The following is a 57,671-nucleotide window of genomic DNA, read 5'->3' on the forward strand; positions in this document are numbered from 1 at the left end:
GCACTAAATTCCCAATTCCTTACTATATCCTTCAATCTTATCCAACACCCTCTGCTTCTCCGAACCTTCCAATACAACCGGGCAATAATCATTATACCCACTGGCAGAAGAAAGAGAGCAAGGAATCATATTAATATCGTCATTTTTTTCAACCCCATCTTTGCTGACCGTAAAAGTCTGTTGGAAGATCATGGTATCTTTGTCTCCGGGGTTAGAATTGCCGCCAAAACAGAAATTCCCCAAACTATAAGCAATGTACTTATCTTTATATTTTTCCACACCTTGCAGTACATGTGGATGATGACCGATGACCAGGTCGGCGCCCTCGTCAATTGCTAGATGAGCTAATTGCTTCTGGGTATCGTTTGGTATATATTCCCGTTCGATTCCCCAATGGAAGTTTACGATGATCAATTGTGCTCCGGATTCTTTCAAGGCGGCAATATTCTCCTTCACCTGCTGCTTCTTTTCCAGATGTTCAGCCAGTTCATAGATTCCTGTAACGCCGACTTTCACCCCTTTGATATCGAGAATTTTGACATGTTCATAGCCGAAAGTGACGATACCTTCATCTTCCAGGGCTTTGAGGGTATCAGTATAACTTTGTTCGCCATAATCATGGCTGTGATTATTTGCCATATTAGCGGCTTCAATAGAACCTCCGGACAGGATCTTAGCATATTCGGCAGGACCTTTGAATGCGAATGTCTTATCCTGGCGGTCTTCAGAAGACGTAAGAGTTCCTTCCATATTGACGATAGATAGATCGTCTTCTTCCAGAATCGAACGGACATTTTTGAAGAAATAATCTGGTCCCTGATTATCATAATAAGCATTCAGGCTGGTAGACTGGTTAAAATTCACATCCGTACCCAGAGTACAGTCGCCGATGGAACTGACAGTAATTTTGACAGGTTTATCGCTATTTTTGGGTGTAGTGTTATCAATGACCAGTTCCTCTACATCAACACCGGAAATATCAATCTTACTCTTGGATTGCGTGTTGTCTGTGGATTGAGATGATTGTTCCTGCTGGTCGGATGATTTGGTAACTAAAGATACGATTGCCCGTACGCCAAGTACCAGAGCAAGGCATATAAGGATAAGAAAAAGAGCACAGAATAACAAGCGCAGTCTTTTTAACTTCCTGCGTCTTGCACGTTTGTTTTTCGCGGCTTTGATTCCTTTCGAATTCCTGGTACCGGAGGCATCCTTAATCCCTCTGGAATTCCTTGTGTTGGAAGTATTTTTCATACCTCTGGCATCTCTTGTTCTTTTATCATTTTTTTTCTCATTCATCGTCTTATCATAAAAAGGGGCAGCCTCTTATCAGGCTGCCCGCTGTCTTTTGTCGTGTTATGTTAATTCAGGTAACTGCAGCCTTCTTCGCTGATTCCAGATAAATCTGATTTATCTGCGCTGATGCTTACGAAGAATTCAATGCCGCATTCTGCTGAAATCTTTTTCAGTCTCTCTACAAAATCAGGCATACTGTCCAGAGAAATATCAGCATGTTTCAGGATTCCATCGATGAATATACATTCAATATCGTGGTTGGAACTATACATTCCATATAAGAATCCGATGTATTCGTCTGTGTTCGTAATTGCCGGGAAATCATCCATACAGATAGTACGGATATCAAATGCAACACTTGCTGTATCACGATGAGTCTTTTTGATAAATACTACATTTCCATTACAGGTTTTTGCTTTCTGATTCGCCTGCTCGATCATTTGTTGTGTCTTTCCGCTGCCTTTTGGGCCTGTTAATAAATTTACCATGGCAAACTCTCCTTTATGTATCATATTATACTGAGCGTTTCAGTACGATTTGCTTATGTCTATTATACACTAAAGGAGTATAGGGAACAACCTAAAAAATATAATTTATGCCTACAAATTTATATATGAAGTTTACGTGAAAAATTTACGAAAAATTTCATGAAAATTAAGTTGCAGCGATAATTGCAGATTGGACTTGACTTATTTTAACATTCTTCATATAATAAGAAAGCATACAATAAGTAAAAAATATTGCAGCAACGTTGATGAGGAGTAGTAAGAGCCTATCGTTATCAGAGAACTGCCGGATGGTGCGAGGCAGTTAGCGTAATCTCCCAACTCGCCTCGGAGTTCTTCTGGTGAAAGGCATGATGATTCGAAAATCGTGACGCTTTAAAAAGATATCATCAAGCAGCATAGGCAGAAGCGGGCATTCCCGTTATAGAAGTAATGAGTGCATCGGCATAGAATCTATGGATGTAACCAGAGTGTTATGCGGATAGATCATGCGGATGAAAAAGAGTGGTACCACGGAAGTTTAAGCCTTTTCGTCTCTTTAGAGATGAGAAGGCTTTTACTAGGTTCGAAAGGACCTCACCAAGTAAAGTAAGTAGGAAACATCTGCGCCACTAGGCTCGAAAGGACCTCGCCAAGTCGGCAAGATGTATATTGCTTACTAGGTTCGAAAGAACCTCACCAAGTAATCAATATAGGAGGAATAATAAGATGTCAAAGATACCTTATAATCATAAGGCGATTGAGAAAAAATGGCGTGAGAACTGGGAGAAGAATCCGGTAAACGTCAAAGTAAATGAAGACGGAAGCAAGCGTGAGAAATACTACTGCTTGGATATGTTCCCATATCCATCAGGCAATGGCCTGCATGTAGGTCACTGGAGAGGATATGTAATCTCCGATGTATGGAGCAGATACAAGTTACAGCAGGGATACTACATCATTCACCCGATGGGATGGGATGCATTCGGTCTTCCGGCTGAGAATTATGCGATTAAGATGGGGGTACATCCTGCGATCTCTACTGCTGAGAATGTAAAGAAAATCAAGCGTCAGATAGGTGAGATTGCAGCATTATATGACTGGGACAGAGAGGTTAACACAACGGATCCTGAATTCTATAAATGGACACAGTGGATCTTCGTAAAGATGTTCAAGGAAGGCCTTGCTTATGAGAAAGAGTTTCCGATCAACTGGTGCCCGTCCTGTAAGACAGGTCTTGCTAATGAAGAAGTTGTCAATGGTAAATGTGAGCGTTGTGGTTCAGAGGTTACCAAGAAGAATCTTCGTCAGTGGATGCTGAAGATTACTGCTTATGCAGAGCGTCTGTTAAATGACCTGGATAAACTTGACTGGCCGGAGAAGGTTAAGAAGATGCAGGCAGACTGGATCGGCAAATCTTACGGTGCAGAAGTAGATTTCCCAGTGGATGGAAGAGATGAGAAGATTACGGTCTATACAACCAGACCGGATACCTTATATGGAGCAACCTTCATGGTACTGGCTCCAGAACATGAACTGGCAAAAAGCCTTGCAACGGACGAGACCAGAGAAGCAGTTGAGAAATACATTTTCGAGGCTTCTATGAAATCCAATGTAGACCGTATGCAGGATAAAGAGAAGACAGGTGTATTTACAGGAAGTTATGCAATTAATCCGTTAAATGGCGAGAAGACACCAATCTGGCTGTCTGATTACGTGCTGTCTGATTATGGTACAGGTGCTATCATGTGTGTACCTGCTCATGATGATCGTGACTTTGAATTTGCGACTAAGTTCGGTATCCCGATTATTCAGGTTATTGCCAAGGATGGGGAAGAGATTGAAAATATGACGGAGGCTTATACAGAAGCTAGTGGAACTATGATCAATTCTGGTGAATGGAATGGAATGGAATCTGCTGTTCTTAAGAAAGAAGCACCTCACATTATTGAGGAGCGTGGAATCGGACGTGCAACTGTGAATTATAAATTGCGTGACTGGGTATTCTCCCGTCAGCGTTACTGGGGCGAGCCAATCCCGATCGTACACTGCCCGGATTGCGGCAATGTGCCGGTACCAGAGGAAGAGTTACCGCTTCGCCTGCCGGATGTAGAATCCTACGAGCCGACAGGAACCGGAGAATCACCGCTTGCTGGAATCGAAGAATGGGTGAATTGTACTTGTCCGGTATGTGGCAAACCTGCAAAACGTGAGACCAACACCATGCCTCAGTGGGCAGGTTCTTCCTGGTATTTCCTGCGTTATGTAGATAACCATAATGATAAAGAACTGGTATCCAGAGAGAAAGCAGATGAGATGCTTCCGGTAGATATGTATATTGGTGGTGTAGAGCACGCAGTGCTTCATCTTCTGTATTCTCGTTTCTATACCAAGTTCTTATACGATATTGGAGCAGTAGACTTTGATGAGCCATTCCAGAAACTGTTCAATCAGGGAATGATCACTGGTAAGAATGGTATTAAGATGAGTAAATCTAAAGGAAATGTAGTATCTCCGGATGATCTGGTAAGAGATTATGGATGTGATTCCTTAAGAATGTACGAATTATTCGTAGGTCCACCGGAACTGGATGCTGAATGGGATGACCGTGGAATCGACGGTGTAAACCGTTTCTTAAAGCGTGTATGGAATCTTGTGATGGACAGCAAGGAAGCAGACGTAAAAGCAACCAAGGAAATGATCAAAGAGCGTCACAGACTGGTATGTGATATTACAAAGCGTCTGGAGAGTTTCAGCCTGAATACAGCAATCTCCGGTTTCATGGAGCATAACAATAAACTCATTGAGATTGCGAAGAAAGAGGGCGGCATTGATAAAGAGACGTTATCCACAATGGCAGTTCTTCTGTCCCCATTTGCTCCGCATATCGCAGAGGAGATCTGGGAGCAGTTAGGTCATGAGGGAAGCGTATTTAATGCTGGATGGCCTACCTATGATGAAGAGGCTATGAAGGATGATGAGATCCAGGTGCCGGTACAGATCAATGGCAAGACAAGAGCCGTAATCTCTGTGTCAGCGGATATTTCTAAGGAGGATGCAATTGCGGCTGGTAAAGAAGCGGTTGCAGACAAACTGACAGGAACGATTGTGAAAGAGATCTATGTTCCGAAGAAGATTATTAATATTGTACAGAAGTAAGCCATGCGAATAACGGAAGAGATAGGATTATCCTGCTTGCAGAGATGAGACTATCTCTTTTGTTATTATAGGGTGACGCTTGACAAACTTTATGTCATTTTTCTTTTCGAGAAATGCTGCTTGACAATCCTATCAAAATATGGTAGCTTGAATATAGCAATTGGTACTATAATTAAATACCATTTTAAACGTAAAATGAATCTATAAAAGGAGGAAAGATCATGGAACTGACGTTGAAGGGAGTAAAGAGTCGCGAGGAATGGGAAAAGGCCGGTATTGTACTTCCGGGGTATGATATTGAAGCTGTTGCGGAAGCGACCAGAAAGGAACCAGTATGGGTTCACTTTGGAGTTGGAAACATTTTCCGTGTGTTTCTGGGAGGAATTGCGGACACTCTGTTAGAAAATGGAGCGGCAGACAGGGGCATTACCTGCGTGGAAGCATTTGATTATGATGTGGTGGATAAGATATATGATCCATTTGATAATCTGGCACTGAGCGTTATCCTTCATGGAGACGGAACACAGGATAAGAAGGTTCTGGGATCGCTGACAGAAGCGATCAAAGCACAGAATGAAGATGAAGCGGCATGGAACCGGTTGAAAGAGATCTTCGCGGCACCAAGCCTTCAGATGGTATCATTTACCATTACAGAGAAGGGATACGCTTTGAAGAAGGCAGACGGAGAGTTTTTTGGATTCGTGGAAAAGGATATTGAAAATGGACCTGAGAAGGCAACGGGCGCTATGGGCATTGTAACCGCAATGCTGCTGGAGCGTTATCAGAAAGGCGGAATACCGATTGCGCTGGTATCTATGGATAACTGCTCCCAGAATGGCGAGAAGTTAAGAGAGTCTGTTCTTGCTATGACGGAGGAGTGGAAGAAGCGAGGATTTGTAGATGAGGGATTTGCTGCGTATGTGAACGATAAAGCAAAGGTGTCTTTCCCGTGGACAATGATTGATAAGATTACTCCAAGACCAAGCGAGAAGATTGCTGATGAATTGGAAGCGGCGGGAGTAAAAGACATGCAGCCGGTAATTACGTCCAAGAGAACGTATATTGCTCCGTTTGTCAATGCAGAAGGACCGCAGTATCTGGTAATAGAAGATGATTTCCCAAATGGACGTCCGGCATTAGAAAAGGCGGAAAAAGCAGGCGTTTATATGACAGACCGGGATACGGTCAACAAGTCTGAGAGAATGAAGGTAACGGTGTGTTTGAATCCTATACATACCGCGCTGGGACCTTATGGGTGCCTGTTGGGATATGATCTGTTCTCGGATGAGATGCGGGATGAAGATATGTTGAAACTTGGAAGGCTGGTTGGCTATGGTGAAGGAATGGATGTGGTTCCGGATCCGGGTATTCTTTCACCAAAGGCCTTTCTGGATGAGTGTATGAATGAGAGATTTCCGAACCCATATCTTGGCGATACCTGTCTGCGGCTTTGTACCGACTCTTCCCAGGGACTTGGAGTTCGGTTCGGTGTTACGGTAGGAGCGTATGTGGAGAAATATGGAGATGCCAAAAAACTGATCGGAATTCCACTTGCAATTGCCGGATGGCTTCGTTATTTGCTGGGTGTGGACGATAAGGGGAATACTTATGAACTTGCACCAGATCCTATGGCAGCAGAGATGCAGGAAAGGCTTGCAGACATTGTGATCGGAGATCCTTCCACGCTCAAAGATCAGTTAAAATGGATTCTTTCGAATGAGAATGTATTCTTTATTAATCTTTATGAAGCAGGGATTGGTGAGTTGATCGAAGAGATTTTCAGAGAAGAGATTGCGGGACCAGGAGCGGTTAGGGCAACAGTTCAAAAGTATCTTGCATAGATCGGTTTAAATACTATAAAGTTTAAAAACAGGAGAAACTGTCGGTATGGGCAGATTCTCCTGTTTCAATATGCTGCCAAAGAATCTAAAAAGAGTCGTTTCCCAATAAATAACAAAAGATTTTTGCTTTTCTATTGACCTTCAAGTCACTTTATCCTTTATAATTGCACTATCAGAAAGGAAAAGGAGGCATCCATATGAAGATAAAAGATGTAGAAAAGCGGGTTGGAATAACAAAAGCTAATATACGGTATTATGAGAAAGAAGGACTCCTTTCACCAGTAAGAGATCAAGAAAATAATTATCGGGAATATTCTGAGGGTGATGTGAAGCGTCTGGAACAGATTAAGGTTTTAAGGGCACTGGGAATATCTATTGCAGATATTAAAGAGTTGAATACAGGCAGGATTACCTTGAATGAAGTCATGGGAAGACGTTTGGAGCAGATCTATGAGGAAGAGAAGAATTTGAAAGAGATTGAGGATGTGTGCCGGTCTATCAAGTGGCAGAATCTGTCGATGGAAGAAGTGAATGAACAGATCCTGGGAGGATCTGAGGAAACTTGGAAAGAGCAGTTTGAGAGGATCTGGAAAGAAGATATTACGAAGGAAATCCTGCAGCCCAAACAACTCAACCGTAATCTGGCACTGATGCTTTCTTGGGGGTATCTGATCAACGTGATGATTGCACTTTTGTTCGGTAATTATTTCCTGAAGTATCAGGGGAATGGTATGAAAGGAGGAATATGGAGTAAGGGTTTGCTTATGTCAACGGGACCTGATACAGAAGCGATTGGCTGGCAGTCAGGAGTTTTCGATCAATGGAACTGGCTGATATTGTTGTTTGTCATCAGTATATTTTGCTATATTGGCATATATTGGACTTCCAGCGTCAGGATACAGGCGGTTATTTTCCATATTGAAGCACTGATATTAACACCGTTGGTGTCTGGAATATTCCTGTTGATAGATAACATGATCAAAGCAGGAAGGATGCAAGAGGAGGTCAATAGAACGGTTAGTGGCATATATCTGGCAGTCTTCTGGATGGCGATGGTTGTTTATGTACTTCTTCTGCTCCTGTTGTCTAAGACGTGGGATCAGTTATTTATGAAAGCAAGATATGTATTCGGGATCGCAGTGGCTTATACGATTATTATGACGGTTGTGGCAGGTGTGATCAGCGGCGTATGGATAACATCGGCGATTGTATTTCTTATATTTACATTGTATCTGGGCTTGAGTTGGTATCATGTGAACGGCGACGTTCCTGAGGATGGAGGCAGCCGTTATTATGCAATTACGAATGCGAGCCGAATCATGAACATTGGCGGTGTACTTCAGAATATGAAAGGCAAGACAAGAGGAACATTCGTATATAGATAAATTTCACCCAATGAAGAAAAAGCCCGTAATGTGGGCTTTTTCTTCGCTGCTAAGAAAGAATATCTGTTGGTTTTACAGTTTTTTCTAATCTGGTATAAAACTGACTGTAAAAATCTACTTCTGGCAGAAATGGATTCCGATAAAACTGGTTCAGGATATACAGACTTAATTGCCGTACGATACTGTCAATATTTTCGGGATTGCTTTGCCGTACATAATCCTGCAGTTCTTTCAGATAATAGTGCCAGTCAGAGACGTATTTCTCATATCTTTTTGTATCTTCTGTGTCAATCCATTTTCGAATCTTTACTTTGCTCTTATTAGGCTTCGGGCATTCATGTACTTGAAGGAAATACCGGAAGGAGTGATTCTCATAGTATCGTCCCAGCGGGAAGATCCGGCAGATTCCAGGACGTATGGGATGAATACTGCACCGCCCGTTGTTGTCCAGGAATGCACAGGCTTCCTTTTCTCCAGCCATCTTAAGATTCGGAAGGATAAGGCCGTCTACAATATTTAATTCAATGTATTCATTCAGCAATTCATCGAAGGATTTCTTTAATCCTGTAGAAATGCGGTGTATGTCCAGTGGATCCAGGATAATGGATGATCCCATGCCGTGGCAGCAGGAAGAACAGCCCTGGCAGCCGCCGCAGTCTGCTTTGACCATGTCGTTAAGTTCATAGAACTTACCATCGGATATTTCATGAATGTCTATTTCTCGTAACATATATATACTCCTTAGATTGATTTTTATAATGATTGCAGGAATCATCCTATGTGGATATAGGGATGTTCCTGGTGTGGGAATGAGACGTAGCAAATTAGTCTTGCTAGATAAGAAGATTATAGTGTAAGATAGTTTCAGATGTAAATAGGAAGGATTTGTTTTTATGAAGTTTTTTCATCTGTCTGACTTGCATATTGGCAAGCAGCTTCATCATTACAATTTAAGAGAGGATCAGGAGGTGATTCTGGGAGAGGTGATTCGTTATGCAGAAGAACTTCATCCGGATGCGATTGTGATTGCGGGAGACATCTATGACAAATCTGTGCCATCGGCAGAGGCGGTGACCATATTTGATGAGTTCCTGACAGGGCTGTCTGTGATCGAACCGGGTATTCCTATATTAATCATCAGTGGGAATCATGATTCGGCGGAGCGCCTTCAGTATGCCTCGGCAATTCTAAAGAGGCACCAGATTCACCTGGCAGGAAATGCTCCGGCGACAAGTGCGGAGCATATGGAGAAAGTGACGCTGACGGATGAATATGGAGAAGTAGACTTCTATTTGTTGCCGTTTTTAAAACCTTCTTATGTAAGAAATGTATTTGAAGAAGAGATGTCGGAAACCTATACAGAGGCAGTAAAGAAATTATTGGATAGGGAAAAGATTGATTATAATAGCAAAAGAAATGTATTAATTTCTCATCAGTTTTATACCGGAGGAAGTAAGCCTGAGACCTGTGATTCGGAGACCTTTTCCGTAGGGGGAATTGATAATGTGGATGTGGAAAGTGTGAAGAATTTCGATTATGTAGCATTGGGACATCTACACGGTCCACAGACTGTAGGAGCGCATCATATCCGTTATTGCGGAACTTTGCTGAAATACTCAGTCAGTGAATGGAAACATAAGAAGACGCTCACTGTTGTAACACTAGAGGAGAACGGTAAAGAGCCGAAGATTGAATTGCTGCCTCTCCATCCGATTCGGAATGTGCAAAAGAAGAGGGGAAGTCTGAGGGAGATACTGGATCAGGCATTAGAATCAGAGAAGGATGACTATATCAGCGTGACTTTAACGGATGAGATCGATCCGTATAAGCCGAAAGAACAGTTGGAGAAGGTCTTCACTCATATTCTGGAGGTACGTGTAGACAATACCAGAACCAGGAATAAGTTGCAGGAAATGGATGAAGAACTGGTGGTGAAGGATCCTTTGGAGAGTTTTGCTGATTTCTACCAGGAGATACAGGGCAAGCCGATGAATGAAGAAGAGATTAAGATTATGCTGGAGATTCTGGAGGATGCAAAGGAGGGGTAAGAGGTGAAGCCGATCAAGTTAGTGATGTCAGCATTTGGATCATATGCGGGAAAAGAAGTTATAGATTTTGAGAAAGTACAGCATGGCTTATTTCTGATTACCGGTGATACAGGAGCGGGGAAGACAACCATATTCGATGCGATTACCTATGCTTTGTATGACCAGACGAGCGGTGGAAAGCGGGATGGGAATATGATGCGGAGCCAGTATGCATCCGAAGATACGGATACGTATGTGGAGTATACATTTTCCTATCGGGAAGAGATCTATACGATTCGCAGGAATCCGGAATATACCAGGATTGGAAAACGTCGGTATGCGGACGGATCGCCGCGTTACGTAAAGGAGACTCCGAAAGTGGAACTGATCCTTCCGGATGGCAGCACCTATCACGGTAAGAAGCGTGATACGGATCAGAAGATTGTAGAGATTATGGGATTGGATGCAGATCAGTTTACGCAGATTGCCATGATTGCCCAGGGAGATTTCCTAAAACTTCTCCATGCAGAATCCAAAGAGCGCAAAAGAATATTTTCCAGGATATTCCACACCGGGTTATATTATCGGGTACAGGAGGAGTTGAAGAGAAAGTCGGGGCAACTCTATTATCAGTTGGAGGATAATCTGCGGGATGTAAAGCAGGAGATGAGCCGGGTGGAATATGACGGGGATTCAGAGGCCGGAAAAAAGTGGGGGCAGTTTAAAGAATTGTCTGTCGTGCCATATGAAGAAGTAATGGAAGTTCTGAAGAATATTATGAAAGAAGGACTTAGTCTGGAGAAATCCAAAAAGAAAGCGGCAGAAGTGCTTCAGGGGCAGTTGGATGAATTAAATGGAAGGAAGAAAGAGGGGGAGACTCTGAATCAGTTATTTGTTTCGCTGGAGAGTGTCAAAAAATTAAGTGAGAAACTTTTGGAGGAGCGAGGCGAATACCAAAAGATCCAAGAGAAGTTTAAAACTGCGAAGCGGGCAGAAAAGGTGGCATTGCAGGAGACACGGCTTGATCATCTTCAGGAAATGATAGAGAAGAACCATAAAGTATTGGAAGATATTGGCCGTGAATTAGACGCAGCCAGAATCCGGGCAGCAGAATTGAAAAAGACGAAAGCGCAAAAGGAACAGGAATATAAAGAAATTGAAAAAAAGAATGTGGCAGAGATTATTCGGATACAGGATGCATTGCCCCAATATGACCAGATTGAGCAGTTGAGGAAGCAGTATTCAGAGGGGGAAAAGGAGAAGGCAGATAAGCAGAAACAGCAAGGGAAGATCAAGCACAGTTTGGATGTATTAAATCAACGAAAGTTACAGGCAGAACAGATTCAGGAGGAATATGCAGGAAGTAGTGGAAAGATGGAAGGGCTTCAGTTGCGGGTAACCCAGCAGAAGAACCGGCTTGAAGAATTAAAGCGGTTGAGAACTCGGTGGAGAGAAATTGAAGGCATGGAAGAAACGTGCCGGAAAAGAAAGGCGGAGTCTGAGAGGGAGCAGGGAAAATACCTGAAAGAACTGTTGGCTTATGAAGAGAAATATCAGGCATTTATGGAAGAACAGGCAGGAATTCTTGCCGGGCAGTTAGAAGCAGGGAAGCCCTGTCCGGTGTGCGGATCTTGTGAGCATCCGGCAATTCGAAGATTATCGGAAGGTGCGCCTACTCAAAAAGAAGTAGAACTGGCAAAAGAGAGTAGAGACAGGGCAGAAGTTAATCGGGATACTACGGCAGCTGCATTACGGGAACTTATGGTTCGATATCAGGTGGAATGGGAGACATTTGACAGGGAATACCGGAGAATCGCCAGGGAAGTTCCGATAGACCAGGAGAACGTGAAACGGGAAGGACAAGACGAAGTAAAGGCGGAAATTGTAAAGCAAGAAATAGCAGTCCGTATACAGAAGAGTATTACAGATTGTGAGTATAAAGCAGACCAGTTTAGCGATGAACTTAAACGGATGAGAATGCAGGCTGAGCAATTCGAGCATGCGAAGAAGGAACTGCAAGAACTCCAAAAGGAACTGAATGATTTGGAAGTAATCTATGCTGAAGGAGAGGCTAGACTGGCAGAGGTGCTGCTGACCTTAAAGCAGTTGGAATCTGAGATCCGAACCAAGAGTGAGAGATTGCCGTTGCCTTCGCGAAAACAAGCTGGGGAGCGTCTGGAGAAACTGCAGACTGATATGGAGAATGCAAGAAAGGAATATGTACGTGCCAGTCAAGAAGAACAGCGATCCGTAGAGACAATGAAGCAGTTAGAGGGGCAGAAGAAAAGCAGCCAGGAAGCACTTGTGGATCAGATGGCAGAAGAAGAGAAGCAAAAGGATGTGTTCTATACGGTGCTTCGGGAACAGGATTTTAAAGATGAAACTGAATATCATATGGGCAAGATGAATCCAAAGGATATGGCTTTGCTAGAAGAAAGCCTCCGTTCTTATGAAACACGAGTTGGTGAAGTGTCCGGACGCAGAAAGTCGCTGGAGGAACAATTGGAAGGTAAAGCAGTGGTGGATCTTACAAAGATTCAGGAAGAAATGAATCAGACCAGCCAGATGCAGAAAAAGGAGCAGGATGAATACATGCGTCTGTACAGTATGAATAAGAAGAACAGAGAGGTAAGAGAGCAGTTAAAACGCCATTTCGAAAAGAAAGGTGACCTGCAGAAGCAGTATGAACTGATGGGGAATCTGAGCAGAACTGCAAACGGGAGTTTGAGTGGAACAGTAAAACTGGATTTTGAGACCTATGTCCAGCGGCAGTATTTTAAGCAGATTATCTATGCAGCCAATAAGAGGCTGGTGCAGATGACATCCAATGAATTCATCTTGCAGTGCAGAGAAGTGAAGAATCTCGGAAGCCAGGGACAGGCAGGACTTGATCTGGATGTCTATCATATGGCCAGTGACTCCGTAAGAGATGTGAAGACCCTGTCTGGCGGAGAGTCTTTTATGGCATCCTTGTCAATGGCGCTTGGGCTCGCAGATATTGTCCAGAATACCGCAGGCGCAATCCGTCTGGACACCATGTTTGTAGACGAGGGCTTTGGTTCACTGGATGATGCGGCAAGAGAGCAGGCTATCAAGGTTCTGAATAATCTGGCGGACGAGGAACGTCTGGTTGGAATCATCTCTCATGTGAATGAGTTGAAAGAGCAGATTGACTGCAAACTGCTGGTGAAACGAACCGATCGTGGCAGCCATGCCTGGTGGGGTGATGAGACCAGTTGTTGAAAATGGCTTGTATATAGATAGCATTTGTGGAATAATAAAGAATATTGCAAGTGAAATCTGATACCGTATGGTAGTACAAGTAAGAGACACATAAGACAAGAAAGGATAATAAGATGAAATATGACTATCTAATCGTAGGTGCCGGATTATTCGGCTCCATTTTCGCATACGAAGCAAAAAAGGCAGGAAAGAAGGTGCTGGTCATTGACCGGCGCAGCCATGTCGGTGGTAACATCTATACAAAAGAAGTGGAAGGAATCCAGGTACATGAATATGGTGCTCACATATTCCACACTTCAGACAAAGAGGTATGGGATTATATTCAGCAGTTTGCAGAATTCAATCGTTATACCAACAGCCCGGTTGCCAGATACAAGGATGAATTATATAATCTTCCATTCAATATGAATACATTCAGCAAGATGTGGGGAATCTCCATGCCATCCGAGGCAAGAGAGATTATTGAACGCCAGATTAAAGAGGCGGGAATCACGGATCCTCAGAACTTAGAAGAACAGGCGATCTCTTTGGTAGGACGAGATATCTACGAGAAACTGGTCAAAGGCTACACGGAGAAGCAATGGGGCAAGAGAGCAACTGAACTCCCAAGTTTCATCATTCGACGCCTCCCGGTACGATTCGTTTATGATAATAACTATTTTAATGACAAATACCAGGGCATCCCGGTAGGCGGCTACACCCAGATCATAGAAAAGATGCTGGAAGGAATCGAAGTGCGTCTCGAGACAGACTTCTTCCAGAACCGCCAGGCATTAGAAGCCGAAGCCACAGACATCGTATTCACCGGAATGATTGATGCCTATTACGATTATTGCTACGGCGAATTAGAATACCGAAGCCTGAGATTCGAGACCGAGACACTTGATGTAGAAAACTATCAGGGTAACGCCGTAGTCAACTATACAGAATACGAGATCCCATACACCAGGATCATAGAGCACAAGCATTTTGAATACAGATGCCAGGGCGGCTATGGAAACACAGCCACACCAGCCAATCCCAAGACCGTAATCACCCGCGAATACCCCGCTTCCTGGTCAAGAGGAGAAGAACCCTATTATCCAATGAACGACGAGAAGAATAATGCGCTATATGAACAGTATAAAGCCCTCGCAGCCAGAGAATCTCACGTTATTTTCGGCGGACGCCTCGGTATGTATCGCTATTACGACATGCACCAGGTAGTATCCGAAGCCCTGAAATGCGTCAGAGAAAAAGCATATCCCTAAGCAAACAATTCAGGGGCGTTTTTAATGGAGGTGAAATCCACTGCTTACAGAGACTTAGGCATGAGGGCTCTCCCGAATGTCTTAGTCGCAGTTAGCAGTTAGTTCACCGTAATGTTGCCCCGTTTGCGTGGGATATGCTTTTTCGATGAAATGCGTACACTCTATTAAATTACTTCTCGCTCTTATACTCAAGCGCCGCCTCGATAAATCCACGGAACAATGGATGAGGTCTGTTCGGTCTGGATTTCAATTCCGGATGTGCCTGGGTTGCAATAAACCAAGGGTGTTCCGGAATCTCAATCATCTCTACAATTCTGCCATCCGGAGACAAACCGGAGAGCATCATACCGTGGGATGACAGATCGTCACGGAAATCATTATTTACTTCATAACGGTGCCGATGACGTTCTTTAATCTCTTCTGTGCCATAAAGTTTATACGCTTTGGAAGATTTGTTAAGCACACAAGGATAAGCTCCAAGTCTCAAAGTGCCGCCGATATCTTCAATTCCAATCTGCTCCGGCATGATATGGATAACCGGATGTGTTGTATGGGAATCAAGTTCTGCACTATGTGCATCGTTATATCCAAGAACATTTCTTGCGAATTCTACAATTGCCAGCTGCATTCCAAGACAAAGTCCTAAGAATGGGACATTGTGCGTACGGGCGTATTTGATTGCTTCCAATTTGCCGTCGATTCCGCGATTGCCGAAGCCTCCCGGTACAAGGATACCGCTGACATCTCCCAGTATCTCATCTACGTTATCTGCTGTTACGGTCTCAGAATCAATCCATTTGATATTTACAGTTGCACGGCTGAAGATACCTCCATGCTTCAAAGCCTCTACTACGCTGATATATGCGTCATGGAGCTGGATGTATTTTCCAACCAAAGCAACAGTTACTTCGGTATTCGGATTCTTCAGGTAATCCACCATCTCTCTCCAATCCTTTAAGTCCGGTTCCGGACAGTCCAGATGCAGGCATTCACAGACAACTCCTGCCAGATTCTCTTCTTCCATAGCAAGAGGAGCCTCGTACAGATATTCTACATCCAGATTCTGCAATACGTATTTAGATGGTACATTACAGAAGAGAGCAATCTTATCTTTAATTCCAACATCAAGAGGATGTTCGGAGCGGCATACAAGAATATCCGGTTGGATTCCCATACCCTGGAGATCCTTTACGCTTGCCTGGGTAGGCTTAGTCTTCATCTCCTGAGATGCGCGCAGGTAAGGAATCAGTGTAACATGAATCAGGATGACGTTTTCACGTCCTTTCTCATGCTGGAACTGGCGGATGGCTTCAAGGAAAGGCTGACTTTCGATGTCACCAACGGTTCCGCCGACTTCGATAATGGCAATTTCCGTATTTTCAGCGGCAGGGTTACGGTAGAAACGGTCCTTGATCTCATTTGTGATGTGAGGGATTACCTGTACGGTCCCTCCGCCGAAATCTCCCCGGCGTTCCTTCTGAAGAACAGACCAGTAGATTTTGCCGGTCGTAACGTTAGAATTCTTCCCCAGACTTTCATCAATGAATCTTTCATAGTGTCCTAAGTCAAGGTCAGTCTCGGCACCGTCATCGGTTACGAATACTTCTCCGTGCTGAACAGGGTTCATAGTACCCGGGTCAATATTAATGTAAGGATCGAATTTCTGCATGGTCACAGTATAACCGCGAGCCTTCAACAGGCGGCCAAGAGATGCGGCCGTAATTCCTTTTCCAAGTCCTGATACAACACCACCTGTAACAAATACGTATTTTACTGCCATAATTTCCTCCTTCAGTTGAATCAATTTGTGTCCTTATATGTAATTCTAAAAAAATACTTTAGAATTATACACCCTTTTCACCGAAAAATACAGAGTTTTTTTCGTACTTTGCTTCAAAAGTAGCCTGTATGGATAATTTCTTAAATTGCTTCATATCTACGGAGCCTACCATAACGGAGGTATGCGCCTGGCAGCCTTTTAAGTTCGGTAATTGATCCAGTGCACGCTTGGCGATTGGATCGGTCGCAGCACTGACGGACAGTGCAATCAGAACTTCATCCGTATGAAGGCGTGGATTCTTACTGCCTTGATACAAGGTTTTTAATTTTTGAATTGGTTCGATGGCTTCCGGGGAAATGACATGGCGTTCATGGTCAATGCCTGCCAGTTCCTTCAGAGCGTTCAGCAAAAGTGCAGCAGAAGCACCCAAGAGGTTGGAAGTCTTACCGGTAATCATGCGTCCGTCATGAAGCTGCAGCGCTGCGGCAGGTCCGTCTGTCTCTTCGGCGCGTTTCAGGGCAGCATCTACAACTGGACGGTCATGAACAGTGATTCCTGCCTGGTTCATTAACATCTCGATCTTGCATACTTCGGAATCGGGACATGCACCGATGAGCAGTCGTCTCAGAGAGTCATAATATCTTCGAATAATCTCCTGACAGGAAGCTTCCTTGCAGACCTCATCATCGCAGATGCAGTTCCCAGCCATATTTACCCCCATGTCAGTTGGAGACTTGTAGGGGCTTTCGCCGTAGATTTGCTGGAACATCGCTCTCAAGACTGGGAAGATCTCTACATCCCGGTTATAGTTTACAGTAGTCTTTCCATAGGCTTCCAGATGGAACGGATCTATCATATTAATATCATTCAGATCGGCGGTCGCTGCCTCATATGCCAGATTCACCGGATGCTTTAATGGGATGTTCCAGATCGGAAATGTCTCATACTTGGCATATCCTGCGGAAATACCGCGTTTGTGTTCATGGTATAACTGGGACAGGCAGACAGCCATCTTGCCGCTTCCGGGACCTGGTGCTGTGATAACCACCAGCGGACGGGAAGTTTCTATATAATCATTCTTGCCATAGCCCTCATCACTTACGATCTGAGGAACATTTGAAGGATAGCCCGGAATCACATAATGGCGGTATACTTTAATGCCGAGTTTTTCCAGACGATTTTTGAAAAGGCTGGCGCTTTCCTGACCACGGAATTTCGTGATCACAACACTTCCGACATAGAGCCCATGCTCCTGATATACGGACATCAAACGGAGAACGTCCGAATCATAAGTGATTCCCAAGTCCCCTCTGATCTTATTCTTCTCGATATCTTCCGCACTGATGACGATTACAATCTCAGCCTGGTCAGAGAGTTGTTTTAACATACGGAGCTTGCTGTCAGGCTGGAAGCCAGGCAATACTCTGGAAGCGTGATAATCGTCGAATAATTTGCCTCCGAATTCAAGATATAGTTTGTGGCCGAACTGTTCAATCCGTTCTTGGATATGAGCAGACTGCATCTGAAGGTATTTTTCATTATCAAATCCTAGTTTCATATGTACTCATTCCCCTTGTTTTTCTATTTAAAATATTACGCTTTAAGTATAAGCACTATTATTCAAAGTATACTACAGAATATAGGGAGTTTACAATCTTTTCATAATGTTTTTATTGATTTCTAAGTAGGCTGTCCTTATAATGAAAGGGTAGTACAGGAGGAAAAAAATGGACAACCAGAACAAAAAAAATAATAACAATAATAAGCAAGGCATATCCTTTATTATATTAGTAACATTAATTACAACGATACTGGTTATGTTTTTGTTTCGGTTTCAAAGACCCAGCGATGAAGGCGAGATCAGTTACGATGAATTCCTTAAGATGGTAGATGAAGGAAAAGTGGAAGAAGTTGTGATTCAGAATGACAAGATTGTGATCACAGAGAAGCAGGAAAATGACAAGAAGCCAGCCAAAGAGTATTATACTGGCGTGGTGAGAGATGATTCGCTTCCTGAGAAACTGGATGAGGCAGGTGTTAAGTTCAGCCAGGAGATTCCGGACAACACTTCTTATCTTGTTGCGCAGGCATTGGCAACGTTTCTGCCGCTTCTGCTGCTGATAGGCTTAATCGCATGGATGACACGCAAGATGTCTAAGGGCGGCGGCATGATGGGAATCGGAAAGAGCAATGCTAAGATGTACGTAGAGAAGCAGACAGGAGTTACATTCAAGGATGTAGCAGGGCAGGATGAAGCCAAAGAATCCCTGCAGGAGGTCGTAGATTTCCTGCATAATCCGGGCAAATATACCAGCGTAGGAGCGAAACTTCCGAAAGGTGCGCTGCTTGTCGGACCTCCGGGAACCGGTAAGACACTGCTTGCCAAGGCAGTTGCAGGCGAAGCGAAAGTTCCGTTCTTCTCATTAAGTGGTTCAGCTTTTGTGGAGATGTATGTGGGTGTAGGTGCATCAAGGGTAAGAGATCTGTTCAAGCAGGCACAGCAGATGGCACCTTGTATTATATTTATTGATGAGATCGATGCGATTGGTAAGAGCCGTGATAATCAGTTGGGAAGTAACGATGAGCGTGAACAGACGCTGAACCAGCTGCTGGCTGAGATGGATGGTTTCGAAAGCAATAAGGGGCTTGTGCTTCTGGCAGCAACGAACCGTCCGGAGATCCTGGATCCGGCACTCTTGCGTCCGGGGCGTTTTGACCGCCGGATTATCGTTGAGAAGCCGGATCTTAAGGGAAGAATTGACGTGTTAAAGGTACACTCCAAAGATGTCAGAATGGATGAGACGGTAGATCTGGAAGCAATTGCACTGGCGACCTCCGGAGCAGTAGGCTCTGATCTTGCTAATATGATTAATGAAGCGGCGATTAATGCCGTTAAGAATGGAAGAAATGCAGTATCTCAGGCAGATCTGTTCGAGGCAGTTGAGGTGGTACTGGTTGGAAAAGAGAAGAAGGATCGTATTATGAGTCAGGAGGAGAGAAGAATCGTCTCTTATCATGAAGTCGGTCATGCGCTTGTGAGTGCGCTTCAGAAAGATTCAGAACCAGTACAGAAGATTACCATTGTGCCAAGAACCATGGGAGCATTGGGATATGTCATGCAGACGCCGGAAGAAGAGAAGTTCCTGAATACGAAGAAGGAACTGGAAGCAATGCTGGTTGGCATGCTGGCAGGTCGTGCGGCGGAAGAGATTGTTTTTGATACGGTTACAACGGGAGCGTCCAATGATATTGAGAAAGCGACAAGTATCGCAAGAGCCATGATTACTCAGTATGGTATGAGTGAGAAATTCGGATTGATTGGTTTGGAATCTATTCAGAACCGTTATCTGGATGGAAGACCGGTAAGCAATTGTGGTCAGGAGACGGCTTCTGAGATTGATAAAGAAGTTATGAAGATGCTGAAGGATTCTTACGAAGAAGCCAAACGCCTTTTGAATGAGCATAGGAATGCGCTGGACAAGATTGCAGACTTCCTGATTGAGAAAGAGACAATTACTGGTAAAGAATTCATGGAGATTTTCCATGAGGTAGAGGGAATTGATCCGGAGGCAAAAGGCGAGAAGACAGAAGAGCGTATTGCGATGAATCCGATTGAGACAGCACCAGAAGAGACGGCATCAGAAGAGATTGAGACAGCACCAGAAAAGACGGTATCAGAAGAGATTGAGACAGCACCAGCAGAGGCAGCATCAGAAGTGATGTAGACAACATCAGCAGGCAATAGATTTTGTCAGAGGTAGTAAGGAGTGGAGTCCGCAAATCCTATGGGTTTGTGGACTCTTGTAGCATGTTATTAGTATATGCAGCACGGGAGGGGAATCATGTTTGACATTCAGGAAGAATTGAAGAAACTGCCAGGAAAGCCTGGCGTATACATCATGCATGATGAAAGAGATGATATTATCTATGTAGGGAAGGCAATCAGCCTTAAGAACCGTGTGCGGCAGTATTTCCAAAGCAGCCGCAACAAAGGGGTTAAGATCGAGCAGATGGTCACCCACATCACAAGATTCGAATATATCGTAACGGATTCGGAACTGGAAGCACTTGTATTGGAGTGCAATCTAATCAAAGAACACAGACCGAAGTATAATACGATGCTGATGGATGATAAGACCTATCCATTTATTAAAGTGACAGTAGATGAACCCTATCCAAGAGTTATGATGGCAAGACGGATGGTGAAGGATAAGTCCAGGTATTTTGGACCTTATACTAGTGCAGGTGCAGTAAAGGATACGATAGAATTGATTCGAAAATTATATCATGTCCGCAGCTGCAACCGGAAACTTCCGAAGGATATCGGGAAAGAAAGACCGTGTCTGAATTATCATATTCATCAGTGCAAAGCGCCATGCCAGGGATATATTTCCAAGGACGAATACCGCAAGTCGATTCAGGAGGTGATTCATTTCCTGAATGGAAATTATGATGTGATATTGAAAGAACTGGAAGAGAAGATGCAAGGGGCATCGGAGGCGTTAGAATTCGAGAAGGCGATCGAGTACCGGGAATTACTCTCCAGTGTCCAGAAGATTGCCCAGAAGCAGAAGATTACGGATACGGCAGGAGATGACAGAGATATCCTTGCGGCTGCAATTGAAGAGGAAGATGCGGTGGTTCAGGTCTTCTTTATCCGCGGCGGCAGGCTGATTGGAAGAGACCATTTTTATCTGAAGATTGCAAAAGGAGAGACGGAAAGTGAGATTCTATCCAGTTTTATTAAGCAATTCTATGCGGGAACGCCATATATTCCGGCAGAATTAATGCTTCCGGAGACGATTGAGGATCTGGCAGTCATTGAAGAATGGCTTTCTAAGAGGCAGGGACACCGTGTTCATCTCAGAGTTCCAAAAAAGGGGACGAAAGAGAAACTGGTTGAACTGGCGAAGAAGAATGCGGCATTGGTCTTAAGCACAGATAAAGAGCGACTGAAACGAGAAGAAGGAAGAACCATAGGCGCTGTAAAAGAATTGGAAAAAATGCTTGGATTAACCGGAATTGTGCGGATGGAGGCATATGATATCTCGAATACCAATGGATTTGCCTCTGTAGGATCTATGGTGGTCTATGAGAAAGGGAAGCCAAAACGCAATGATTATCGTAAGTTCAAGATTAAAGGCGTGCAAGGGGCAGATGATTATGCCAGCATGGAGGAAGTTCTGACCAGACGTTTTGAACATGGTATGAGGGAGCAGGAAGAGGGGAAAGATCTGGGAGGATTTACTGCGTTTCCGGATCTGATCCTGATGGATGGTGGGAAAGGACAGGTGAATGTAGCGCTAAAAGTGCTGGACAGCCTTCGGTTGAATATCCCGGTCTGCGGCATGGTAAAAGACGATAACCATCGCACCAGAGGGCTGTATTACCAGAATGTGGAGATTCCCATAGACAGGAATTCAGAGAGTTTTAAGTTGATTACCAGAATTCAGGATGAAGCACATAGATTCGCGATTACGTTCCACAGACAGTTGAGAAGCCAGGGACAGGTACATTCTATTCTGGATGATATTCCGGGGGTGGGACCGGCCAGAAGGAAGGACTTGATGAGGCATTTTGAGAATATAGAAGCAATCAAGAATGCAACCGTAGAACAATTGAAGGAACTTCCGTCAATGAATGAAAAATCAGCCCAGGATGTGTACAACTTTTTCCATTAATATGCTATACTATGCTTATGGGCAATGAGTAGCGTGAAGGCTCTTGCCGGCAACGAATAAGATATGAAGGAGAAGGTTATGGCGAGTAAAGTTGAATTAAAAAAAGTGATAGAGAAGATGAATCTTAAGAATCTCACTCCTAACGTTGAAGTGTCGGATATCAAGATTACAATTCCGGATATTAACAGACCGGCATTACAGTTGGCTGGATATTTCGAACATTTTGATTCCAGCCGTGTCCAGTTGATCGGATATGTGGAATATACATTTTTGGAGAAGATGGATGAAGAACATAGGAAAGAGATCTATGCACAATTCCTTTCTTATCAGATTCCATGTGTGGTATTTTCACGAAGCCTGCAGCCGGAGCCGATGTTTCTTGAGATGGCTGAGAAGGAGAATGTTCCAGTCTATAGTACGGATAAGAAGACCTCTGAATTCACGGCAGAGATTATCCGTTGGTTGAATGTTGAACTGGCACCCTGTATTTCTATCCACGGTGTTCTGGTCGAGGTATATGGTGTTGGCGTATTGATCATGGGCGAAAGTGGTATCGGTAAGAGTGAGGCGGCACTGGAACTGATTAAGCGTGGACATCGTCTTGTTAGTGATGATGTGGTAGAGATTCGGAAGGTGAGTGATGAGACACTGGTTGGAACGGCACCGGATATTACAAGACATTTCATTGAATTGCGTGGAATTGGTATTGTGGATGTTAAGACGTTATTTGGTGTGCAGAGTGTAAGAGAGACGCAGAACATTGATCTTGTCATTACACTGGAAGACTGGGACAAAGAGAAGAAGTATGACCGCCTGGGGCTGGAAGAAGAGTATACGGAATTCTTAGGCAATAAGGTAGTATGCCATCAGCTTCCGATCCGTCCGGGACGTAACCTGGCGATTATTGTTGAGACAGCTGCAATCAACCACAGACAGAAGAAGATGGGATATAATGCGGCTCAGGAACTGTATAAGCGTGTACAGCAGAATCTTACAAGAAAATAGGAGGATATATGGCTATGGAATATTGTTTTGGTGTGGATATTGGTGGAACAACGGTTAAAATAGGGCTTTTTAAGACGGATGGCGAACTTCTGGATAAATGGGAGATCAAGACCCGAACTGAGAATAAGGGGGAGGCAATTCTTCCGGACGTAGCGGAATCTCTGAAGCAGAAGATAGAGGAGAAAGGGATTGACGCCTCTTCGATGTCTGGAATTGGAATCGGAATTCCGGCGCCGGTAGACGCGAAGGGAATCGTACAGAATACGGCGAATCTTGGCTGGGGCTATAAAGAAGTACGCCGTGAGATGGAAGAACTGACAGGCATGAAGGTTGCGGTAGGCAATGATGCGAATGTGGCAGCACTTGGCGAGATGTGGCTGGGTGCAGGAAAAGGGCAGGAGAATATGATCATGGTAACATTAGGAACCGGTGTCGGCGGCGGTGTTATCGTGAATGGACAGCCGCTTGTAGGTGCGCATGGAGCAGGCGGAGAGATTGGTCACCTGTGTGTGAATTACGAGGAGACAGATCATTGCGGATGCGGTAATCAGGGATGTCTGGAGCAGTATGCATCAGCGACAGGAATCACCAGACTTGCGAATAAGAGGCTTCAGGCAGATGATGCTGCGTCTCTGTTAAGAGGACAGGAGATTAGTGCAAAAGCGGTATTTGATGCGTTAAAAGATGGTGATAAAGTAGCAGAAGAGATTGTAGAGGAATTCGGTTCTTATCTGGGTCATGCGATGGCGAATCTTGCGGCAGTTACAGATCCGGCGGTGATTGTAATTGGTGGTGGCGTGTCCAAGGCAGGAGAGATTCTTCTTGGATATGTGGAGAAATATTTTAAGGAGAAGGCATTCTTTGCTAATAAGGAGACAGAATTTGTGTTGGCTACGCTTGGCAATGATGCAGGAATCTGTGGAGCAGCGAAGTTGATCCTGTAGAATACAGTGCTTAAGGATTAATAATAGAATAATAAAATCAGCAAAATCATCATATGTGATTCTGCTGATTTTTTATTCTGTAGTATTCTATTGGGCACCGCCTTCAGCACCGCCGCCTCCGGATGGATCTGTAGGCTGTTCCGGAGTTGTCGGTTGCTCCGGAATTGTAGGCTGAGTTGGTGTTGTACCGCCGTTCGGAGTTGTAGGTGTTGTAGGATTTTCTGGATCATTACCATCATCTTCGCCTTCTTCATCTTCAGGCTCCGAGGAAGCATGTCCAGGACAACGCTCAGTAGGCAGTGTATCCGTTGCGAAATATTCCGTAATTCCAGGGCAACTGCCATCGACAGCAAGCAAACCGCTGATGGAGCAGACCGTCTTCTTCTCAACAGATGCCGGCATCGTGAAGTCTTTTGGTTCCAGCCCCGCATGCACTCGGCTCATAATACTTCTCCATATGCGGAAACGGAAGTTGGTATCATAGTTACATTCTTTATTATCGTCATAGCCACCCCATACAGCACATGTGTAATATGGTGTAAATCCACAAAACCATAAGTCCTTATTAGAAGAGGTTGTACCCGTCTTACCTGCAACTGGCATGTTATCTAACTGGCAGGCAGTACCTGTACCGGAATTAACTACATCCTGCATTGCACTTGTGAGAAGAGCAGCGGTACTGTCTTTGATGACGGTACGAGTCTCTCCTGTACCTTCCAGCAGTACATTGCCGTCATGGTCAAGAATCTTCGTATACAGAGTTGGTGTATGGTAGACACCGCCGTTAGCAATTGTGGCATAAGCAGCGCACATCTCATAGTTATAAACACCATCGGTAATACCGCCAAGAGCCAGGGTCTGTGAGATATCACTGTAGATATCACCATTAATCTCTTTGTTCTTTACAAGAGAAGAAATACCGAATTTCTCACAGTACTCGAAGCCAAGTTCCTGAGTAATCTCATCACTTAATTTTACTGCACATACGTTGATAGACCATGTAATTGCTTTACGGATTGTTGTGTCTCCGCCATAGCGTCCATTCGCATTCCTAAGATTCTGTCCGGATTTCAATGTATAAGGCTCGTCCTTGATAATGGTAGCCAATGTCTTTCCGCAGGAATCTAATGCGGGAGCATAAGAAGCAAGAATCTTAAAGCAAGATCCAGGCTGTCTTGTGGAGCCTTTGTAAGCACGGTTCAGCCCAAGGCTGGTTGCTTTCGCGCCTCGACCACCGACCATTGCTTTAATCTGACCTGTGGTCTGGTCAATAATAGTGACAGAAGCTTGTGGCTGAGGTGTGATATTGATTACTTCATCGTACGTATCGCCTTCCTGTGCGATCGTTGATTTCCATTCTTCAACCATTGCACGGGCTGCTTCTTCACTGGAATAGAGAAGTCCCTGCTCATCTCCATAAGCCGCTTTTACATACTGTTTAATATGACCGGAACTGTAATTCTCTACGCTTCCGTCTGCTCTGGTAACGGTAATCGCGCAGTCCAGACCATATTCTTTTAGACCAGGGTAGTTAGCGTCATTGTTCATCTCTTCATCACAGATCTGCTGTATCGTCTGGTTCTGAGTAGAGTATATACTTAATCCGCCACTGTATACTGCGTTGTATGCTTGTGTATCTGTATAGCCAAGCTGATCCTTCAGATCCTGCATTACCTGCTGTGCAAGGGCGTCTACAAAATAACTGTACGGGTTGTCATCCGTAACCGTGTTGTTGACGGTCTGGATTCTTGAATAGACATCATCAGCCTTAGCCTCATCGTAGGCAGTCTGATCAATGTAGCCTTGCTCCAGCATATCTTTTAATACTTTGTCCCGACGTTTGGCGTTATCCTCAGGATTCGTGATTGGATTATATCCTGATGGATTTTGTGTGATACCGGCAATTACTGCAGATTCGGATAAGGTCAGGTCGTTTACATCTTTTCCAAAATATCTTTTTGCAGCAGCCTGTACACCCAGACAGTTCTGACCAAGGTTGATTGTATTCAGATAACTTTCCAGAATCTCATTCTTGTCCATCTGCTTCTCAATCTGAACGGCCAGCACCTGTTCCTGGAGTTTGCGTTCAAGACGATCATAGAAAGTTTTCTCATCCATAAAGTTCGTGAATACATTGTTCTTGATCAACTGTTGTGTAAGAGTACTTGCACCTTGTGAGAAGTCTCCGGAAGTAATACCGATTACTGCTGCACGGGCAATACCCTGAAGGTCAATACCATTGTGATCATAAAATCGTTCATCTTCGACAGCGACAAAAGCATGTTGCAGATCTTCGGGTATCTCATCGATGGTCTTATATACACGGTTAGCACCTGAAGATACGAAACGTTCCAATTCTGTTGTGCCATCATCGGCATAAACGAATGTAGTGAAGCCCTTAGGCTTAACATCGTCAGGGGAAACTTCGGGGGTATTGTCAATAATCTTCTTGGCAAATACACCGACGCCAATCACTCCGACTACTGCCACAACTATCAGGCAGAGAAGAAATGCTTTAAAAAGTCTTACGCCGATTCGCTTTCCCTGCATCGTGGATTTGGACGTTATCTTTTTTTGCTTTTGCGAAGCTTTTTTCTTACCATAATTCATGTGTTTAAGCCTCCTTCATACCAAGTTATTATAGCAAACAAACGTAGTTTAATAAAGGAAAAAATAAAAAGTTCATATTTCAGTAGGAAAATCTTAAGAAATTCGTTATTATATTATGTATCAGGACATATGAAAGGATCTTAATTTTATGGTGGCAGAGTATAGAACAGTGTATCAAGGTGGAGAGGGCGAGATTGTGGAGAAGAAATCTCGGTTTATTGCTACGGTGGCTCCGGTGGAGTCGGAGGAGGAGGCATTGCAGTTTATTGAGGCGATGCGAAAGAAGTATTGGGATGCGAGGCATAATTGTTTTGCTTATGTGATCGGGGAGCGTAGTGAGTTGCAGCGGTTCAGCGATGACGGGGAGCCCGGCGGTACTGCAGGAAAACCAATGCTGGATGTCCTGCTGGGAGAGGAACTTCATAATGTTGTCGTTGTTGTAACGAGGTATTTTGGAGGTACGCTGCTTGGAACCGGCGGGCTAGTCCGTGCATACTCATCTGCGACCAAGGAGGGCTTGGCCTCATCTGCGATTATAACCAAAATCCAGGGACTTAAACTCCATATTACTACAGATTATACCGGATTAGGAAAAATCCAGTACATTCTGGGGCAGAGGGGCTTGCAGATTCTGGATTCTGTCTACACTGACAAAGTAGACCTGGAGGCTCTGGTTCCCGGGAGTTTGCTGTATATCATCAAATCAGAGATTACTGAAGGAACCAATGGGCAGGCTAAGATGGAAGAAGGAGCGGAGTGCTACTTTGCGGAGATTAATGGGGAAGTAAAGGTAATAGAGTGATAGAGCAGGCGGAAGTAGGGAACTATAGATAAAATCGGGAGGATACGTTTATGGAAAAACTGCCATGTAGTATATTTAATGATGTGATCGGTCCGATTATGCGAGGACCATCAAGTTCTCATGTGGCTGGAGGAGCCAGGATAGCTTCTCTGGTGAGACAGTCTATGAGGGGCAAGGTTGTGCGAGCCGTTGTAGATTTTGATGTGAATGGGTCATTAGCTGCTTCTCATGAAGGACATGGTACAGATATGGGATTTGCTTGTGGACTGATGGATATGGAACTTTCAGATCCGGCTGTCGATCAGTATGAACGCCTGGCAAAAGAAAGGGGGATTGAGATTGAATACCGCATTCTGGATTATGGAGCAGTACATCCAGGAAATTACCGGATGGAAGTAACAGATGAGAAAGGTCTGTGTCGCCACTGGGAAGCGATCGCTGCAGGAGGCGGTATGATTCAGATGCAGAGATTAGAGGAGTTTGACGTAAATATCTGTGGAGATTTCTATGAACTGGTTGTTATCTGCAATATTACTGAGGTTTCGTCTGAGAAATGGGAAGTGAAAATCAAAGAAATTGCAGGAAACAGTGATTTTACACTGAAAAGTGAGGGAGAGGAGCGCTCCCTTATTAATTTGAAATATGCTGAGCCGCTTAAGAAAGGCGTGATGGACGATATACAGGCATTAGACGGTGTTTTAGATATTATGTATTTAGAACCAGTGCTTCCGACTCATTCTAGCGGGGAATGTAAAGTGCCATATTCTAATGCGGCAGAACTTCTTGAGTATGCAAAAGAACATCCGATGGAAGCATGGGAATATGGGGCGTATTATGAGAGTTGCCGTGGAAAAGTTAGTGTGGATAGGGTTTTTGCCCAGATGGAAAATATTTTATCGATTATGGAAGATGCCATAGACGGAGGACTTGCCGGAACAGAATATAAGGACCGAATTCTGGGTGCGCAGTCACATCGAATTGATGAGGCTGAAAGAGATGGGAAATTGGTTCCCTGTGATCTGCTTAATATGGTGATTAAAAGTATTACAGCGGTCATGGAGATGAAAAGTTCTATGGGATTGATTGTTGCGGCGCCGACTTGCGGCTCTTGTGGATGTCTTCCGGGAACCGTGATAGGGCTTGGAAGGGCGATGAATCTTTCAAGAGAAGAGATGATAAAAGGGCTTTTTGTTGCGGGCTTAATCGGTGTGTTTTTTGCGGAGCAGGCTACATTTTCTGCGGAAGTAGGTGGATGCCAGGTAGAGTGCGGGGCAGGTTCTGGTATGGCGGCGGGGGCGATCGTTCAGATGATGCACGGCAATATCTCTCAGTGTATGGATGGTGCATCGGTTGCACTTCAGAATATTACTGGTCTGGCTTGTGATCCGGTAGGAAATCGCGTGGAGGTTCCGTGCCTTGGAAAGAATATTATGGGAGGAAGCAATGCAATCTCCAGTGCCAATATGGTGCTGGCAGGGTATGATAAAGTTATCCCGTTAGATGAGACGATAAAAGCGATTTATGAGATTGGATTATCTCTGCCGTTAGAACTTCGCTGTACATTTGGCGGATTGGGAAAGACAAAGACGGCTTTGGAAATATTAAGGAAAACGGAGAGACATTTTGAAGGAGATTAATTATGAGGTTGTTAAAGGCGTTGATCCCAAAACGAATCAACGCCTTCTTTTTATGTGCTTTTTACTTGGCAACCCTATGAAAATTCCGGCTCAATCAACCCAAAGGTTCCATTCTTTCTTCTGTATACAACATTCACCTCATCGGTTTCTGCATTGCAGAATACATAGAAGTCATGTCCTAAAAGTTCCATCTGTACACATGCATCCTCCGGATACATCGGCTTAAATCCGAACTTCTTCGTGCGGACAATCTTAATCTCGTCATCATCTTCAATAGCATCTTCATGCTCATAGAACGCGTGATTGAAGTTGCCGCCTTCCTGGTGTCTTGCAATTAACTTGTTCTTATATTTGCGAAGCTGACGCTCAATTACTTCTTCTACCAGATCAACGGATACATACATATCATTGCTTTCCTGTTCGGAACGGATAATATCGCCCTTTACAGGAATGGTTACCTCAATCTTCTGGCGTTCCCTCTGTACACTCAATGTTACGTGGATTTCCGTATCAGGAGTAAAATACCTTTCTAATTTTCCTAACTTGCTCTCTACGGCTTCTCTTAAGCCAGGCGTTACATCGATGTTCTTTCCAATAATGATAAACTTCATGCTGTCCAACTCCTTTTCGACATAATTTCAGATAATTAGTCAGACAATTAGTATTCTAACTGGCAATCTATCTGATATATGTAGTATATCACGTTTGAACACTAATGTATAGCACGTATTACTTCAATTCTTGTAATTTTTTCGCCATTTTTTTTGGCAACTCTTAGACCAAAGTCGGTGAAATAGACGCATGTCCCTATATTAGCGCCCGCACCGGTCTCTTCGAGTTTTTTGTTGAAGACATCCAGCAGCGTCTCGCCTTTTTCATGTGGAATATGGATTCCAAGCAGTTTGCTGATGGAAGAGGCTTTGGCACTTGCCCGGAAGATAGTTGCTTCTGCAACATCAAAATCGCAGAAGAGATATTTGCGGGTAGCGAATAGTACTGCGATTGCACATACACCAACCAGACTGCTCCAGATAGAAGAATGGTCGATGATAATCTGACGGGCAATTGCAAAAAGCAATACCTCGAAAACGGTATTTGGTGTGTGGTAATACATCATGCGGATCAACTCTACACCGATGATCAGGTTGAAACAAGTTTCCAGCAGATCGTCATAATTGGGCCATACATCCAGATGCGGAATGTTGCTCAGGGAAGATGCCATCCGCAGGCACAACAGAACGATTCCGATTGCCAGCATAATGGAGATAAAGACTTCCAGAATCTCTGTGACACGTTTTAAAATCTTGGCTATAAAGTGCTGCATAAATCTCTCCTTAATAATTTAGTGAATAGATATGGATATATTACAACTACCCATAAGACAAGTATAAAGTATTCTAGCATTTTTGCCAAGATAAAACTTCCGAAGATGATAGAGAAGCCTTCTTTTATCAGAAGAGCCGCGGTTAAGCCTATGACTAGTTTCAGAATCTGACTTAGGAGATTGGTGGTGCGGGTATCAAAGTTCATTTTTGTCCGCTCTATATACCATCCGATCGCAAAGCCGAGACCGGCACCTGATGCCTTGCAGCAATCCACAGCATATTTGGTTTCGATGGTACCGTTTCTTTCCAGAATCAGAGAATAAGCGGCAACTGCCAGTGATATGGCAATCAGGAAGCCGGCAATCTGTCTTAGATATCTGGAATCATCCAGCAGGAATGTCTGATATTTCCAGATGACGGCAGATACCAGAAGGGAGAGGAACATGGACACCAGTACATCCTTTGGCGTATGACATCCCAGATACATCCGGGAGAAGCCAATTGCCAGGAAAGCAAGGATGCAAACTCCTTTTACCCATGTTTTTCGTGATTTTAATGATAATGGGAAGAACAGGCAGGTGGCGCCTTGTGTATGTCCGCTTGGGAAAGAGTAGCCGGTTGCTCCGGGGATTGCGCTTTCGACAGCGGTAAAATCCGGATCGAGTACCCAGGGTCTGGGAATGCGGAATGTAATCTTTAAGGATTGTACGCACAGCCCTGCGGTAAAATAGGTAAATCCCAGAAGATAAGCAAAGCGCTTATCCACGCACCAGTAGAGTACGCAGATAACCGCTATGATTATCATTTCCTGGCCAAAATATGTGATGAATTGCATCAATTTATCTAAGAAAGGAGTACGGATTCCTTCTAACAGCCATAAAAATGTCATTATTTATTTCCTCTTTTTCTCATCTTAGGGTCTAAGATTTTCTTACGGATTCTAAGGGTCTTCGGAGTTACTTCCAATAATTCGTCGGTGTCTATAAAATCAAGGGCTTCCTCAAGGCTTAAGATCTTAGGCGGTGTTAAGCGGAGAGCTTCGTCTGCGCTGGAGGAACGTGTGTTGGTAAGATGCTTGGTCTTACATACGTTGACCTCGATATCATCCGTCTTGGCATTCTGACCGATCACCATGCCGGAATATACCTTCTCGCCAGGTCCGATGAAGAGAGTACCACGTTCTTGAGCGCTGAATAAACCATAAGTTACAGATTCGCCGGTCTCGTAGGCAATCAGGGAACCTTGCTTGCGGTATTGGATGTCACCTTTGTATGGAGCATATCCGTCAAAAGCAGTATTCATGATACCGTTGCCCTTGGTATCCGTTAAGAATTCGCCGCGGTATCCGATCAAGCCTCGTGCAGGAATCTTGAATTCCAGACGAGTATATCCGCCATTAGAGGTTCCCATATTTTGAAGTTCGCCTTTTCTCTGGCTTAACTTATCAATCACTGTTCCTGTGAATTCATCTGGGACATCGATATATGCAACTTCCATTGGTTCTAGTAATTTGCCGTTTTCATCCTTTTTATACAGAACTTCTGCCTTGCTGACTGCGAATTCGTATCCTTCACGGCGCATGTTCTCAATCAAGACAGACAGGTGTAATTCTCCACGGCCGGACACCTTGAAACTGTCGGTGCTTTCGGACTCTTCTACGCGAAGGCTGACATCTGTGTTCAGTTCGTGGAAAAGGCGGTCGCGTAAATGGCGGGAAGTTACGTATTTGCCCTCCAGACCTGCAAATGGACTGTCGTTGACGATAAACTGCATTGCAATTGTTGGCTCAGAGATCTTCTGGAACGGAATTGCCTGCGGATTCTCCGGGGAACAGATCGTATCACCGATGGAGATGTCAGAGATTCCGGAGATTGCAACGATGGAGCCAATGGTCGCTTCCTTTACATCTACTTTATTCAGTCCGTCGAATTCATATAACTTGCTGATGCGGACTTTTTCCTGGCGCTCTGGGTCATGTTCATTTACGACGATTGCGTCCATACCTACGCGGATGGTACCGTTGTCTACCTTGCCGACACCGATACGACCTACATATTCATTATAGTCGATGGTGCTGATCAATACCTGAGTATCTGTCTCAGGATCGCCTTCCGGCGCAGGGATATAGTTCAGGATAGTCTCAAAGAGAGGCTTCATATCCCGTTCTTCATCTGTAAGATCCAGTACAGCAACGCCTGCTTTCGCAGATGCGTAGACGAACGGACAGTCAAGCTGTTCGTCAGATGCATCAAGATCCATGAATAATTCCAGAACTTCATCGATAACTTCGTCAGGTCTTGCTTCCGGACGGTCGATCTTATTAATGCACACGATAACCGGGAGATCCAGTTCCAGGGCTTTTCTCAGTACGAACTTGGTCTGAGGCATGGCACCTTCGAAAGCATCTACCACAAGGACAACTCCATTTACCATCTTAAGAACACGCTCTACTTCTCCGCCGAAGTCTGCATGTCCAGGAGTATCAATAATATTGATCTTAGTATCTTTATAGTATACGGCAGTATTCTTAGAGAGAATTGTAATTCCACGTTCCCTTTCGATATCGTTAGAGTCCATGACGCGTTCTGCTACTTCCTGATTCTCGCGGAACACACCGCTTTGTTTTAATAACTCGTCTACCAGAGTGGTCTTACCGTGGTCGACATGGGCGATAATTGCTATATTACGTACATCTTCACGTTTTGTCTTCATACCAATCTTCCTTTTCTCTACCTATTAATATACAATCTATACAACTTTCTTAGTTTATCATATTTTTTAAAATTTACAAGTATTTTAGTTCTAAAATATAAACTCCCTTCATAGACTATGTAATGACCCTGCGAAAATATGCAGGATGCTTGACAACTCAAAATACGATTCAGAGGAAGGGAGATTGTAAAATTATGTCAGATAAGATTATTGAAAACAACCAGGTAACCATTATGGGAGAGATCGCATCCCCATTTTTCTTCAGTCACGAGGTGTACGGAGAGGGATTCTATATGGTGGATGTCAATGTGAAGCGGTTAAGCAACTCGGAGGATAGGATCCCGTTGATGATCTCGGAGCGGCTGATTGATGTGTCGCAGGATTATACCGGAGAATTTATTATGGTAAGCGGTCAGTTCCGGTCCTATAACCGGCATGATGAATTCAAGAACCGGCTGGTATTATCCGTATTCGTAAGGGAGGTATCGTTTGTCGAGGAGGAACTGGACGGAGCGAAGACGAACAATATATTCCTGGATGGCTACATATGCAAATTGCCAGTATACCGTAAGACGCCCCTTGGCAGGGAGATTGCGGATCTTCTGCTGGCTGTAAACAGACCTTATGGGAAATCAGACTACATACCGTGCATCTGCTGGGGAAGGAATGCAAGATTCGCTTCCAGTTTTGAGGTTGGCGAGCATGTTCAGATCATAGGAAGAATTCAGAGCAGAGAATATGTTAAGAAACTAACAGAGACAGAGACGGAAAAGAGAGTCGCATACGAAGTCTCTGTCAGTAAGTTAGAGTGTCTGCAAGAATAGAAGTCTTTCATTGACATCATATTTGATTGATGATAAAATTTCTATAAATCATTATGAACGTCAGGAGGATTACTATGGCTATTTTTACAGGAGCCGGCGTGGCAATTGTCACACCGTTTAATGAAGATGAGAGTATCAATTACGATAAACTGGATGAATTAATTGACTATCACTGTGAGAACGGAACAGATAGTATTATTATATGTGGTACTACCGGAGAGTCTGCCACAATGACAGAAGAAGAACATATGGAATGTGTGAAGTTTGCGATTGACCGTACGAAGCATAGAATTCCGGTCATTGCAGGAACTGGATCTAATTGCACGAGAACTGCAATCGATATGTCAAAAGAGGCAGCAGATTATGGAGCGGACGGACTTCTTCTGGTAACTCCATATTATAATAAGGCAACTCAGGCTGGCCTGATCGCACATTATACTGCGGTTGCAAAAGAAGCGAAAGCGCCGATTATCATGTATAGTGTTGCAAGCCGTACAGGATGTAATATTGAGCCTGCGACTGTGGCAGCCTTAGTGAAGAATGTGGATAATATCGTAGGTGTGAAAGAGGCTTCCGGCAATATCTCTCAGGTTGCAAAGATCATGAATCTGATGGATGGCAATATTGATCTGTATTCTGGTAATGATGATCAGATTGTACCGTTGTTATCTTTGGGAGGAAAGGGTGTCATCTCTGTACTTTCTAACGTAGCACCGCAGGAGACACATGATATCTGTGCGAAGTTTTTCGCAGGAGATGTGAAGGGAAGTGCAGAATTACAGTTGAAGGCAATTCCGTTGGTTGAGCAGTTGTTCTGTGAAGTGAATCCGATTCCGGTTAAGAAAGCAATGCAGCTAATGGGCAAGGATTGCGGACCGCTTCGTATGCCGCTTACGGAACTGACTCCGGCACATACAGAATCTTTGGCTCAGGCTATGAGGGATTTTGGGATTAAACTGGCTTAGTTACAGTGTATATTTGGTATAGTGGACGCAGTTCTGCGAAGACCAACAAGTGTTAAAAGGATATCATAGGTTGAGTTTATTTGACTCATGTGATATCCTTTTAGTATATGGAGAGTCAGGAGGACAGTAAGATGGTAAGAGCGATTATGCATGGATGTAATGGTAAGATGGGGCAAGTGATTACCGGGCTTGTGAAAGCGGATGAAGGGATTGAATTCGTGGCAGGAGTTGATACCTATACAGGGATTGCCAATGATTATCCGGTGTTTGAAAGTATAGATCAGTGTGATGTGAAAGCTGATGTAATTATTGATTTTTCCAATGCGGGAGCGGTAGATGCGCTGCTGGATTATTGTGTGGACAAGCAGGTTCCGGTGGTGTTGTGTACAACCGGGCTTTCAGAGGAACAATTGGTGAAAGTGGATGAAGCGTCGAAGAAGGTGGCAGTTCTGAAATCTGCGAATATGTCCATGGGAGTGAATCTGCTGATGAAAATACTTCAGGATGCAGCGAAGGTGCTTGCGCCAGCAGGGTTCGATATTGAACTGGTAGAGAAGCATCATAATCAGAAGGTGGATGCTCCAAGCGGAACAGCGCTTGCGCTGGCAGATTCTATTAATGAGGCTATGAATAATGAATATACTTATGTATATGACAGAAGCCAGGTTCGTAAGAAACGTGATCAAAAGGAGATTGGAATCTCGGCAGTCCGCGGGGGAACGATTGTAGGCGATCATGAAGTGATCTTTGCAGGAGCCGATGAAGTGATCGAATTCAAGCATACGGCTTATTCGAAGGCTGTATTTGGCAAAGGTGCAGTAGAAGCTGCGAAGTTTTTGGCTGGGAAGCCCGCGGGAAGATATGATATGTCAGACGTGATTCAGTTTTAGCAGATACATAGAGATGAATGCTTTCTGAACAGAACGCATGAGGCATGAATCCTCGAATGCAGGATGTTCAGATGAGTATAGATTACAAAATGTCAATGGGAGGATTTTATGAAAGGGTTAGACGTGCGTTATTTAGAAAGGCTTTCTCAACTTTATCCAACCATCGCTAAAGCATCGACAGAGATTATTAACTTACAGGCGATCTTGAATCTGCCGAAAGGCACGGAGCATTTTCTTACGGATATTCATGGGGAATATGAGGCATTTTCCCATGTTCTTAAGAATGGTTCGGGATCAGTGCGCCGTAAAATCGACGATGTATTCGGGAATACTATGAGTAGCAGGGATAAGCAGACCCTTGCTACTCTTATTTATTATCCGAAGGAGAAGATGGACAGGATCAAGAGAGAAGAAGACAATATGGAGGACTGGTATAAGATTACATTGTATCGTTTGATCGAAGTGTGTAAGTGTGCAGCGAGCAAATATACCCGTTCTAAAGTAAGGAAGGCTCTGCCGACAGATTTTGCCTATGTGATCGAAGAACTGATCACGGAGAAGGCGGATTTGTCAGATAAAGAATCGTACTATAATGCGATTGTCAGTACGATTATCAAGATTGGAAGGGCTGAGGAGTTCATTATAGCGCTGAGCGAATTGATTCAGCGTCTGACCGTTGATCATCTGCATATTGTGGGAGATATCTATGACAGGGGACCCGGACCGCATATTATCATGGATAAATTAATGGAGCATCATTCCGTTGATATCCAATGGGGCAATCATGACGTGCTGTGGATGGGAGCGGCGGCAGGGCAGAGAGGATGTATTGCCAACGTGATCCGCATCTGTGCAAGATATGGAAACCTGGATATACTGGAGGATGGCTATGGGATTAATCTGCTTCCACTAGCAACGTTCGCTCTGAATACTTATAAAGATGATCCGTGCAGTTGTTTCCAATTAAAAGGAGACTCCGGACATAGCCAGAATGAAAAATTGATGGATATTAAGATGCATAAGGCAATCTCCATCATTCAGTTCAAGGTGGAGGGACAGATTATTAAGAAGAATCCGGGGTTCAAGATGGATGACAGGAATCTGCTTCATCATATTGACTATGAGAAGGGAACGATTGAGATTGAAGGCAAGACTTATGAGATGCTGGATAAGAATTTCCCAACGATTGACCCGAAGAGACCGTATGCGCTGACCAAAGAAGAAGAAGATATCATGGAACGACTGGAACGTGCCTTCCAGAATTGTGAGAAACTGCAGCGTCATATGCGCTTCCTGTTGAATAAAGGTGCTCTTTACAAGGTATATAATAATAACTTGTTATATCATGGCTGTGTTCCGCTGAAGGAAGATGGAAGTTTGAAAACAGTGAGAATCTATGGCAGTTCCTATAAGGGAAAAGGTTTGTATGAAGTTCTTGAAAGTTATGTAAGGAAAGGATTCTATGCACTGGATGCCAAAGAGAAAGAACGAGGCAAGGACATGATGTGGTACATCTGGCTGAGTGTGAATTCACCGTTGTTCGGCAAGGATAAGATGGCGACTTTTGAACGGTATTTCCTGGCGGAGAAGGAGACGCATAAGGAGAAGAAGAATCCATATTATAATCTCCTGGAAGATGAGAAAGTGATCAATGGAATCCTGAAAGAATTCGGTCTGCCGACAGAAGGAACGCATATTATCAATGGACATGTTCCGGTGAAGAGTAAGAACGGAGAGAATCCGATCAAGTGCGGCGGCAAAGTGATGGTTATTGACGGAGGATTCTCAAGAGCATATCAGAAGGAGACCGGAATTGCGGGATATACGCTGATCTCGAATTCCTATGGATTGATTCTGGCCGCTCACGAGCCTTTTGAGTCCACAGAAGCGGCGATTGAAAAAGAGAGCGATATCCATTCTGACAGTACGGTTGTGAATCGTGTACTAGAGCGGAAATTGGTAGGCGATACAGATATCGGGCGGGATCTGAAAGAGCAGATTGCGGATCTGGAGGTGCTGCTGGAGGCATATAGAAGTGGTCAGATTGCTGAACGGGTGTAAGGAGTGATGCCTGTTTTCGGCAGTTATTAAGAGGAAATATTTTTGTTTCATAAGTGAAAGTAAAGACCCATGAATTGGTTTTTAAAAGTTTTAGAACTAATTTGTGGGTCTTTTTATGGTATAAAAAGATACCATTCGTGGCGGAAGCCATGATTTATAGAGGATATGTGCTATGATGAATAGTGTTTTTAGCCTGGGGAGGAGTCTGACAGAGATTGCTGGGTATGGATGAAGCACGGATATGGAGGATGAGGAATGAATGTATTAGAAGTGGAGAGACTGATCTATCTCCAATATAATAAAAAAGTTGAAAATGGTGAAAAGCCTTATCGGCTTATAAACACAAGTGGTAATAGTCGGAAATTATTTTGTGATGATATTATCTGCATCTCCAAAATAAAGGGAACGAAATATGTCCAGTATACAACTAAGGAAGGAGAGTGCAAAGAACAGGTATCTTTGGAACAGTTGGAGCAGGAACTGGATCGTTGTGAATTCGTTCTTGTAGCGAGAGGGATAATAGTCAACATGTGCCATGTTGTCAGATTACAGGGAAATAAGATCTATCTGGATAATCAGATGCAGGTAGAAATAAGCAGGACGAAAAGCGTGGAAGTGAAAGAAAAGATTCGGCGATATTGGGAGAGGCAGTGATGTGGATGGGACAGGTTCGTATCACTGTCTTTTTCAATATAGATGCGATTTTGTGCTGGAATAGAGCGTTTCTCTACAACAGGTGGATTGTTGACAGTAGATAATATAGTAATTATAATGAGAGAAAGAAAATTTATTAGAAACTAGGAGGCAGAAAATGCAGAGAACAGATGAAAAGTATCAGGCATATGTCCAGATACTGGAAGAAGAACTGGTTCCGGCAATGGGGTGTACGGAGCCGATCGCTCTCGCATATGCAGCAGCAAAGGCAAGAGAGGTTCTGGGGTGTATCCCTGACAAAGTGGATATAGGAGCGAGCGGAAGCATTATTAAGAATGTGAAAAGCGTAATTGTTCCGAATACGAACCACCTAAAAGGAATTCCTGCAGCGGCAGCCGCAGGGATCATAGCTGGAAAGGCGGAAAAAGAACTGGAAGTAATCGCAGAAGTGTCAGGAGAACAGATCGGTCAGATGGTTGAGTTTCTGGATAAGACACCGATCACGGTGGAGCATATCGATCATGGAATTACTTTCGATATTATCGTGACGGTCAGCAAAGGCGATGCTTACGCAAAAGTACGTATTGCGAACTATCATACCAATATTGTGCTTGTGGAGAAAGACGGCGAGGAACTCCTTGCGATTCCCGTAGAGGGCGAGAGTGAGGAAGGACTTACCGACAGAAGTCTTCTGGATATGAAGAGCATCTGGGACTTTATTAATACGGTGGATGTGCAGGATATCTATGAGACAATTCACCGACAGATTGAGTATAATACAGCGATTGCTGAAGAGGGCTTAAGAGGGGATTATGGCGCGAATATCGGCAAAGTCTTACTTGATACTTATGGGCAGGATGTGCGAAGCCGTGCAAAGGCTATGGCGGCAGCAGGCTCCGATGCTCGTATGAACGGATGTGAACTTCCGGTAATCATCAATGCAGGAAGCGGCAACCAGGGTATGACCTGCTCGCTTCCGGTTCTGGAATATGCGAAAGAACTGAAAGTGGACGAAGAGAAGACATACCGTGCGCTTGCATTGTCGAACCTTGTAGCGATTCATCAGAAGACAGGCATCGGAAGATTATCTGCTTATTGTGGTGCCGTCAGTGCCGGAGCAGCGGCAGGTGCAGGAATTGCATACTTGTGTGGTGGCGGGTATGAAGAAGTGATCCATACGGTAGTCAATGCGTTAGCAATCGTATCCGGTATGGTCTGCGACGGTGCAAAGGCATCCTGTGCAGCGAAGATAGCAGCATCTGTAGACGCAGGTATTCTGGGATATAATATGTTCCTGCGTGGTCAACAGTTCTATGCTGGGGATGGAATTGTTACATCAGGTGTTGAAGCTACGATTACGAATATCGGACGTCTCGGAAAAGATGGAATGAAAGAGACGAATGAAGAGATTATTAAGATGATGATTGGGGAATAAGAATCATCGAAAATACATACTGTAAAAAAATCCCATTCATAAAATAGTATATATTTCTGTAATTTGCAGATATTACTAGCAACAAGTAATACTTGATTATAGATGAATATACATGAAAGGGAGATTGAAACATGAAACAGTTCAAAAAATTAGTACTAATCCTTATGTGTACAGGAGTGATCCTGGGGCTGACCGCCTGCGGCAATGATGGCAATGCGGATGATAATGCGGCTAATAATAACGCGGCGACAGACAGCAATAATCAAAATGGTAATAACACTAATGATGCAACCAATGGTAACGATAACGGCTACGACAATAATGATGGAGTAGCGGATGAGATTGGCGATGACATTCGCGATGGTGTAGATGATGTAGAAGACGGTCTGGATGGAGATAATAACCGTGATAATACAGACAATAACGTGAATGACAACGCAGATAACACCAATAATCGATAAGAATTCAGGCAATCAGCAGAAGGCGGGAAGTCTTCTGCTGATTTGCTATATGCAACTATTTTCTTCTCTTTTATGGTTTTTTAAACTTCACTATGATAAAATGTTACGATAAGATTACAAATGAAGGAGTATCAAGGGCGCATATGAGATTCAGACCATGTATAGATATCCATAACGGAAAAGTGAAACAAATTGTAGGAGGAAGCCTGAAGGATGAGAACGATGAGGCGGTAGAGAATTTTGCATCTACACAAGATGCGGATTATTTTGCGCGCTTATATCAAAAAGACGGATTGCGTGGAGGACATGTGATTCTTCTGAATCCTCCTTCTTCCGAATATTATGAGAAGACAAAAGAACAGGCAGTGCGCGCGCTCGCCGCTTATCCAGGAGGACTACAGATTGGCGGCGGCATCACCGCAGAGAATGCAGGAGAATATATCGAAGCAGGAGCAAGTCATGTCATCGTCACATCCTATGTATTCCAAGATGGCGAGATCAGATGGGACCACATGGAAAAACTAAGACAGGCTGTAGGCAGAGAACATATAGTGATCGACTTGAGTTGCCGGAAAAAAGACGGCGCTTACTACATTGTAACCAACCGCTGGCAGACCTTCACCCAGGTGAAACTCACGAAAGAGATTTTAGCAGAGATTGCAGAATACTGCGACGAGTTTCTGGTACATGGCGTAGACGTAGAAGGGAAAGCATCTGGTGTGGAAGACGAGTTGGTCATGCTTTTGGGCGATGCGGCTACAATTCCAATCACCTACGCAGGTGGGATTGGAAGCCTCAATGATTTGAGACATTTTCAGAAGATTTCCCAAGAAAAATTAGATTTTACTATAGGAAGTGCCCTTGATCTTTTTGGAGGAGTGATTCCTTACGAAATGGTGAGGAATTTCTAAATGAATAAGTTTGGTTTGGTGTGTACTTTCTTGAACAAAAGGGTTCTGTTTTGCTTGTTTTACGGTGGGATTGGAATGCTTATTGGAAAGGTAAATGAAAGATGAGAATTAGAACTTTCTGCAATGATGATATATCAAAAATTTGTACTTTAATAAATTCAGAATTAGGATATGATGTTACTTGTAAAGATTTGGAAACAAGAATTATGCAAATGCAGGAAGATGAAAATTACATAATTTTTACTGCTGTTGACAATGAAAAGATAATTGGATTTATTGGATTGCAAATGTGCCTTGCATTTGAAGTTGAAGGAAAAATTATGCGTGTTATTGCATTAGCAGTTGCCCGTGATTTTCAGAATCAAGGAGTAGGCAGTTGTCTAATCCAGAAAGCGGAGGATTACGCAAAAGAAAATAACGTATCCGTCATTTCGGTAAACAGTGGACTTAAAAGAGCGCAAGCACATCAATTTTATGAGAAACAATCTTTTTATAAAAAAGGGTACAGTTTTTGTAAACGACTGAATCAATAACTTCCGGTTTGCAGAAGTAAAACAAGTTTCCACCTTTGTCAGCGCACCGCTTCCCCAAACGGCGTCCCTCTGACAAAAAACTTTCATGAAGCGAAAATTAACAGTTTGTAAATAGTTTGTGAATTAGTTGAATTGAACCCTGGATAGTGCTAGAATGTTGAATAGAGTGGTCTAACTATGACCAAATTAGTGACAAGGAGTTACAGTCAATATGGGTTTATTACAAAAAATATTCGGAACACATAGCGAAAACGAATTAAAGAGAATCTATCCGATCGCAGACGCAATCGAGGCATTAGATCCAGAGATGCAAAAACTATCGGACAGTGAATTAAGAGATAAGACAAGAGAGTTCAAGAAACGTCTGGCAGACGGCGAGACGTTGGATGACATTTTGCCGGAAGCCTATGCGGTAGTAAGAGAAGCTGCAGTCCGTACGCTAGGGATGAAGCACTATCGGGTACAGTTGATCGGTGGTATCATCCTGCATCAGGGACGTATCGCGGAGATGAAGACAGGTGAAGGTAAGACGCTGGTGTCTACGCTCCCTGCATATCTGAATGCATTGACAGGAGAAGGTGTACACATCGTAACAGTCAACGACTATCTGGCGAAGCGTGATGCGGAGTGGATGGGACAAGTTCATGAATTCCTTGGGCTTACGGTAGGTGTCGTGCTGAACAGCATGGACAATGATGAACGCCGTGCGGCTTATAATTGTGATATCACTTATGTAACCAATAATGAGTTGGGATTCGATTACCTGAGAGATAACATGGTAATCTACAAAGAACAATTAGTACAGAGAGGCTTGAAATATGCCATCATCGATGAGGTAGACTCTGTATTGATCGATGAGGCAAGAACTCCTCTGATCATCTCTGGTCAGAGTAGTAAATCCACCAGACTTTATGACGCATGTGATATCCTGGCACGCCAGTTGGAGCGCGGAGAAGCCAGCGGTGAATTCAGCAAGATGAATGCCATCATGGGCGAGGATATCGAAGAGACTGGTGACTTTATCGTTAATGAAAAAGAGAAGAATATCAACCTGACAGAAGATGGTGTCAAGAAGGTAGAGAAGTTCTTCCATATTGAGAACCTTGCAGATCCGGAGAATCTGGAGATTCAGCATAACATTATCCTGGCGCTTCGTGCACATAACTTGATGTTCAAAGATCAGGATTATGTAGTGAAGGATGACGAGGTTCTGATTGTTGACGAATTTACCGGACGTATTATGCCGGGACGCCGTTATTCTGACGGTCTTCATCAGGCGATAGAAGCAAAAGAGCATGTGAAGGTAAAACGTGAGAGCAAGACGCTTGCAACCATTACATTCCAGAACTTATTTAATAAATTTGCCAAGAAGGCAGGTATGACCGGTACGGCGTTAACTGAAGAACAGGAATTTCGTGAGATTTATGGAATGGACGTTGTTGAGATTCCGACCAATGTTCCGGTGCAGCGTCTCGACCTTGAAGATGCGGTATATAAGACCAAAAAAGAGAAGTTCAAAGCAGTATGTGACGCAATTGAAGAAGCACATACCAAGCATCAGCCTGTCCTGGTTGGTACGATTACGATTGAGACTTCTGAACTATTGAGCGGCATGCTGAAGAGAAGAGGAATCAAGCATAACGTATTGAATGCGAAGTTCCATGAGATGGAGGCAGAGATTGTTGCGCAGGCAGGTGTACACGATGCGGTTACCATCGCTACGAACATGGCAGGGCGTGGTACGGATATCAAACTGGATGATGAGTCAAGGGCAGCCGGAGGTCTTAAGATCATCGGTACTGAGCGTCACGAGTCCAGACGTATCGATAATCAGTTGCGTGGACGTTCCGGACGTCAGGGTGATCCGGGAGAATCCAGGTTCTACATTTCTCTGGAGGATGATCTGATGCGGCTGTTCGGTTCAGAGAGATTGATGAATATCTTCAATACGCTTGGCGTAGAGGATGGAGAACAGATCGAGCATAAGATGCTTTCCAGTGCGATTGAGAAAGCACAGCAGAAGATTGAGAGCAATAACTTTGGAATCCGTAAGAATCTGTTGGAATATGACCAGGTAATGAATGAGCAGAGAGAGATCATTTACGAAGAGAGACGCCGCGTACTTGATGGTGAGAACATGCGTGATTCCATCTTCCATATGATGAATGAATATGTGGAGAATGTTGTAGATATGGTTACTAGCCCTGATCAGGATTATGATGAGTGGAACTTGGGTGAATTGAATCTGACGATCCACAATACGATTCCGATGGCACCAGTCACAGAAGAAGACGTAAAGAATATGGGGCAGAAGGAATTGAAACATATGCTGAAAGAGCGTGCCGCCAAAGCATATGAGACGAAGGAGTCTGAATTCCCAGAAACGGAATATGTCCGTGAACTTGAGCGTGTAATTCTTCTGAAGGTGATTGATGCCAAGTGGATGGCGCACATCGATGATATGGATCAGTTGCGCCAGGGTATCGGTCTTCAGGCTTATGGACAGAGAGACCCGAAGGTTGAATATAAGATGCTTGGATATGAGATGTTCGATGAGATGACGAAGGGAATTGCGGAAGGCACGATCCGTGCATTGTTCCATGTGAGAATTGAGCAGAAGGTTGAGAGAGAGCAGGTAGCGAAAGTAACAGGAACGAATAAGGACGAAAGTGCGACGCGTGCACCAAAGAAACGTGCGGAGAAGAAAGTATATCCGAATGATCCGTGTCCGTGTGGCAGTGGAAAGAAATATAAGCAGTGCTGTGGACGCAAGTAAGGAATCTTCGGATCATAATCTTGTATTAGATTAAAAAAAATAATTCGATAGAAAGCTTACAGAAAGAGGTGAAAAAGTGGTTGAATTAGATCAGTTCAAAGTAATTATGAACGCTTATGAAGAACCTCTTGCCGAAATGAGGGATTCACTTTGACCTCGCTGGCAAAGAGAGAAGGATTGAGGAATTAGAACGCAAGATAGAGGAGCCGGGATTCTGGGACAATCCGGAAGAGTCGCAGAAACTCATGAAGGAATTGAAGAATCTTCAGGAATTGGTGAAGACGATCCACGGACTGTATGCTTCTTATGATGACATGAACCTTCTGATTGAGATGGGATATGAAGAAAACGACGATTCGCTGGTGAAAGAACTTGAGCAAGAGATCCGGGAATTTGAGAAAGTGTTTGAAGAATTGCGGATTCAGACGCTCTTATCGGGAGAATATGATTCCTGCAATGCCATCGTAACCATCCATGCAGGAGCAGGGGGAACCGAGTCCTGCGACTGGGCAAGTATGTTATATCGGATGTACAGCAGATGGGCAGAACGTAAGGGATTCACCATTCAGGTGCTGGATTATCTGGATGGCGATATCGCAGGGACGAAGACGGTAACTTTCGAGGTGAATGGCGAGAATGCCTATGGTTATCTGAAGTCAGAGAAAGGTGTTCACCGTCTGGTAAGAATCTCGCCTTTTAATGCGGCGGGAAAGAGGCAGACTTCATTCGCGTCCTGCGATGTGGTTCCGGATATTGAAGATGAGATTGACATTGAGATCGCAGATGACGATCTGAAGATTGACACATACCGGGCAAGCGGAGCAGGCGGACAGCATGTCAATAAGACGTCTTCTGCTATTCGTATCACTCATCTTCCGACAGGAATTGTGGTACAGTGTCAGAATGAGCGGTCTCAGCATCATAATAAAGAGAAAGCCATGCAGATGCTGAAGGTAAAACTCCAGCTTATGAAGGAACAGGAGCAGGCGGAGAAGGTGTCCGATATCCGTGGAGAAGTGAAAGAGATTGGCTTCGGCAATCAGATCCGGTCTTACGTGATGCAGCCATATACGCTGGTGAAGGATCACCGGACCAATGTGGAAAGCAGCAATGTAGGTGCGGTGATGGATGGCAATATTGACATGTTTATGAACGCATATCTGAAGCAGACAGCGAACAGTTAGAGGGAGGAACATATGATAAATATAGCAGTTATGGGATATGGAACGGTTGGTTCCGGAGTAGTTGAGGTGGTGAACACCAATGGAGCGCGTATCAATCAGAGAATCGGTGATGAACTGAATATCAAGTACGTGCTGGACTTAAGAGATTTCCCGGATGATCCGGTTCAGGAGAAGATCGTACATGACTTTGAGACGATTATTAATGATGATGATGTTAAGATTGTTGTAGAAGTAATGGGAGGAATCGAGCCTGCGTATACATTCGTAAAAAGGTGTCTTCAGGCGGGAAAAAGCGTGGCAACTTCTAACAAAGCACTCGTTGCCAAACATGGCGCGGAACTGTTGTCCATTGCAAAAGAGAATAATATTAACTTCTTATTTGAAGCCAGCGTAGGAGGAGGAATTCCGATTATCCGTCCGCTCAACTCCTCACTGACTGCAGATGAGATTGAGGAGATTACGGGTATCCTGAATGGAACCACTAATTATATGCTGACTAAGATGTTCTATGAAGGAGCAGATTACGACACTGTTCTTAAGGAAGCGCAGGCAAATGGCTATGCAGAGCGTAATCCGGAAGCAGATGTAGAAGGCTATGATGCATGTAGAAAGATTGCAATCCTGTCTTCATTGATATCTGGTCAGCAGGTTGATTTTGAAGATATTTACTGTGAAGGTATTACAGAGATTACGGTTGAGGATATGAAGTATGCCAGGGCAATGGGAACAACGATTAAGTTGTTAGCATCCAGCAAACGCTATGCGGGAAACAGGCTTCATGCGATTGTAGCCCCATGCATGTTATATCCGGAGCATCCGCTTTATAATGTAAATGGAGTATTTAACTCCATCTTTGTACATGGCAATGTACTTGGTGATGCCATGTTTTATGGAAGCGGTGCGGGAAAACTGCCGACAGCGAGTGCGGTAGTAGCAGATGTAGTGGATGCGGCAAAGCATCTGAACCGTAATATTATGACTATGTGGAAAGAGGAAAAATTACATCTGGAAGATAAGGCAGACGCCAAACGGCGTTTCTTCATCCGTATGAAGGGCGATGCAGATGAGATGCTTCCAAGACTTCGGGATTCCTTTGGTGACGTAGAGATTGTAAAAGCGGAAGGTCTGGAGGGTGAGTTTGGTTTCGTAACTCCTGTTATGATGGAGGGAGATTATGTTACCAGAGCGAATATCTATAAGGATCAGATCTTGCATATGATCCGTGTGGAGGATTAGAAACTTTACACGGTGGAACATAGCAGCGAAGGCAGACTGGAAGGAATGGGAGAGAAAAAGTTATGAAATATGTGGTAGTTTTAAGCGATGGTATGGCAGGCAGGCCATTGGAGGAACTGAATGGACAGACGACAATGGAGGCGGCTTATACGCCTGTAATGGATGTGCTTGCACCGGTGTCTGAAGTAGGAATGGCAGCCATGGTTCCAAAAGGAATGGCACCCGGAAGTGACACGGCGAATCTGGCGGTTATGGGATACGACCCCAAGATCTATTATACCGGGCGTTCTCCACTGGAGGCATTGAGCATTGGTGTGGATATGGAGGATACGGACGTGTCTTTTCGGTGTAACATAGTGACCCTGTCAGAAGAGGATTGTGCCTATGAGGATCGTACGATTCTGGATCATAGTTCTGATGAAATCAGTACGGAGGATGCGGCGGTTCTTGTGGAGGCGCTGAAGGAAGGACTTAAGACAGAAGGATATGAGTTCTATGTCGGCACCAGTTATCGCCATCTTTTGATTCAGAAGAATGGCAAGGTTGTAGAACTGACTCCACCGCATGATATTCTGACGAAGAGAATCGGAGATTATCTTCCGGAGGATGAAGTCTTATGTGAGATGATGAAGAAGAGTTATGAGATTCTTGAAAATCATCCATTGAACGTAGAACGCAGAAGGCAAGGGTTACATCCTGCAAATTCTGCCTGGTTCTGGGGTGCGGGAAAGAAGCCTTCTCTTACTTCTTTTGAAAAACGCACAGGAAAGAATGGCGTGATGATATCAGCTGTAGATCTCTTGAAGGGGATTGCTGTCGGAGCGGATATGGACCGCATTATCGTGGAGGGTGCGAACGGCGGTCTTCATACCAATTATGAAGGTAAGGCGCGCTCAGCAGTAAAAGCGCTTACGGAGGATGGGTATGATTTCGCGTACATTCATGTAGAAGCCCCGGATGAGATGGGACATCAGGGAAATATTCAGGATAAGATTACCGCAATTGAGAATGTGGATCAAAAAGTACTTGGTATTGTAGTGGAAGGACTTGAGAAAGCGCAGGAGGATTACCGTATCCTGTTGCTGCCGGATCATCCGACACCAATCGAAGTACGTACACATACCGGAGATCCGGTTCCGTATCTGTTATATGACAGCACAAAGAAAGAAACTGGCGTTGCTGCGTACAATGAAAAACTTGCTGCGGCAACGGGAAGAAACTGGATAGATGGTTATAAATTGATCGGACATTTGTTACAGGAGGATATATGCTAATAGTTAAGAAATTTGGCGGCAGTTCAGTGGCCAATAAAGAACGGATCTTTAATGTTGCAAAAAGATGTATTGAAGATTATAAAGCAGGAAATGATGTGGTGGTTGTACTGTCTGCGATGGGAGATACAACAGATGAATTGATCGCGCTGGCGAATACGATTAACCCGGATGCGAAGAAAAGAGAACTGGATATGCTTCTCACTACAGGAGAGCAGGTATCTGTAGCATTGATGGCGATGGCGATGCAGTCGCTGGACGTGCCTGCGGTATCTCTGAATGCTTTTCAGGTAAGAATGCACTCCACATCCCGGTATGGAAATGCACGTTTTAAGCGTGTGGAGAAGGAGAGAATCCTTCATGAACTGGATTCCAGGAAGATTGTAATCGTAACCGGATTCCAGGGAGTGAATAAGTATGATGATATTACAACACTTGGAAGAGGCGGTTCTGATACAACAGCGGTGGCACTGGCTGCGGCGCTTCATGCAGATAAGTGCGAGATCTACACGGATGTAGACGGTGTGTATACGGCAGATCCGCGGATCGTTAAGAATGCCAGAAAACTTGACGTGCTCACTTATGATGAGATGTTGGAACTGGCTAGCCTTGGTGCAAAGGTACTTCATAACCGTTCTGTGGAGATGGCAAAAAAATATAACGTAGAATTAGTCGTACGGTCCAGTTTGAACCGTTCAGAGGGAACCGTAGTCAAGGAGGCGAAAGGTATGGAAAAATTATTAGTGACAGGTGTGGCAGCCGATAAGAATACAGCCAGAATCTCTGTAATTGGAGTTGAAGATAAGCCGGGAATCGCATTCCGTATCTTTGACACTCTTGCAAAGAACAATATTAATGTGGATATTATTCTTCAATCTGTGGGAAGAGAAGGAACGAAGGATATCTCCTTTACGGTAGCATCAGATGATCTGAAGGATGCGATCAGAATCCTGGAGGAGAATAAGGAGAGACTTACCATTCAGGATGTTACATGGAATGAAGATGTAGCAAAATTGTCCGTTGTTGGAGCTGGAATGATGAGCAACCCTGGAGTGGCGGCGAAGATGTTCGAGTCGCTGTATAATTCCAGAGTGAATATCAATATGATCTCTACTTCTGAGATTCGGATTACAGTGCTGGTTCCGAAGAAAGATATTGATAAGGCTATGAATGCGGTGCATGATGGGTTCGCGATGGCAGATTAAGGAAACTTTTTAACGCGTGAAAAAGTCGGTAATGCTTAAAGAGGATAGCATTGCCGGCTTTTGATATAGTGATTATGATATTTTATAATGTGCTTAGATAACTGTTATGATATTTGCCGGAGAAGGTTACGTCTTCGCCGAACCAGGATGGTGGAGTGAAGGAGTTGGCTTCGGCTTCGGTCTGGAATTCTACTTCTACCAGGCGAAGGGGAGCGAGGTGACCTTCGAAGATGTCTAGTTCGGCGGTGAGATCCTGAGATAGGGGGATCATATAGCGCCTTTTTTGGATGAGGCGTCCGTCGATCTTGGTTAGGAGGTGTTCATAGGCTTCCTGGGTGAGAGGAAGGTTGTATTCTTCTCTTGCCATGAGACCGCCGGATTTGTAGGTGAGTTCGTATTTGTCGTTGTCCCGGCGGATACGTACAACGGGTTTTACGTTCAGGTAGCCTTGTTCCAGAATGCGGCAAGGGTAGGTGCCAAGGGATTCGGGGAGTTGTTTTACTAGGTATTTACGTTCAATTTCCATAATTTGGAGCCTCCTGTCTGTGTTTGGTGTTATCATAATATAGTTTACACTAAAAGTAAATGGTGGTATTATTTTTTACAAAGAAGAAGAGAGGGTGATTTGAGATGCTGACGGTAAGTGTGATTTTAGCGGATGGTTTTGAAGAGGTTGAAGCGTTGACGGTAGTGGATCTGCTTAGAAGAGCTAAGATTTATGTGGATACTGTTTCGATTACGGAGGAGTATACGGTGCATGGGGCACATGGGATTAATGTGCAGACGGAGGACTTGTTTGAGGAAGTGAATTTTGTGGAGTCTGATATGATCGTGCTGCCGGGAGGAATGCCGGGAACTACGAATCTGGATGAACATGAAGGGGTTCGCCGCGTTGTGAAGGATTTTTATAATGAAGGGAAATATATCGGAGCAATCTGTGCAGCACCGAAGGTGCTTGGAAATCTGGAGTTGTTGAAGGGCAAACGGATTAGCTGCTATCCTTCTGTTGAGAAGGAGATTCAGGGAGCAGTTATGACGGGGGTTCCGGTAACGGTAGATGGGAATATTGTGACCAGCCGTGGCGTGGGAACAGCGATTGATTTTGCCTTGAAATTGATCGAGGTTCTGGCAGGAAAAGAGAAAGCCGATGAGATTGCAAAGGCGATTGTATATTATTAGGCATTAGGAAATAAGATGAGAAGGAAGAAAAGATTCTTAAAAATATGGGCACTGTGCATGGTATTCATCATAGGACTGACCGGATGTGGGAAGGATTTTGATGCATCGGGTTATGTGCAGGCGGTGTTGGATCTTACGTTTCAGGGAGAGATAGAGAATGCTCTGGGATATGAAGAGAATGCGTCTGAGACTTCTCTGATGCAGCAGTACCAGGAATCGATCGATCAGTTTGTGGCTGCGAATATTACCAATGAGATTGAGATGAGTGAGACGAAGACTACGCAGTTTGCAGACTTGGTGTCTAAGATCTTTACAACAATGCGTTATAGCGTGAAAGAGGCAAAGAAGACGGGAAAGAAAGAGTATGAGGTTTCCGTCGAGATCCAGCCTTCGGATGTGTTCGTTAGTTTTCAGCAGGCTTTAACCGAAGATTCAATTAAGATGACACAGAAGATCAAGGATGGAGAATATGAAGGAGAGTCTGAGGAGGAGACGGCGCAGATGATCCTGAATGATATTGTGAATCATGCGTATGAACTGCTGGATGTTGCATATATGGACACCCAGTATGGAGACAAAGAGACGGTGATTCTCCATGTAAAATCGGATAAGAAGAAAGAATATTACATTGATGAGGACGATATGGACCAATTAATCCGAAAAATACTTCGTTTAGATGAAATTCAAGGCTAGATATTTGGCGGAGTTTGTGGTATACTCCTTTGGTGAATGTAATGTAGTATAGTATGCCTATCTTTTCGGCTACCAAAAGATAGGGCTGCCTATCCGTGCGTGCTTCGCACGATAAAGTATAAAATTAGGAGGAAATAGTAAATGAGTTTACAGGTAGAAAAGTTAGAAAAGAACATGGCGAAACTTACCATCGAGGTTTCTGCCAGTGATTTAGAGAAAGCGCTTCAGAGTGCATATATGAAGCAGAAGAACAAAATCTCTCTTCCGGGGTTCCGTAAGGGAAAAGTTCCGCGCCAGATGATCGAGAAGATGTATGGCGCAGAGATCTTCTATGATGATGCAGCGAATGAACTGATTCCAAAGGCATATGCGGATGCTTATGATGAGTGTGAACTGGAGATCGTATCCAGACCGGATATCAATGTAGTTCAGATTGAAAAGGGCAAACCATTCATCTTTACTGCTGAGGTTGCTGTTAAGCCTGAAGTGACTCTTGGAGAGTACAAAGGACTGGAAGTAGAGAAGATCTCTACACGCGTAACACAGAAAGAGATTGATGCTAAGGTACAGGAAGAAGCAGAGAAGAATGCAAGAACAGTTACCGTAGAAGACCGTCCGGTACAGGATGGCGATGAAGTAATCCTTGATTTCGAAGGATTCGTAGACGGTGTTGCTTTCGAAGGCGGAAAAGGCGAGAACTATCCTCTGACCATCGGTTCCGGATCATTCATCCCGGGATTCGAGGAGCAGTTAGTTGGCGTTGAGGCTGAGAAGGAAGTTGAAGTTAACGTAACATTCCCGGAAGAGTATCATGCAGAGGATCTGAAGGGAAAAGAAGCAGTGTTCAAGTGTACGGTACACGAGATTAAGGCAAAGGAACTTCCGGAGATTGACGATGAATTCGCGGCAGAAGTTTCTGAATTCGATACATTAGAAGAATACAAAGCTGATATTAAGGCAAAGATTAAAGAGCAGAAAGCAGCAGAAGGTAAGACAAAGCAGGAAGACTCTGTTGTTGAGCAGGCTGTTAAGAATGCAGAGTATGAGATTCCGGATGCAATGATCGAGACTCAGGCTATGCAGATGGCTGATGATTTTGCTCAGAGAATCCAGTCTCAGGGACTTACTATGGAACAGTACTTCCAGTTTACAGGAATGACTGCAGAGAAGATGTTAGAGGAACTTAGACCTCAGGCTGTAAAACGTATTGAGACACGCCTTGTATTAGAAGCAATTGCAAAAGCAGAGAACATCGAGATCAGTGATGAGAAGTTAGATGAAGAACTGGCGAAGATGGCTGAGCAGTACAAGATGGAAGTTGAGAAACTCAAAGAATTCATGGGTGAGAACGAGAAGAAACAGATGAAAGAAGATATGGCGGTTCAGGAGGCTGTTACCTTCTTGGTAGAGAATGCTGTTGAGAAATAAGGACAGTATTACTGAACTGTAGCGAGTATTGAGTCAGGAGGAGGCATATACATGAGTTTAGTACCTTATGTCATTGAACAGACTAGCCGTGGAGAACGCTCCTACGACATCTATTCAAGATTATTGAAAGACAGAATTATCTTCCTTGGAGAGGAAGTAACTGACGTGTCAGCAAGTGTGATTGTTGCACAGTTATTATTCCTGGAAGCGGAAGACCCGGAGAAGGATATCCATCTGTATATCAACAGTCCGGGAGGATCTGTGACAGCCGGTATGGCGATCTATGATACAATGCAGTATATTAAATGCGACATAGAGACTATCTGTATCGGTATGGCTGCAAGTATGGGATCATTCTTACTGGCAGGGGGAACCAAAGGCAAGAGACTTGCCCTTCCGAATGCTGAGATTATGATTCACCAGCCGTCAGGCGGTGCACAGGGACAGGCAACTGAGATTAAGATTGCTGCAGAACATATTTTAAAGACCCGCCAGAAATTAAATCAGATATTATCAGAGAATACGGGACAGCCGTTAGACGTGATCAGCGCGGATACAGAGCGTGATAACTTTATGTCTGCGGAAGAAGCAAAGGCATACGGTCTGATTGACGAAGTCATTAAGAGCCGGTAAATTTGCTTAAGATGTCCTTAGACGAGGTGAGAGTATGGTAGGAAGGAACGACGATCAGGTAAGGTGTTCGTTCTGTAACAAGACGCAGAATCAGGTGAGGAAACTGATTGCAGGACCCAATGGGACTTATATCTGTGATGAGTGTGTGGATGTATGCACCGAGATTCTGGAAGAAGAGTTCGCATATGATGACGGAAGACAGTGGAACCCATTTGCGGATATTAATCTGCTGAAACCGGAGGAGATTAAGGAATTCCTGGACGGATATGTAATAGGACAGGAGGAAGCGAAGAAGGTTCTGTCTGTTGCAGTATACAATCATTATAAGAGAATCATGGCCGGAAAAGATATGGGAGTAGAACTTGGAAAGAGTAATATTCTGATGCTTGGGCCAACAGGATGCGGCAAGACATTACTTGCCCAGTCCCTTGCCAAGATTCTGGGTGTTCCATTCGCCATTGCAGATGCAACTGCTTTGACAGAAGCCGGATACGTAGGGGAGGATGTGGAGAACATTCTGCTTAAAATCATCCAGGCGGCAGATGGCGATATCGAACGTGCAGAGTATGGCATTATCTATATCGATGAGATTGACAAGATTACTAGAAAATCTGAAAACCCATCGATTACAAGAGACGTCTCAGGTGAAGGCGTACAGCAGGCGCTTCTGAAGATTATAGAAGGAACGGTTGCCAATGTTCCGCCTCAGGGTGGAAGAAAGCACCCGCATCAGGAGTTGATCCAGATTGACACGACCAATATCCTGTTTATCTGCGGCGGCGCATTTGAAGGAATTGATAAGATTATCGAGAAACGTATCGATCAGAAGTCTATCGGATTCAATGTGGAGATCGCGAACAAGCATGAGAATGATGTTGACAGATTATTGCAGCAGGTATTACCGCAGGATCTCGTGAAATTCGGCTTGATTCCGGAGTTAGTAGGCCGTGTTCCGGTGACAGTATCTTTAGAGATGCTGGATGAGGAGGCACTGATGCGTATCTTGACAGAGCCGAAGAATGCGATTGTGAAGCAGTATCAGAAGATGCTGGAGTTGGATGGAGTAGACTTGGTATTTGACGATGCGGCTCTGAATGCAATTGCAGAGACTTCTCTTAAGAGGAAGACGGGTGCCAGAGGATTGCGTGCGATCATGGAGAATATCATGATGGATATCATGTATAAGGCTCCGTCAGATGAGACGTTAAAGTCATGCCGTATTACGGAAGACGTTGTAAAAGGAATCGGAGAACCGGAGTGTGAACATACTGCGGTCAGATCTGAGAGTGCATAATGATAAGAGGCGGGTGCAAGAGGTAACGTTGTACCCGCTCATTTTACTCTAGGGGAGACTTCATTTTAGTTGTCATACATCCAGGAGGGACTGGTGTTAGCAGACCTGCGGGGAGTATGGAAGAGTTAGGAGAAATGCTTATGAGTAGAGAGACGATGAGCCTGCCTATGGTGGCTCTAAGAGGAATAACCATATTACCGGAGATGGTGCGCCACTTTGATGTCAGCCGGGAGAAATCCCTTAAGGCGATCGAGGAGGCTATGGAAGGCGACCAGAAGATATTCCTGTCTGCACAAAAGGATATAGATGTGGAAGATCCAGGCGTTGCAGATGTGTATCAGATGGGATGTATTGCTACCATCCGCCAGATTGTAAAATTACCAAAGAAAATGAGCAGAGTTCTGATATCAGGAGAAGCCAGAGCCTGCATAAATGCGATAGAGTCCGAAGAACCTTATCTTCGGGCGAATGTAACTGTAATTGAAGATGCCGATACGTCTGTGGAAGATACGGGTGCCAAGGAGCATCCATTGAATCTGGAAGCGATGATTCGTGGCATGAAAGATATTTTTAAAGAATATCTTTTGAAGAATCCGAAATTATCCAAAGAACTGGCATTTCAGATTGAGAATATCAATGATCTGAAACGGCTGGTTGATGTAATTGCAGCCAATGTGCCATTCTCCTATACGGATGCCCAGCAGCTTCTGGAGGAGACGGATCTGATGCGGCGTTATGAACTTCTGGCTTTTAAAGTGGTGAATGAGATCCAGATTCAGAATGTCAAAGAAGAGATTCAGATGAAGGTGAAGGAGAAGGTTGACAAGAACCAGCGGGAATACATTCTTCGGGAAGAGATGAAACTGATTCGTGAGGAACTGGGGGATGATAACACGCTGTCCGATGCGGATGAGTTCCAGCAGGCAGCAGATGCTTTGAATGCTCCTGCGGAAGTGAAGGAGAAACTGAATAAAGAGATCAAGAGATTCCGCAATTCTATGGGGAATCCGGCAGAGATCGGTGTGATCCGCACATATATTGAGACGATACTTGAGATGCCTTGGGATAAGATCTGTGAGGAGCATCAGGATATTGGATTTGCCAAAGAGGTGCTGGATGCAGATCACTATGGATTAGACAAAGTCAAAGAAAGGGTGTTGGAATTCCTGGCGGTGCGTGCGCTCACTAAGAAAGGAGAGACGCCGATCCTTTGCCTGGTAGGACCTCCGGGAACTGGTAAGACTTCCATTGCTAAGTCACTGGCAAGGGCACTTAAGAAGCCTTATGTGCGCATTTCATTAGGTGGTGTGCGGGATGAGGCGGAGATTCGCGGACATCGGAAGACTTATGTAGGTGCTATGCCCGGAAGAATTGCCAACGCGATGAAGCAGGCTGGGGTTAAGAATCCGTTGATGCTGCTGGATGAGATTGATAAAGTTAGCAACGACTATAAGGGAGATACGTTCTCTGCGCTTTTGGAGGTGCTGGACAGTGAACAGAACCATAAGTTCCGCGATCATTATCTGGAAGTGCCTCTGGATTTGTCGGAGGTGCTGTTCGTGACGACGGCAAATACGCTGCAGACCATTCCAAGGCCGCTTCTGGATCGTATGGAAGTGATCGAAGTCAGCAGTTATACAGAGAATGAGAAACTGCACATTGCCATGGAGCATCTGATTCCGAAGCAGTTAGAGAAACATGGTCTGACACCGGAGCAGTTGACTATCAGTAAGAAGGCTGTATGGAAGATGGCTCGTAATTATACGAAAGAGGCAGGTGTAAGGCAGTTAGAGCGTAAGATCGGAGATATTTGCAGAAAGGCAGCAAGGGAGATTCTGGAGACGAAGAAGAAAGCGATCCATGTAACAGAGCGTAATCTTCACAATTATCTTGGCAAAGAATTATATATTTATCAGATGGCAAATGAAGTAGATGAGGTAGGAATCGTCCGTGGTCTGGCATGGACCAGCGTGGGCGGGGATACCTTACAGATTGAAGTGAATGTGATGCCGGGAGAAGGAGAGATCCTATTAACTGGTCAGTTAGGCGACGTGATGAAAGAATCTGCAAGAACAGGCATCAGTTATATTCGGTCTGTCAGCAAAGAATACAAGATTGATGAGAATTTCTTCAAAGAGCATGACATACATATCCATATACCAGAAGGTGCTGTGCCGAAGGACGGACCATCTGCCGGAATTACGATGGCAACAGCCATGATATCGGCGATTACCGGAAGAAAGGCAAGAGCGGATGTTGCCATGACCGGAGAGATTACTCTTCGGGGACGTGTGCTTCCGATTGGCGGGCTGAAGGAGAAACTGTTGGCAGCGAAGAGCGCTGGTATTAAGACTGTCATTGTGCCGAAGGAGAATACCGTGGATGTTGAGGAGATTTCTTCTGAGATTACCAAAGGTATGGAGATTATTCCGGTTTCCTATATGGATGAGGTGTTGAAGATTGCACTGGTTCATCCAAAGAAACAGGCAAAAACTAAGATTAAGGATAAAAATTAAGATTAAGTAAAAACTTAAGATTAAGAGTATGATTTAGGTAAGAGGAAAGAATATGATAATCAGAAATATTAATTTGGAGACGGTGTGCGGTATTACGAGCAAGTTGCCGGATAATACGCTGCCGGAGATTGCATTTGCCGGGAAATCGAATGTGGGCAAGTCGTCGCTGATCAATGCGCTGATGAACCGTAAGTCCTATGCAAGGACCTCGGCAACGCCGGGGAAGACCCAGACCATTAATTTCTACAATATTAATGAAGAATTGTATCTGGTGGATCTTCCGGGATATGGATATGCCAAGGTATCTGAGAAAGAGAAGGCCAAATGGGGGCAGTTAATT

Annotated in this window: 44 protein-coding genes and 1 other annotated feature (1 of these 45 running past the window's edge); of the genes, 33 read left to right on the forward strand and 11 right to left on the reverse strand. The window is 44.2% G+C overall.

What is annotated here, in order from left to right:
• Positions 1-3: 3 nt before the first annotated feature.
• Together ACQRBN_RS10205 and ACQRBN_RS10210 are read right to left on the reverse strand one after the other, a co-directional pair.
• Positions 4-1,299, reverse strand: coding sequence for a CapA family protein (locus ACQRBN_RS10205; RefSeq protein ID WP_427738866.1), 1,296 nt, complete (start codon positions 1,297-1,299; stop codon positions 4-6).
• Between the two features lie 62 nt (positions 1,300-1,361).
• Positions 1,362-1,784: a hypothetical protein gene (locus ACQRBN_RS10210; protein ID WP_427738867.1), complete on the reverse strand. Its 423-nt coding sequence runs from the start codon at positions 1,782-1,784 to the stop codon at positions 1,362-1,364.
• A 254-nt stretch (positions 1,785-2,038) separates the two neighbouring features.
• Positions 2,039-2,343 (forward strand) — a binding site (T-box leader).
• Positions 2,344-2,510: 167 nt separating this feature from the next.
• Between ACQRBN_RS10210 and leuS the strand changes: the two genes are divergently transcribed.
• The 3 genes from leuS to ACQRBN_RS10225 all read left to right on the forward strand — a co-directional run bounded on the left by leuS (position 2,511) and on the right by ACQRBN_RS10225 (position 8,166).
• Positions 2,511-4,940, forward strand: coding sequence for a leucine--tRNA ligase (gene leuS, locus ACQRBN_RS10215; RefSeq protein ID WP_427738868.1), 2,430 nt, complete (start codon positions 2,511-2,513; stop codon positions 4,938-4,940).
• A 221-nt stretch (positions 4,941-5,161) separates the two neighbouring features.
• A complete protein-coding gene (locus ACQRBN_RS10220) occupies positions 5,162-6,781 on the forward strand; it encodes a mannitol dehydrogenase family protein (RefSeq protein WP_427738869.1) in 1,620 nt (539 codons plus the stop codon).
• A gap of 197 nt (positions 6,782-6,978) precedes the next feature.
• Positions 6,979-8,166 carry a MerR family transcriptional regulator gene (locus ACQRBN_RS10225; protein ID WP_427738870.1) on the forward strand — a complete coding sequence of 396 codons (1,188 nt, stop codon included), beginning with the start codon at positions 6,979-6,981 and terminating at the stop codon, positions 8,164-8,166.
• Positions 8,167-8,215: 49 nt separating this feature from the next.
• Here ACQRBN_RS10225 and ACQRBN_RS10230 read toward each other — a convergent pair whose 3' ends face one another.
• On the reverse strand, positions 8,216-8,896 hold the full coding sequence (locus ACQRBN_RS10230; RefSeq protein WP_427738871.1) for a YkgJ family cysteine cluster protein: 681 nt from the start codon (positions 8,894-8,896) through the stop codon (positions 8,216-8,218).
• 163 nt (positions 8,897-9,059) lie between these two features.
• On the opposite strand from ACQRBN_RS10230, the gene ACQRBN_RS10235 reads away from it, so the two are divergent.
• From ACQRBN_RS10235 to glf, 3 genes are all read left to right on the forward strand, one after another.
• Positions 9,060-10,214, forward strand: coding sequence for an exonuclease SbcCD subunit D (locus tag ACQRBN_RS10235; protein ID WP_427738872.1), 1,155 nt, complete (start codon positions 9,060-9,062; stop codon positions 10,212-10,214).
• A 3-nt stretch (positions 10,215-10,217) separates the two neighbouring features.
• The gene (locus ACQRBN_RS10240) at positions 10,218-13,436 is read left to right on the forward strand and encodes an AAA family ATPase (RefSeq protein ID WP_427738873.1); all 3,219 of its coding nucleotides are present in this window, start codon (positions 10,218-10,220) and stop codon (positions 13,434-13,436) included.
• Positions 13,437-13,549: 113 nt separating this feature from the next.
• Entirely contained in the window at positions 13,550-14,686 is a 1,137-nt protein-coding gene (glf, locus tag ACQRBN_RS10245; RefSeq protein WP_427738874.1) for a UDP-galactopyranose mutase, read from the forward strand.
• A 169-nt stretch (positions 14,687-14,855) separates the two neighbouring features.
• Here glf and ACQRBN_RS10250 read toward each other — a convergent pair whose 3' ends face one another.
• Together ACQRBN_RS10250 and ACQRBN_RS10255 are read right to left on the reverse strand one after the other, a co-directional pair.
• The gene (locus tag ACQRBN_RS10250; protein WP_427738875.1) at positions 14,856-16,466 is read right to left on the reverse strand and encodes a CTP synthase; all 1,611 of its coding nucleotides are present in this window, start codon (positions 16,464-16,466) and stop codon (positions 14,856-14,858) included.
• Between the two features lie 64 nt (positions 16,467-16,530).
• Complete coding sequence (locus tag ACQRBN_RS10255) at positions 16,531-18,024, reverse strand: DUF1846 domain-containing protein (RefSeq protein WP_427738876.1); 1,494 nt, start codon at positions 18,022-18,024, stop codon at positions 16,531-16,533.
• Between the two features lie 169 nt (positions 18,025-18,193).
• On the opposite strand from ACQRBN_RS10255, the gene ftsH reads away from it, so the two are divergent.
• The 4 genes from ftsH to ACQRBN_RS10275 all read left to right on the forward strand — a co-directional run bounded on the left by ftsH (position 18,194) and on the right by ACQRBN_RS10275 (position 24,096).
• Positions 18,194-20,191 (forward strand): ATP-dependent zinc metalloprotease FtsH, encoded by a 1,998-nt coding sequence (gene ftsH / locus ACQRBN_RS10260; protein WP_427738877.1) that lies wholly within the window; start codon positions 18,194-18,196, stop codon positions 20,189-20,191.
• A 117-nt stretch (positions 20,192-20,308) separates the two neighbouring features.
• Complete coding sequence (uvrC, locus tag ACQRBN_RS10265; protein ID WP_427738879.1) at positions 20,309-22,147, forward strand: excinuclease ABC subunit UvrC; 1,839 nt, start codon at positions 20,309-20,311, stop codon at positions 22,145-22,147.
• A gap of 78 nt (positions 22,148-22,225) precedes the next feature.
• A complete protein-coding gene (gene hprK, locus ACQRBN_RS10270) occupies positions 22,226-23,152 on the forward strand; it encodes an HPr(Ser) kinase/phosphatase (protein ID WP_427738881.1) in 927 nt (308 codons plus the stop codon).
• 14 nt (positions 23,153-23,166) lie between these two features.
• Positions 23,167-24,096, forward strand: a complete 930-nt coding sequence (locus ACQRBN_RS10275) for an ROK family glucokinase (RefSeq protein ID WP_427738917.1) — start codon at positions 23,167-23,169, stop codon at positions 24,094-24,096.
• 87 nt (positions 24,097-24,183) lie between these two features.
• On the opposite strand, the gene ACQRBN_RS10280 is transcribed toward ACQRBN_RS10275, so the two are convergent.
• Positions 24,184-26,706 (reverse strand): transglycosylase domain-containing protein, encoded by a 2,523-nt coding sequence (locus tag ACQRBN_RS10280; protein ID WP_427738882.1) that lies wholly within the window; start codon positions 26,704-26,706, stop codon positions 24,184-24,186.
• 148 nt (positions 26,707-26,854) lie between these two features.
• Here ACQRBN_RS10280 and ACQRBN_RS10285 point away from each other — a divergent pair, with 148 nt between their 5' ends.
• Both ACQRBN_RS10285 and ACQRBN_RS10290 read left to right on the forward strand, forming a co-directional pair.
• Positions 26,855-27,508 carry a YigZ family protein gene (locus tag ACQRBN_RS10285; RefSeq protein WP_427738884.1) on the forward strand — a complete coding sequence of 218 codons (654 nt, stop codon included), beginning with the start codon at positions 26,855-26,857 and terminating at the stop codon, positions 27,506-27,508.
• Between the two features lie 50 nt (positions 27,509-27,558).
• Positions 27,559-29,145: an L-serine ammonia-lyase, iron-sulfur-dependent, subunit alpha gene (locus ACQRBN_RS10290; protein WP_427738885.1), complete on the forward strand. Its 1,587-nt coding sequence runs from the start codon at positions 27,559-27,561 to the stop codon at positions 29,143-29,145.
• A gap of 74 nt (positions 29,146-29,219) precedes the next feature.
• On the opposite strand, the gene hpf is transcribed toward ACQRBN_RS10290, so the two are convergent.
• The 4 genes from hpf to typA all read right to left on the reverse strand — a co-directional run bounded on the left by hpf (position 29,220) and on the right by typA (position 33,182).
• Positions 29,220-29,756 (reverse strand): ribosome hibernation-promoting factor, HPF/YfiA family, encoded by a 537-nt coding sequence (hpf, locus tag ACQRBN_RS10295; RefSeq protein WP_427738887.1) that lies wholly within the window; start codon positions 29,754-29,756, stop codon positions 29,220-29,222.
• A 101-nt stretch (positions 29,757-29,857) separates the two neighbouring features.
• The gene (locus ACQRBN_RS10300; protein ID WP_427738888.1) at positions 29,858-30,469 is read right to left on the reverse strand and encodes a transporter; all 612 of its coding nucleotides are present in this window, start codon (positions 30,467-30,469) and stop codon (positions 29,858-29,860) included.
• Complete coding sequence (locus ACQRBN_RS10305) at positions 30,454-31,359, reverse strand: phosphatase PAP2 family protein (RefSeq protein ID WP_427738889.1); 906 nt, start codon at positions 31,357-31,359, stop codon at positions 30,454-30,456. The genes ACQRBN_RS10300 and ACQRBN_RS10305 overlap by 16 nt, the downstream gene beginning before the upstream one ends.
• Positions 31,359-33,182, reverse strand: coding sequence for a translational GTPase TypA (typA, locus tag ACQRBN_RS10310; RefSeq protein ID WP_427738890.1), 1,824 nt, complete (start codon positions 33,180-33,182; stop codon positions 31,359-31,361). Before typA ends, ACQRBN_RS10305 begins: the two co-directional genes overlap by 1 nt.
• 194 nt (positions 33,183-33,376) lie before the next feature.
• Between typA and ACQRBN_RS10315 the strand changes: the two genes are divergently transcribed.
• The 14 genes from ACQRBN_RS10315 (at position 33,377) to ACQRBN_RS10380 (ending at position 49,588) form a co-directional block, all read left to right on the forward strand.
• Positions 33,377-34,006, forward strand: a complete 630-nt coding sequence (locus tag ACQRBN_RS10315) for a single-stranded DNA-binding protein (RefSeq protein ID WP_427738891.1) — start codon at positions 33,377-33,379, stop codon at positions 34,004-34,006.
• Positions 34,007-34,080: 74 nt separating this feature from the next.
• Positions 34,081-34,971, forward strand: a complete 891-nt coding sequence (gene dapA / locus ACQRBN_RS10320) for a 4-hydroxy-tetrahydrodipicolinate synthase (protein WP_427738892.1) — start codon at positions 34,081-34,083, stop codon at positions 34,969-34,971.
• Positions 34,972-35,102: 131 nt separating this feature from the next.
• Entirely contained in the window at positions 35,103-35,861 is a 759-nt protein-coding gene (gene dapB, locus ACQRBN_RS10325; protein WP_427738893.1) for a 4-hydroxy-tetrahydrodipicolinate reductase, read from the forward strand.
• Positions 35,862-35,969: 108 nt separating this feature from the next.
• Positions 35,970-37,922, forward strand: a complete 1,953-nt coding sequence (locus ACQRBN_RS10330) for a fructose-1,6-bisphosphatase (protein WP_427738895.1) — start codon at positions 35,970-35,972, stop codon at positions 37,920-37,922.
• Between the two features lie 255 nt (positions 37,923-38,177).
• Positions 38,178-38,576 (forward strand): LytTR family transcriptional regulator DNA-binding domain-containing protein, encoded by a 399-nt coding sequence (locus tag ACQRBN_RS10335; RefSeq protein WP_427738897.1) that lies wholly within the window; start codon positions 38,178-38,180, stop codon positions 38,574-38,576.
• A 157-nt stretch (positions 38,577-38,733) separates the two neighbouring features.
• Positions 38,734-40,011 carry a serine dehydratase subunit alpha family protein gene (locus ACQRBN_RS10340; protein ID WP_427738898.1) on the forward strand — a complete coding sequence of 426 codons (1,278 nt, stop codon included), beginning with the start codon at positions 38,734-38,736 and terminating at the stop codon, positions 40,009-40,011.
• 131 nt (positions 40,012-40,142) lie between these two features.
• Complete coding sequence (locus ACQRBN_RS10345; protein WP_427738899.1) at positions 40,143-40,472, forward strand: hypothetical protein; 330 nt, start codon at positions 40,143-40,145, stop codon at positions 40,470-40,472.
• A 143-nt stretch (positions 40,473-40,615) separates the two neighbouring features.
• On the forward strand, positions 40,616-41,383 hold the full coding sequence (gene hisA / locus ACQRBN_RS10350) for a phosphoribosylformimino-5-aminoimidazole carboxamide ribotide isomerase (RefSeq protein WP_427738900.1): 768 nt from the start codon (positions 40,616-40,618) through the stop codon (positions 41,381-41,383).
• Between the two features lie 101 nt (positions 41,384-41,484).
• Entirely contained in the window at positions 41,485-41,916 is a 432-nt protein-coding gene (locus ACQRBN_RS10355; RefSeq protein WP_427738901.1) for a GNAT family N-acetyltransferase, read from the forward strand.
• 211 nt (positions 41,917-42,127) lie between these two features.
• On the forward strand, positions 42,128-44,692 hold the full coding sequence (gene secA, locus ACQRBN_RS10360; protein ID WP_427738902.1) for a preprotein translocase subunit SecA: 2,565 nt from the start codon (positions 42,128-42,130) through the stop codon (positions 44,690-44,692).
• A gap of 76 nt (positions 44,693-44,768) precedes the next feature.
• Positions 44,769-45,876 (forward strand): peptide chain release factor 2 gene (gene prfB, locus ACQRBN_RS10365; protein ID WP_427738904.1). Its coding sequence is split into 2 segments (ribosomal slippage): positions 44,769-44,831 and positions 44,833-45,876, totalling 1,107 coding nucleotides; the frame shifts between segments, so codons are not numbered across the junction.
• Between the two features lie 12 nt (positions 45,877-45,888).
• On the forward strand, positions 45,889-47,112 hold the full coding sequence (locus ACQRBN_RS10370) for a homoserine dehydrogenase (RefSeq protein WP_427738905.1): 1,224 nt from the start codon (positions 45,889-45,891) through the stop codon (positions 47,110-47,112).
• 62 nt (positions 47,113-47,174) lie between these two features.
• Positions 47,175-48,386, forward strand: coding sequence for a cofactor-independent phosphoglycerate mutase (locus tag ACQRBN_RS10375; RefSeq protein WP_427738906.1), 1,212 nt, complete (start codon positions 47,175-47,177; stop codon positions 48,384-48,386).
• Positions 48,380-49,588, forward strand: a complete 1,209-nt coding sequence (locus ACQRBN_RS10380) for an aspartate kinase (RefSeq protein ID WP_427738907.1) — start codon at positions 48,380-48,382, stop codon at positions 49,586-49,588. Before ACQRBN_RS10375 ends, ACQRBN_RS10380 begins: the two co-directional genes overlap by 7 nt.
• Before the next feature lie 82 nt (positions 49,589-49,670).
• Here ACQRBN_RS10380 and ACQRBN_RS10385 read toward each other — a convergent pair whose 3' ends face one another.
• On the reverse strand, positions 49,671-50,114 hold the full coding sequence (locus ACQRBN_RS10385) for a CYTH domain-containing protein (protein ID WP_427738908.1): 444 nt from the start codon (positions 50,112-50,114) through the stop codon (positions 49,671-49,673).
• 104 nt (positions 50,115-50,218) lie between these two features.
• On the opposite strand from ACQRBN_RS10385, the gene ACQRBN_RS10390 reads away from it, so the two are divergent.
• From ACQRBN_RS10390 to yihA, 7 genes are all read left to right on the forward strand, one after another.
• A complete protein-coding gene (locus tag ACQRBN_RS10390; protein ID WP_427738909.1) occupies positions 50,219-50,767 on the forward strand; it encodes a DJ-1 family glyoxalase III in 549 nt (182 codons plus the stop codon).
• Positions 50,768-50,782: 15 nt separating this feature from the next.
• Complete coding sequence (locus ACQRBN_RS10395) at positions 50,783-51,460, forward strand: hypothetical protein (RefSeq protein ID WP_427738910.1); 678 nt, start codon at positions 50,783-50,785, stop codon at positions 51,458-51,460.
• Between the two features lie 141 nt (positions 51,461-51,601).
• Positions 51,602-52,888: a trigger factor gene (gene tig, locus ACQRBN_RS10400; RefSeq protein WP_427738911.1), complete on the forward strand. Its 1,287-nt coding sequence runs from the start codon at positions 51,602-51,604 to the stop codon at positions 52,886-52,888.
• Positions 52,889-52,939: 51 nt separating this feature from the next.
• On the forward strand, positions 52,940-53,521 hold the full coding sequence (clpP, locus tag ACQRBN_RS10405; RefSeq protein WP_427738912.1) for an ATP-dependent Clp endopeptidase proteolytic subunit ClpP: 582 nt from the start codon (positions 52,940-52,942) through the stop codon (positions 53,519-53,521).
• 34 nt (positions 53,522-53,555) lie between these two features.
• Positions 53,556-54,815, forward strand: coding sequence for an ATP-dependent Clp protease ATP-binding subunit ClpX (gene clpX / locus ACQRBN_RS10410; RefSeq protein ID WP_427738913.1), 1,260 nt, complete (start codon positions 53,556-53,558; stop codon positions 54,813-54,815).
• 140 nt (positions 54,816-54,955) lie between these two features.
• On the forward strand, positions 54,956-57,331 hold the full coding sequence (gene lon, locus ACQRBN_RS10415; RefSeq protein WP_427738914.1) for an endopeptidase La: 2,376 nt from the start codon (positions 54,956-54,958) through the stop codon (positions 57,329-57,331).
• Positions 57,332-57,383: 52 nt separating this feature from the next.
• Positions 57,384-57,671, forward strand: the 5' portion of a protein-coding gene (gene yihA, locus ACQRBN_RS10420; RefSeq protein WP_427738915.1) for a ribosome biogenesis GTP-binding protein YihA/YsxC. 315 nt of this gene lie beyond the right edge of the window; only the first 288 of its 603 coding nucleotides appear in the window; it begins with the start codon at positions 57,384-57,386; the stop codon falls past the right edge of the window.

This window comes from Bariatricus sp. SGI.154 (assembly GCF_050313795.1).
Taxonomy (GTDB): domain Bacteria; phylum Bacillota; class Clostridia; order Lachnospirales; family Lachnospiraceae; genus CAMBRQ01.

Coding starts and splice junctions, on each gene's coding strand:
- dapB (WP_427738893.1), top strand. CDS start 35,103: ATGGTAAGAGCGATTATGCATGGATGTAATGGTAAGATGGGGCAAGTG.
- ACQRBN_RS10340 (WP_427738898.1), top strand. CDS start 38,734: ATGCAGAGAACAGATGAAAAGTATCAGGCATATGTCCAGATACTGGAA.
- glf (WP_427738874.1), top strand. CDS start 13,550: ATGAAATATGACTATCTAATCGTAGGTGCCGGATTATTCGGCTCCATT.
- ACQRBN_RS10355 (WP_427738901.1), top strand. CDS start 41,485: ATGAGAATTAGAACTTTCTGCAATGATGATATATCAAAAATTTGTACT.
- ACQRBN_RS10305 (WP_427738889.1), bottom strand. CDS start 31,359: ATGACATTTTTATGGCTGTTAGAAGGAATCCGTACTCCTTTCTTAGAT.
- hpf (WP_427738887.1), bottom strand. CDS start 29,756: ATGAAGTTTATCATTATTGGAAAGAACATCGATGTAACGCCTGGCTTA.
- ACQRBN_RS10390 (WP_427738909.1), top strand. CDS start 50,219: ATGCTGACGGTAAGTGTGATTTTAGCGGATGGTTTTGAAGAGGTTGAA.
- hprK (WP_427738881.1), top strand. CDS start 22,226: ATGGCGAGTAAAGTTGAATTAAAAAAAGTGATAGAGAAGATGAATCTT.
- ACQRBN_RS10280 (WP_427738882.1), bottom strand. CDS start 26,706: ATGAATTATGGTAAGAAAAAAGCTTCGCAAAAGCAAAAAAAGATAACG.
- ACQRBN_RS10380 (WP_427738907.1), top strand. CDS start 48,380: ATGCTAATAGTTAAGAAATTTGGCGGCAGTTCAGTGGCCAATAAAGAA.
- ACQRBN_RS10385 (WP_427738908.1), bottom strand. CDS start 50,114: ATGGAAATTGAACGTAAATACCTAGTAAAACAACTCCCCGAATCCCTT.
- ftsH (WP_427738877.1), top strand. CDS start 18,194: ATGGACAACCAGAACAAAAAAAATAATAACAATAATAAGCAAGGCATA.
- ACQRBN_RS10255 (WP_427738876.1), bottom strand. CDS start 18,024: ATGAAACTAGGATTTGATAATGAAAAATACCTTCAGATGCAGTCTGCT.
- hisA (WP_427738900.1), top strand. CDS start 40,616: ATGAGATTCAGACCATGTATAGATATCCATAACGGAAAAGTGAAACAA.
- ACQRBN_RS10275 (WP_427738917.1), top strand. CDS start 23,167: ATGGAATATTGTTTTGGTGTGGATATTGGTGGAACAACGGTTAAAATA.
- ACQRBN_RS10345 (WP_427738899.1), top strand. CDS start 40,143: ATGAAACAGTTCAAAAAATTAGTACTAATCCTTATGTGTACAGGAGTG.
- dapA (WP_427738892.1), top strand. CDS start 34,081: ATGGCTATTTTTACAGGAGCCGGCGTGGCAATTGTCACACCGTTTAAT.
- ACQRBN_RS10210 (WP_427738867.1), bottom strand. CDS start 1,784: ATGGTAAATTTATTAACAGGCCCAAAAGGCAGCGGAAAGACACAACAA.
- ACQRBN_RS10220 (WP_427738869.1), top strand. CDS start 5,162: ATGGAACTGACGTTGAAGGGAGTAAAGAGTCGCGAGGAATGGGAAAAG.
- ACQRBN_RS10235 (WP_427738872.1), top strand. CDS start 9,060: ATGAAGTTTTTTCATCTGTCTGACTTGCATATTGGCAAGCAGCTTCAT.
- clpP (WP_427738912.1), top strand. CDS start 52,940: ATGAGTTTAGTACCTTATGTCATTGAACAGACTAGCCGTGGAGAACGC.
- ACQRBN_RS10290 (WP_427738885.1), top strand. CDS start 27,559: ATGGAAAAACTGCCATGTAGTATATTTAATGATGTGATCGGTCCGATT.
- typA (WP_427738890.1), bottom strand. CDS start 33,182: ATGAAGACAAAACGTGAAGATGTACGTAATATAGCAATTATCGCCCAT.
- ACQRBN_RS10395 (WP_427738910.1), top strand. CDS start 50,783: ATGAGAAGGAAGAAAAGATTCTTAAAAATATGGGCACTGTGCATGGTA.
- tig (WP_427738911.1), top strand. CDS start 51,602: ATGAGTTTACAGGTAGAAAAGTTAGAAAAGAACATGGCGAAACTTACC.
- leuS (WP_427738868.1), top strand. CDS start 2,511: ATGTCAAAGATACCTTATAATCATAAGGCGATTGAGAAAAAATGGCGT.
- uvrC (WP_427738879.1), top strand. CDS start 20,309: ATGTTTGACATTCAGGAAGAATTGAAGAAACTGCCAGGAAAGCCTGGC.
- ACQRBN_RS10225 (WP_427738870.1), top strand. CDS start 6,979: ATGAAGATAAAAGATGTAGAAAAGCGGGTTGGAATAACAAAAGCTAAT.
- ACQRBN_RS10370 (WP_427738905.1), top strand. CDS start 45,889: ATGATAAATATAGCAGTTATGGGATATGGAACGGTTGGTTCCGGAGTA.
- ACQRBN_RS10205 (WP_427738866.1), bottom strand. CDS start 1,299: ATGAATGAGAAAAAAAATGATAAAAGAACAAGAGATGCCAGAGGTATG.
- ACQRBN_RS10250 (WP_427738875.1), bottom strand. CDS start 16,466: ATGGCAGTAAAATACGTATTTGTTACAGGTGGTGTTGTATCAGGACTT.
- ACQRBN_RS10300 (WP_427738888.1), bottom strand. CDS start 30,469: ATGCAGCACTTTATAGCCAAGATTTTAAAACGTGTCACAGAGATTCTG.
- ACQRBN_RS10285 (WP_427738884.1), top strand. CDS start 26,855: ATGGTGGCAGAGTATAGAACAGTGTATCAAGGTGGAGAGGGCGAGATT.
- ACQRBN_RS10315 (WP_427738891.1), top strand. CDS start 33,377: ATGTCAGATAAGATTATTGAAAACAACCAGGTAACCATTATGGGAGAG.
- ACQRBN_RS10230 (WP_427738871.1), bottom strand. CDS start 8,896: ATGTTACGAGAAATAGACATTCATGAAATATCCGATGGTAAGTTCTAT.
- lon (WP_427738914.1), top strand. CDS start 54,956: ATGAGTAGAGAGACGATGAGCCTGCCTATGGTGGCTCTAAGAGGAATA.
- ACQRBN_RS10335 (WP_427738897.1), top strand. CDS start 38,178: ATGAATGTATTAGAAGTGGAGAGACTGATCTATCTCCAATATAATAAA.
- ACQRBN_RS10330 (WP_427738895.1), top strand. CDS start 35,970: ATGAAAGGGTTAGACGTGCGTTATTTAGAAAGGCTTTCTCAACTTTAT.
- clpX (WP_427738913.1), top strand. CDS start 53,556: ATGGTAGGAAGGAACGACGATCAGGTAAGGTGTTCGTTCTGTAACAAG.
- ACQRBN_RS10375 (WP_427738906.1), top strand. CDS start 47,175: ATGAAATATGTGGTAGTTTTAAGCGATGGTATGGCAGGCAGGCCATTG.
- secA (WP_427738902.1), top strand. CDS start 42,128: ATGGGTTTATTACAAAAAATATTCGGAACACATAGCGAAAACGAATTA.